This window comes from Bacteroides sp. LFL-34 (assembly GCF_027257075.1).
Classification (GTDB): domain Bacteria; phylum Bacteroidota; class Bacteroidia; order Bacteroidales; family Bacteroidaceae; genus Bacteroides; species Bacteroides ovatus.
In genome coordinates this window covers 1-57,671 of sequence record NZ_JAPQKZ010000036.1, presented here as the reverse complement: position 1 = coordinate 57,671, position 57,671 = coordinate 1, and the positions used below count along the sequence as shown (strand labels likewise).

Sequence of the window (57,671 nt, the reverse complement as noted above, 5' to 3'; positions counted from 1 at the left end):
ATGGATAAACGCACAAACACATACTTGCCGAATGGTCATAATTATCAGGACGGTCGTTTACGTATTTATTTACCGGGTAATGGCGGCTTGCTGACTGCTATTGCGATGATGTGTGCCGGTTGGGACGGATGTACGGAGACTAATCCGGGATTTCCGAAAGATGGAACTTGGAATGTCCGTTGGGAAGGATTGAAGCCATTACCATAATCAAACACAAAAAAATATGAGTTATTTTCATCTGAATTTTATTTTAAAAGGAAAGCTGACTGTTTGTTGCCTCTTGATGTTGTCGGCGATGCCATTAAATGCTCAAAGAGAGGCAAAGCAGATCGGTGACTTTAAAGAATCCATTTCCTTGAATGAACATCTGCGAGGTACAAAAAGGACGTTGCAATATCGTCCCGATGGTGATGAGTTTGTTTGTGTCAATGGTAAGAATCGGTATACCCGTGCTTTGTACGGTAGTCACAGTCCCTTTCGGGTAGAAACAAGTGACCGGCCGGTTTTTGCTTTTTATAATAACGGACGCGGAGGAAATATAAGTTTCAAAGTCATTCTTCGTGACGGAACAGAATTAGCGCTTGACCGCACCGGGCATTGTGAATCCCGTTATTCGGCTGGAAAACGTACCTATTATTTGACAGACCCGTCTTGGGGAAAAGGAGAACTGCGTATTTCTGTATTGGCATTAGCCGATATGGATGGAGCTATTTGGCGTTTTTCTCCTTCGAATATGCCTAAAGGAGCTATACTTCGTTGGCAACATGGGGGAGCTACCGGAAAAGGTTTGAGTCGTAATGGAGATATGGGGGTAGACCCGGCTGATTGCTTCGAACTTCCTGCCGAAGCGACTGACCTTGTCACAGGTGAACTTTCTTTGCAGAAAGAAGTATACTTGGTACGTGGGGAGGTTTCCGAAGGCTATAATGTCCGTAAACTTTATCAACAAGCGGAGGCAGCCTCTTTGGTATTGGCTTCTCATTTGAAGATAGAAACGCCGGACCCTTATTTGAACACGTTGGGTGGTGCATTGGTCGCAGCTGCCGATGGAATTTGGGACGGACAAGTTTGGTTGCACGGTGCTATTGGCTGGCGTATGCCGTTAAGTGGGTGGAGGGCCGGATATACCGGTGATGCTTTAGGTTGGCATGACCGGGCACGGACTCATTTTGATGCTTATGCAGCCAGTCAGGTGACTGATGTCCCGAATACAATACCTCATCCGGCACAGGATTCTACAATGAATCTGGCGCGTTCGGAAAAACGTTGGGGAACTCCTCAATATAGTAATGGGTATATTTGCCGGAATCCTGGACGTAACAACCAGATGCACCACTATGACATGAATCTTTGTTACATGGATGAATTGTTATGGCACTTCAACTGGACGGGAGATACTGCGTATGTCCGCAAAATGTGGCCTGTGATTACCCGCCATCTAGCTTGGGAAAAATTAAATTATGATCCGGACAATGATGGTTTATATGATGCATACGCTTGTATTTGGGCAAGTGATGCGCTTTACTACAACAGTGGCGCAGTCACCCATTCGTCGGCTTATAACTACCGTGCCAATAAAATGGCAGCTTTTCTTGCTTCTTTGATAGGCGAAGACCCTTCACCTTATCAGAACGAAGCCGAGCAAATATTGAAAGCGATGAATAAGCGTCTTTGGATGCAGGGCAAAGGTTGTTGGGCGGAATATCAGGATTTTATGGGACATCGCCGGCTTCACGAAAGTCCGGGATTATGGACTATATACCATGCACTCGATAGCGACGTTGCTGATCCTTTTCAAGCTTATCAGGCTACACGGTATGTTGATACGGAAATACCACATATCCCCGTGTATGCCGATGGACTGGAAGAGGGGTATGCAACGATTGCCACTACCAATTGGTTACCTTATTCCTGGAGTATCAATAATGTGGCTTTCGCAGAGGTAATGCATACAGCTTTGGCCTATTTCCAGGCAGGACGTCCGGAGGAGGCATATCGATTGATGAAAAGTTCATTTCTGGATGGTATGTACTTAGGTAACAGTCCCGGCAATTTGGGGCAAGTCAGCTTTTATGATGCTGCCCGTGGAGAGTGTTATCGTGACTTTGGAGATCCGATAGGGGTAGCTTCCCGATTACTGGTACAAGGATTGTATGGCATTTTACCCGATGTATTGAACGGGAAGATGGTGATTCGTCCGGGATTTCCCGCAGGATGGTTAAAAGCTTCTATTTCTTTGCCTGACATAACCTATCACTTTGTCAGGGAGAATGATACGGATATTTACCGGATAGAGCAACGTTTTAAGGCGCCTTTGGCATTGACATTACAAGTGAATGTCGGAAGAGAAAGGATTCATTCTGTGAAAGTAAATGGGAAAGAAGTTGACTGGAGCTTTGCGGAAGCTGCTTCTGGTTATCCGGTGGTTGTTATTCCTGCTTCTTCTGCCCAAAAAGCAATTGTCGAAATTGTGTGGAAAGGAAACTGTCTGAATCCGGTTTTGCCTGAAATACAGGCGGAGGCTTTAGCGGAGATCCGTGTTCCATCCATTTTAGGGGCGGTATTCGGTGAAATATATGATCCGCAGGGAGTGCTGATACAACCGAATGTTAGTGATACATCTATAAGAAGTAAGGTCAATGATCATTTGGGGCATCATACATTCTTTGTTCGCATGAAACAAGGACAGATGGAATGGTGGCAGCCTGTAAACGTACAGATTACGAAATCGGAAAAAACATCAGTCATTCTTCCTTTCTCACAGGTGAATACGTCAGAGTGCCGGGTGATGAATATGGATTCTTTGTTCAATGCGAATGTGACTGATATTTTCCGGAATGAGTATCTGACACCCCGTTCGCCTTATACCACTTTGCAACTTCCTGTTCAGGGCATTGGCGAGTGGTGCCATCCCAAATTAACTGCTGATATTGATGATGCAGGTTTGCGTGCCTTGGTACGTGATGAGATGCTGACTACCAAACTGGGTGTGCCATTCCGAACATTGGCTCAAGGAAGCAATATTGCTTTTACTTCGTTGTGGGATAATTATCCCGACAGTTTGAGTATTCCGCTTTCCGGTCGGGCTTCTCATGCCTATTTAATGATGGCAGGCAGTACCAACCACATGCAGTGTCGCATTGCTAATGGTATTGTTCGTGTATACTATACAGATGGAACTTCTGATGTATTGGAATTAGTGAATCCGGATAACTGGTGTCCTATTGAACAGGATTTCTATGTTGATGGTCAGGCATTCACCGTTGTTTCTCCCCGTCCTTATCGCATTCATTTTAAGACGGGTTTGGTTAGCAATGACTTGGGAAAGGACTTAGGCATAAAGGGTGTTTATGGACGTTCCATCGAGGGGGGAGCAGGTGTACTTTTGGACATGCCTCTGAATCCTTCCAAAGAGTTAAGTCATCTGACGTTGGAAACACTTTCAAACGATGTTGTTATCGGTCTGATGGGAGTTACATTGCAATAAAATAAAAATAACATATTAATAAAAGGATAAGAATTATGATGAGAAGAACTATTAATTTACTACTGATGTTGCTTTTTGTGGCAGAGGTAACATCTGCGAATACTGTTGATTTTGATAAAGCATTTAAAGAAAGCGCCCGTATCGAAAAACAGATTAAACGGACCTCTTTTCCGAAACGAACATTTCTTATAACTGATTTTGGAGCAAAAACGGATGATGAGGCTAATCCTTGCCATGAAGCCATTAATCAGGCTATTTTACAGTGCAGTCTGTCAGGAGGTGGCACAGTAATTGTTCCTAAAGGCACTTTTTATACCGGACCTATTACTCTAAAGAGCAATGTGAATTTCCATCTCGAAGAGGGAGCTGTTTTGAAATTCTCTACAGATCAAAGCCTTTATTTTCCTGCAGTTTTAACCCGTTGGGAAGGAATTGATTGCTATAACGCTCACCCCTTGATTTATGCTTATGGTGAAAGCAATATTGCCATAACAGGAAAAGGTATTATTGACGGACAAGGTAGCATGGAAACTTGGTGGCCGATGTGTGGGGCCGTAAAGTATGGTTGGAAAGAAGGCATGGTGGCTCAACGCAATGGAGGTCGTGAACGTCTGTTGATGTATGGTGAAACATCGACTCCTGTCTACAAGCGTCTGATGAAGCCGGAAGATGGTATGCGTCCGCAGCTATTGAACTTACATTCCTGCCACACCATCTTGATTGAAGGTGTTACTTTGTTAAACTCTCCATTTTGGGTGATTCATCCTCTTTTCTGCGAGAGCTTGATTGTTAGCGGAGTAACTGTTTTCAATCGTGGACCTAACGGAGACGGATGTGATCCTGAATCTTGTAAGAATGTGTTGATTGAGAATTGTACATTTGATACGGGTGATGATTGTATTGCCATTAAATCAGGACGTAATGAAGACGGGCGTAAATGGAATATTCCCAGTGAGAACATTATCGTACGTGGTTGCATGATGAGGAATGGACATGGAGGAGTAGTGATTGGCAGTGAGATTTCCGGTGGTTACCGTAACTTGTTTGTAGAAGACTGCCGGATGGATAGCCCGAATCTGGATCGTGTCATTCGTATTAAGACGAGCACTTGTCGCGGAGGACTTATAGAAAATGTATATGTACGCAATGTGACGGTAGGCCAATGTCGTGAAGCTGTACTTCGCATCAATCTGCAATATGAGAATCGGGAGAAATGTAAGAGAGGGTTTGACCCGATTGTCCGTAATGTGCATTTGAAGAATGTAACTTGTGAGAAGAGTAAATTGGGTGTGCTTATTATCGGATTGGAGGATGATAAACATGTATATAATATCAGTGTAGAGGATTCTCATTTTAATAATGTAGCCAAAGGAGTAAATGATATTAAAGGGGCGAAAGATGTGACTTTCAAGAACCTTTATATCAATGGTGAATTGGTGAAATAGGGCATAATTGTAGTAATTTAGAATATCCGAATATGAATGAAAAAGAAGATTTAGAAGAACTCCAATGTTTTGTTTCAAATATACAGAATGATTGGAAAACAGCTTATGATGCACAAATTTATATCACATCTCTGTCTGTAATAAGTAATCATGATTGGAATAAATTAGAACTTTGGATAAATCTTCATCAGGATGGTTTTATCTATAAGTTAAGACATTATTATCCTGCACTTTCGGAAGACGATATACATATCATTCTTTTATTACGTATTGATTTTAATAATGCTCAAATTTCAGAGTTGTTTCATGTTTTAGAGAGTTCTTTTAGAATACGGCGTAGTAGATTGAAGAAAAAAATGAATGTTGTTTGTGAATCTATTACAGATTTTGTCAAATCATTGTATTTAGAATAATTCTCTTTTTTATAGTAAAACCATATATAAATGTGTGTATAAGTAAATGTATACGCATTTGTATATGGTTAATATTTTTCTCTTAACTTAGAAATGTATTCTTTTGCAACAAATTATCATTGAAAAACATTTTTCATTCATACTAATATTATGGAAAAATACAGATTATCATCGTATGCAATATCGATAGAATTAGAAAGTGAACCTGACGATAGCCTATTAATACATGGCTATACCGGTGCTATAGATTTAATAGATAAGTCCATAGTAAGGTTTCTGATAGAAAATCCTTATTTTGATAGGGCTGTGCTACCTTGTGAAGAAAGTACAAAAGATGCTCTTGAAAAAAGAGGATATATCACTTTACAAACAGAAGATGAAGAAAAAGAATACTTTAAACGTTTAGCAACAGCACTTTTTAGAAAAGAAAGTATACTACGTAAAGGTTTTACTTTTCTAATTACCTATGATTGTAACTTTCGTTGTCCCTATTGTTTTGAAAAAGATATTCAGAAAGATGGAACAGCGTTCACCAAAGAGATGGTAGATAAAGCCTATCAAGCTATATTACAGATAGCACCAGACGAAAGACTACGCTCAAGGTCAATAACCTTGTATGGCGGTGAACCTCTATTAAAGAGAAATAAGAATATTATATCTTATATTATTGAACAGGGTAAAGAATTAGGATTTAAGTTTTCTGCTATCTCTAATGGTTATGACCTGAAATATTATGAAGATCTTCTCTCGCCGGAAGATATTAGCTTTATTCAGATAACGATAGACGGCATTAGAGAACGTCATAATCAACGTCGTATTCATTATCAAGGATACCCTACATTTGATACGATTGTAGAAAATATTGGAATTGCTTTGAATAAAGGAGTTGCTATTTCAGTTAGAGTGAATGCTGATCGAAACAATATAGAAGATTTAGAGGGATTACAAACGATTTTTTGTGATTTGGGCTATACAGAGAACCCTTTATTTTCTATAAACTCTGCATTATTAAGAAATTATTCCGATAGTACAGAAAAAGCCTATCAATACTTCTCACAGAAAGATTTTATAGAATGGCATAAAAAACATGGCTTGGAATCTACTTGCCAAGATTATGGAGTATATCGTAGAATTCATGCAGCGATAAAACAAGGTAAACCTCTATCTTTTCGTTCTACTTTTTGTAGTGCTCAAACGGGTGGATTTGTGTTTGATCCATTTGGTAGAATTTATACATGCTGGGAGACTGTGAATCAAAAAGAACATTGTATAGGTAATTATTCTTTGAATAATGATATTGTTTGGAATGAGCAAGTCGAAGAACGTTGGAGAAAGACCTATCTTTTGGAGAATGCTATATGCGCAAGCTGTAAATACGCATTACTGTGTGGCGGTGGATGTCCGGCACAAAACTTACAGAAACATCGTTGTACGCATATGGAGGATATAGTTCATAATGCTGCGAATAAGGCTTATTTAAGCATTAAATAAAATATTAATTAAAATTTATTTTTATGGAACAAAATGAGAAAAAAGAACTACGTTCTTTGAATGTAGAGTTGCCAACTCTTTATGTTGAAGAATTGGAACAGCGGTTAGAAACCGATCCGTTGGCTATCGGTGGATTACTATCTGGAGATTTTGATGGAGTTGAAGCATATTCTTGTGGTAAAGATTGCGATGAATTTACTTGTGACGTTCATTGCGATGACCATTGTTCAGAGCATTGTGGAAGATTTCATTGTTCGGTAGATTAGGTAATTCCGTAATGAATTAAAGCTAATTATTGAATCTATTTTCAGTATATTCTCTCAATTGATTTGAGAGAGTATACTGATATGTAACTTCTATTTTTATTTTATATAGAATGAAAAATAATGTATTTTTAGTTTGTATGTTACTCTTTTCTATATCTGTTTTTGGACAGGAACTGAAAATTCAGGGGCATCTGATAGATGAAGAGAAACAAGACTTAGTGGCTGCAACTATACGCTGCTATCTGAATGACACGCTTTTTGTGGTAGGGGGAACTACGAATAGTAAAGGAGAATTTGAACTCAAACTTCCACATACGGAACAAAAGTACAAGCTATTAATCAGTTATTTAGGTTATAAAGAAACTACTTTAGTATTGAATCCGACCAAAGAGACCCTGATTCGTTTAGGAGAAATAACGATGGATAAGAAAGTGGTACAGATGCAGGAAGTAACTGTGCTAGCTCCCAATCGGATAAATACCGAAGACAAAATAATGGCATTCCCTACTCGCGAGCAGTTACGACACTCTTATGACGGATACAGTGCTTTGCGTGCGTTAATGATTCCGGGGCTGGAAGCTGACCCTCGAAGTGCAACTATCACTTATCATAGAGAAAACGTATTATTGTGTATTGACGGACGTGAGGCAACACGGGAAGAAGTGCAGAATCTAAACCCAAAAGATATTAAACGTGTAGATTTTTATTCTCAAGGTCGTTCCGATTACCCGGAAGCTTCTACTATATTAGATTATATACTTAAAGAACGGGATTACTTAGGAACAATCGCTTTAAACGCAAGGCATCAATTGAACAAACCAACAGGCACTGGACGAGGAACTGCCCAGTATTTTGAAGGAAAATCTGAATGGGCTGTATCAGTATCGGACAATTATACTCATTTTAGAAATCATGACGAAGGATATACCGAAACAATTTATCATTTTCCTGACGAAACCATCATCCGGACAGACGATGAATTGCCCTCATTAAACAATAATAATAACCTGAAAGCTTATCTAAATTATATATATAAAGATAAGTTGCAAACATTTTACTCTTCTTTACGGATGAATAGGAGTATGTCTGAAAATGACAACTGGAATCGGCAACGGTATAATAATACATCCGCTGTTCTCGTGAAACAAGAATACAAACATACTGTTAGGTTGAATCCGGCTTTACAATTACGCTATAATCGTACTCTTCCCAAAAGGCAGATACTTCGATTGGAGTTGTATGGAAGTTATGGAAACAACGATTACAATCGATGGTATGAGCAGCGTACGGATGAAGTCATAACGTCTTCTTATGCCAATGCTACTGCCGAAGGTAGTTGGTATGGAAGACTTAATTGTAACTATAGTAAAAGTTTCAAAAATAAATCATCTGTCAGTTTGACTCTAAATCAGAATTTTACGCATACTAACAACTTAAATACAAAAGAGGGGCAAAATTCAGAGATCTTTTTAAATAAAGGTAATACCAGTTTTTATGCTACATATAATTATCGCATTAAGAAGAAATTTAATCTACAAGCTAGCATTGCCGAACATTTATCATATACTACGACGAATGGAAATCATGTGTTCAGTTCTTTCTTCATACCTTCATTGAAACTCTCCTATCTTCATAAGGGACATTCGTTGAAGTTGACCGGAACTGTCCGTAGTACAGAAATAAGTCTTTCAAATCGTACCGGTTACGAATATAAAAAAAATGAATACGAGATGTTTGTAGGAAATCCTAAATTAAAAGACTATTTGCAATATAATGCAGGATTAAATTATGATTGGACTATGAATTCCAGGTGGACATTGCTTTCTTATGCTAGTTTGCACATAAGTAATCCGCAGAACTATGAACTATATCGTTATGATGACGAACGGAAAATGTTTGTATATCAAAATTTGAATGGAAGCAAAAGTTTGAGTCAGCACTATGAATTGGCTTTGCAATATGATATTATTCCCCAGATATTTAGTTTAAGGCCAGTGCTGATTTATGATCGCATGGATGTGTCCTTGTGGAAAGATTTTTCTTTTGATCGTTTTTTCTTTTGCTGTTCTCTTTTTTATATGCATAATGGTTGGAGCTTTGATGTAAACTATATGGCACCATCAAAGTATATGAAAATCACTTCCGGTCTTATGACTCATTTTCCTGGAATGCTGGGATTCGGAGCTGGTTACAGTATCAGCAACTGGAATATTGATTTATATATGCAAACGCCGTACAAGGCAGTTTCTAAGGGGCACCTTCAGCAAATTGGTTATGAAAGAAGATATGAAAACCGAATACCTCGTGTTAGCGATCATGTAATTAGCTTATCAGTAAATTATCGTTTCACTTTTGGAAAGAAAAAACATAAATTCGATAACTCGGTTATACAAGATACGAATCAGTCAACCATATCAAGCGATTAAAACGAAGCAAATGAATTTACAAGAGATAGAAATCCGGCCATTTTCAACTTCTTCCCTTCATGAAACTTTTCTTATGGAGGTTTCGGGACGTTTCTTTGAAATAGGTAAAGATGTGGCTGAACTTCTGACCTACTTTAAATGTAACGGTTGTGAAGAAGCAAGTATTGAAGAATATTCTAAACAAAATGGAAAGTTTTCGAAAGAGGAAATTTTGACGTTTTTAAATGATTTTGCTAAGAAGTTGGAAAAAGAGAGCGAACTTCCTAACAAAAGAAAGTCTTTTCTGTATAATAGAGAACTCATATCAGCGAATGTCATCAACAAATGTTCCTCGTTGTTAGCTCCTTTATTTAATAAATGGTTCATATTGTTCGTCATATTATTTTTTATAGCTTTGGATGTTCTCTACTTTATAGAATACAGTACAATAGGTAAAGAACACCTAAATTTGAATATTTATATTTTAAGCGGATTACTATTCTTTTTTATTCTTTCTTCTCTTTTTCACGAGTTAGGACATGCTTCAGCTTGTCGCTATTTTGATATTTCTCATGGAGGGATCGGGCTTGGATTGTACATTAATATACCAGTCTTTTATACAGATGTATCAAGCGTCTGGAAACTTCCAAGAAAAAAAAGATGTATTGTTAATGTTGGAGGAGTCTATTTCCAGATATTACTTTTAATTCCATTTTTGGTAATTTATTTATATTCTCAAAGTAGTTTATTGAGCTATATCATATTGATTATGAATTTCAATTTCCTACTCACACTAAATCCATTCTTTAAATTCGATGGATATTGGATTATGACAGATGTTTTAGGTGTTGCCAATTTACGTCAAAAAGGAAAAGAATGGATGCTGTATATGATAAACAAATTTAGGCATAAAAATACTAATAAAGTTCCTTACTTAATGTCACTCTCCAAAGGAACTAAAATAGCATTGGTTATCTATACAATAGTGGTAAACTTCTTTTTCGGATTTTATTTCTTGTATATGCTACCACTTTTTTTTATTAGATTCTATCATACTTTTCCTGAAAGAATTGAACTATTATTAATGAATCTGTCACATCATCAAATGCCTAATTGGGGGAATCTGCAACAATGTATTTTACAAATAGTGTTTTTGTATTTCTTTCTTTATATGCTGTATAGAATGTTGAGTCCGTTATTAAGAAAAATAATATGGAAAAAATAATAAATAAAATAGCTTGTTGTTTATTGGTTTTCATGTTTCTTATGCGTTTTTTCTACGTACAAGATCCATACTTTATCTGTACTTTTCTTTTGGTTATTTGCCTTACTGTCTGTCTAACCAGGCAAATGATAAAACTGACTATCATTGATTTATGTTTGCTCCTTTTATGGGCATATATAGGGATGGGACCTACTGTTAATTTCGCAGGGAGTGCGTATTCTTTTATTACACTCACATCAAATATCCTGTATTACTTTCTTTTGAGGTATATTATCACATACGATAAGAAAGGAGAACAGTCATTGCTATCATCATTTACCGTTTGTATTGCTGTCTTATCCGCATTAGCCTTTTATTCTTTTTATCTTTTCTGTGTGTCAGTGCATGAAATGGGTTTTAGTTCTCTTTATGATTTCAGATTTTTATATAAACCATTGGGAGTACCCAATAATGAATGGAGTAGCCTTCAATGGTTGTTTGGCGGGATTATAACGGCTGTCTATATTTATAGTGAGAATAAAATAATAAAAGGTATAGCTTTACTATCAGGTGCAATAATCTTATGTTTGGCTTTAGTTTCATTCTCACGAGGTATTTATCTTGCCGGTATTGTTTTCATCATATTGTTAATTGTGCTGGAACATAGGAAATTATTCGAAAGGAAAAAGATAATTATTGGTGGAGGCTATTGTTTGTTAGTAATAGTTGTTGCTTGCCTTTATTCAACAGAAATAAAAAAAACACTTCATGGAAATGAGACTGTATCCCAACAGCGTAGTACGAAAAGCCGAATAAATACCTTCCAATCAACAACGGATGTCTTGAAAGAATATCCTTTTGGAGTGGGACTCAATAATTACACATTGGCAAAGGACTATTATTTGCATGGAGAAAAAAGGGTTGACTCTTATACTTCATACGCTGCGAATTCATTTTTAAAGATAGGTATTGAAGGCGGATATGCCGGTCTGATATTTTATATATTATTTCTTTTATCCATAGTTTACTACTTAGTGAAGGCGAAGAAGCGTAATTTGTGGCTATTATTTCTTTTTCTGTTCGCCTTTTTTCTTCGGGAACAAACATTTTCTACATTCTTTGATTCCAGTAGTGTCCGATTATCAGCTTTGATATTAATCGCTTTCCTGCAAAAAGAAGAAATAGTAATTGTGCAACGATCGAATATAAAGATTTTAGCTGCTATACCCTGTTTGGCATGGATATGTGTATTTTATATTTTTAGATTTAATTGTAACGTTAATCATGATGTTGCAAGATTAGTTAATCAGTCTATGGCTTATCGAAAGGTTAATATACCAAAGGCGTTGACATGTATAAAGCAAGCTCAATTAAAAAATCCCTTAGATGTTCATCTGGCTTATTATGAATATTGCTGGTCAGAAAAAGAAAATGCAGTTCACAACGAAGATAAACTTAGAAAAATGACGGAACTCTATCCTGACAAGTTATTGTTCCGGTGGACACTATATGAGCAATATAAACAACAGCATCAGTTAGAGAACGCTGCAACTGAATTAAGATCTTGTATCTTACAAAATCCTCGAATTCTTGGGACTTCTTTTTGGAAAGAACTTAATGAACAAGAACCTGGATTCGCAGAGCTGGTAGTAGGCAGATTATTAAAAGAAAAACAGGAAAAGCCTTTAAATGTAATAGAATTAGCTAAATGGGGAAGTATAGCTTTACAATTAGGAAAAAACGATTTAGCACTGTCCTATTTGAATGAAGTTAGCAAACAATTACCCAACCTATCCCGGGTATGGTTTAATTTAGCTTCCATATTGGAGAAAGAGGGAAAATTAGAACAAGCTAGTCTGTACCGACAAAGAGGGAGTATAATGGAATTAGGTGTTTTTTCTAAAGACAGAAGTTATATGCCTCCCGTAGAGCAAGATATAAATAAAATAATCAATGAGCAATACTCTTTTTTATTTAATCTGTGGTATAATGAAAATTTGAAGAATGAAATAGAATAAAGATATGAAAGCGTTGATGAAAATAAGTTTTTTGCTTCTCGGCGTTACTGTTATTTGCTGGGGAGTATATTTCTACTCTGGAAATAGGATTATCACACGGAAAGTTTTAGCACATTATCAAAATGATTCATTGAAATTAGCGGCAGCAACATTATTGTTGGATAATATAGGTGACAAATTTGCTTATTGTAAAGAGGATATTGAACGTTATGACACGATTTTTGCACTTTATGATGAATTAAATAAAAAAGGAGAAACCTCATCAGAACCAGAACTGGCAAAAAAATGTTGGCATACCTTAATTCAGACTTATGGGAAAATGAAACCTTCACTATTTGAACGTGAATATGATAGGAAAACTTTATCTGCATCTTTTTTAATAGATAATATTGATGTGGCTTTTGAAGCATGGCAAACAGCCCCTAATTTTATCACGCGTGATTTTAATCTATTCTGCAGATACGTATTGCCTTATCGGGTTGGCAATGAGCCAATAGAGCCGGAGCGAAGAAAACAATTCGAGGAATTGCGTTCTCTAAGAGATTCTATGTTTGACGAAAGTCGGATTATAAAAGATCTATATCACGAATTTGTCAAAGTACGTAAATACCAAAATAGTAAGCAAATGTGGAATTATGCGATATCTTTAACTAAATCTCAATTAGAAAAAACTCGTAGAGGATCATGTCGTCATTTTTGTGAGTATTATGTGGCAGCTTTACGTGCTTGTGGCATTCCTGCAACAATAGATTATGTTAATTGTTGGGGGAACAGAGCTGGTGGACATGAATGGGTGGCAGTTCTAAAGGATAGTGGAGCATTTCTTGCTTTTGACGCATTAGATCGAAAGAAAATGAAATTGGCTTATAAACCAGCAAAAATTTATCGGCAAACTTTTGAAACACAGGTTATTGATGGGGATGCGAGAAAATATGTTCCTGACTATATGCTAAATCCAAATCGCATGGATGTCTCACATCTTTATTTTAATACCTATGATGTGGAGATAAAGGGCAGTGATATGAAACAATATAATAACTGTCCTTATGGAGTTATTTGTGTGTTTGATAATAAGAAATGGGTGCCTGTTGATTTTGGTAAGGTGACTGATGGGGTATTTCATTTTCAAAATATGATAGGCGATGTATGTTATATGGCTGGTTTTTATGTTAATGGAACTTTTATTTCGGCTACAGAGCCGTTTGTTCTAACCAAAAGTGGTGAAGTAAAATTGATTCAATGTTACACAAAAAATCATGTAGATATGCGGTTGGTTCGTAAATACCCGAAATTCACACGCATTTCTTCTTTTAGGAAAGGACTATTGGGCTCTAAAATAGAAGTATCAGATGATAGAGAATTCTCTTCAGGCAGGACTTTAATAACAATTGATGAATTAGGGAATGAAGATTTTTTTGATTCAACCGTAACAGTGAATAGACCATACAGGTATGTGCGATTAGTTTTTGATGAACAGAAAGAAGGTAATTTGGCTGAAATAGAATTTTATGGGAAGAAGAGAGGGACAAATGTTGAAGTTCTATTGACAGGTGGATTTAGCGGAGAACCAATAAAGCAAACTAAAACAAATTGGACGATGGCTTTGGATCGGAGTTTCGATACTTATTTTAAGAAGAATAAAGGAGAAAAAGGTAATATTTGTTTAGATTTAGGAAAGGATAATTCATATGAGATAACGCGCGTAAGATATGTTCCTCAAACAGATTCTAACTTTATAGTTCCGGGAAATCAATATCGTTTGGAATATTGGGACAATTCTTCTTGGAAATTTTTTGGAGAACAGATTGCTACCGATTTCAGTTTAAATTTTTCCAATGTACCTGCTGACCGATTATATATTTTACATAATCTAACCAATGGTGTAGAGGAGAGAATTTTTACTTATGAAGATGGTAAACAAGTGTGGTGGTAAGCTTTATCTGTTATTAAAAATGAATGTTATTTATGAAACGATTATTGACTTTATTAAATCGTTGCGTTTAAAATGATCTTTCTTTAAAAGCCGTATACAAAGTGTGTATATTTACCAATGTATACACATTTGTATACGGTTAATGTTTTTATATTAATCTATTAATGGTTTTCTTTGTTACAACGTGAATGATAAACTTTTATTTGGACTAATATTATGATAAAACATCTATTCTTTTTTATTTTCGTATCTATGCTACATCTATCTTATGGACAAAAAAGATACACAATCAGAGGTGAATTTCCTGATCATTCTTTGGATAATGAATATGTATTGCTATATGATTTCTCATCTCTTCAAGGTGAATATGAACGTTCAAAGCAAGCATTCATTGACAGTATATTGGTGGTCGATAAAGTGTTTCATTATGAAGGGACGATCAATCAAGAACCTTTTTTAGCATTAGTTCTTTGTAGTAAAAGCAGATATCTTAAATATAGCACAACTTTTATAGTAGAACCTGGCAATATTCAGATGCGCGTTGTTGACTGGGCAAGTGATGGTGATGTGTCAGGTACTTCTATAAACGACGATTACAACAAATATATTATTGAACGGGGGAAACTAATTGGTAAGACGCGTTCTTTAAGAACTAAACGAGAAGATACAATAAAAAGTGATACTCTAAAAGATAATAAATGCATATCTTTAAGTGAGGTATACACATATGCCGAGGAAGGGAAATTTATTTTCTTAGAGAAATATGCTATGTATCCAAATGTTGTACGATATTGGTTATCTTTCTATTTGAATGGGCGAAGAGCGTCAAAGAGTCCTGTTTTCTCCAAATGCCTGCATATTCTCAATTTAATGCCCAAAGCTGATCGGGACATCCTTTTGGCTTGGCGGGACTATACTATTAAAAAGGAGGAGTATAGAGAAAAGACTAAATCTCTGTTGGATAGTATACATAATAATGCCCCTCGTTTCATCGAGGCTATTTCAAAATAGCTCTTCTTAATATGAAGTTTGGGTGTAGTTGCTCTTTTGAAATTTAGTTGGAAAGCTCATAATGGTGCACAAAGGTATTAAATAGTGATTAACGGATTAGTAATTAATCGGTGCGGTTTTTAATTATTACAGAATAGAATGGATTTTCTCATCGGATATTTATTTTCAATCTTTCTATGTTTTCTTTCACCTTTTCTCTGTCTCTTCGATGAATAAGGAGTTTGCGGGTGAAGGGTAACAACTTCACCACCTCTTCACCTGTGGCGATTAGGTAAGCGTCTCCGCGATTCTATATAGTTTGCTAAAATAAAAAGGCTAATGCTCCCTTTTTATCCATTAGCCTTTTCCCATCTGTCAGGAAGCAGTTCCCTGTATTTTTCAAGTGGTGTGTTTGGTTGCCATTCAGCTGTTCTGTTTATCACATCCGTGAGATACTCAAATAGATTCACTTTATGCATCCTACAGGTGAGTGCTATCGTATAGAGTATGGCGCCTCGTTCGGCTCCCTTATGGCTGCCGAAGAACAATGAGTTTTTTCTTGATAAGGATATGTACCGGTTCATCCGTTCAACTATATTGTTGTCCAGGTAAGTGTCACCATAATTAAAGATGTCCACCACTGCATTCCACTCATTGCGAAGATAGGTGATAGCTTCTTGTAGTTCGCTCTTTGGTAATAAATCCCCCCGCTCTTCTATTTCATCAAACACATCTTTTATTTCTCCGAGTATGTCCGGCGCATACTTTTTTCGATGCATAAGATTCTGTTCTACTGTCCATCCATCAACCCCAACTTTATGCTTATGCTCGTTTTGATAAAGAGTGTTTATCAGCTCCACGATTCTTTTTGCATCCGGGTCATTCTCACCGCAATCTATAAATTTCCGTTTTATATGTTGCAAGCACGGGATGCGTGTGATATTGGGATAAGCATCGCTTTCGAGCTTCCGGTAAGGTGAGTAGCCATCGCTTTGTATGATACCTTTGCAACTGCCTAATTCGTTAAGAATAACTCTTTCAGACCGGGAGCCGTCATCATAGAGCAGGTATATCATCCTGGTGTTTATGCCGACAACCACCCAAAGGTATCCCTTTCTAACTCCTTTTCCCTTACTGTTCTTTTCCGGGACGAGTATTTTGTAATAGGTTTCGTCGGCTGCCTTATAAGGATCACTCAAAGCTGTCTGCCGGATACACTTATAAAGATTTTTGAAGAGGCCTGAGGCTTTTTCTATCAACTTATGAGCCGTAGGTTTCTTCAGCGTAAAGCCATGACCTTCGAAGTAGTTGATGATTCTTTCAACAGGTAGCGATTGTATATAACGTAATTCCATCAATCCGGCAATAAATGAGCCGTCATAGCTGGAATTCAAGAAAGCCGAGACCGGGGTTTTTCCCTCAAACAGGCGACCGTCTTGCGTATAGGTGTGTATCTTGTAGACGTGCTTGATGAAGCGCATGGGTACACATTCATAGCGGACGCATATTCTGGGAGCGGTAGTAAACAACCGGGCTTTATTGATGTCAAAATCGGGATCATCAGGATAAACGACATGTTCTTCTTCCTCCATCTCATAATGCATGTCACGTTTGGCACCATTGTTCTTTCTGGCTTTACGCTTATCTGCTTTTTCAGCTTCTCTCTTCTGCCGCTCTTCTTCGGACATGGCAGGTTGGGGAGCTTGTTGCTGTTCGGATGTGTTGGATACAAGTTTGGCGAGCCCCTTAGCAAGGCGCTGTTGTTTGCTAAGAGATTCGCCTTTTTGAAGGAGTGCTTCTTTAAGGGAAGAAACCTCTTTTATCAAAGCATCTACTTGCCCCAAGAGTCTGTTGTTGTCATCTCGTAATCCCTTGATCTGTTCCTTCAATAACTCTATGATCTCATCCTTTTTCATGGTATAAAGATATAAAAAATCAACGAGTTGACCAAATAAATCGGATGATATACTTAGTACAAATAATTAACAATCAACATATTATATTAAATCCTGAAACGTTTTCGCAACCGTACAGACTTCAATGACACTCCATTTAAGATAAAAGACAAAACCTGATAAGAAATCTCGTAATTGCCTGTATGGGGGTTAAATGTTGGTAACTCAAAACTTCCACCCTCGAGGCGCTTGTAGTACAGAAGAAAGCCATCGCCATCCCAACGCAGTATTTTTACACTTTGTCGGTTTTTGCCAAAGAATAAAAATATATCTCCGGAAACGGGAGACAAGTCCTTCATTTCCAAGCGTATAATTTTGAATAAACCGTCGATGCCAAGGTTCATACGAACAAAGCCCTGGTACAGATAGTATCGATTGGCTGATGTTAGAGAATACATGGATCTCCCTCCTTTCTTTCGTAATCGAGCAACATTTTAATAACACCACCGGGTGTGGCCCGTTTGACCGAAATGGTGGTTCCACTGTTAAACGTGATTGTGATCCCGGCAAGACTAAACTCTTCTTCCGACGACATGGCGGGTGCTATTTGAGTGAACGCAGGAGAGGTAGTGCTCAGTGGGGACGGCTCAACGCCGCCATAATAATCACGAACCACATCTGCCTTAGCTTGTTTAACGCTATAGCCCCGTCGGGACATCCAGGAACTCATACCTCCAAAAGTGGTATGCTGCTCGCGGCAAACATCCGCTAAAGAACAATTGTAGTCTGTTTTTAAGACTTCTTGGAAACGTTTCCAAGTTCTTCTAAATCTATTTTCTAAATCCATAATGCTTCATTTTTATACCTCGCAAAGATATGAGAGCTAAAAACGGACAGCAATATAGAATCGCGGAGACGCTTACGCGATTAGTTTCAAAAATAGTTTCACTGCTTGAAACTATTCGTTTCTCGGTGTGAAACACTTCGTTTCAAAGCATGAAACACTTTGTTTCTCGGCGTGAAACTTTTAGTTTCAAATAGGGTTGAAACTAATTACGAAATAGCTTTACTAATCTTGTTCAATGGTTAAATCAGGAAGCAGCCATTTGATTTGATTCACGATGAAGAGAAGGTGAAAGGCCGACTATTCACCTGCAAACTCCTTATTTATTGAAGAAACAGAGGAAAGTGAAGGAGATGGAAGAATTGACCATGTTATAGAGAAAAGCATTGAATTGTTCATAACCGTACCGATTATGAACCAATGCAAATCATAGGTCAGTATATGGAAAAAATGACATAAATATGGATAATAATCCTTGTTTCGAAATAGCCTGCTAAGTTTTTTGTATTCATTATTCCTTTTGGCTAGTTTTGCTTGTGTAAATCTTAAAAAGTCATGGAACACATAACTAAAATAAAAGCAATTTTCGCTATTTTACTATTATATATTATAATAGTTCCACCATTATACGCCCAATCTATAAGTGTCCGTTCATTACCTGGCTATGTAAAAGCGATAAATCAATTCAACCAACTGAACCCTCAAGAAAAGGTGTATCTTCATTTTGACAATACCGGATATTATTTGGGTGATACTATCTGGTTTAAGGCTTATGCGGTATTTGCAGAGCAACTTCGTCCCACTACTTTAAGCAAAGTGTTACATGTAGAGCTGTTGACTCCACAAGGGATGGTAGTGGATGACCGCCAATTAAAGCTTGAAAATGGCGAATGTCATGGTGAATTTGCCTTGAGTTCCCGTTATCATAGTGGTTTCTATGAAGTTCGTGCTTACACTCGAAGTCTGTTGAATTTTGGTGACGATTGTATTTTTTCTCGTGTATTTCCTGTTTATGATTCTCCGGAAATAGAAGGGCATTATACTGATCGGAAGATGAATAGTGGTTTTGGCTTGAAAGACGAACGTAAAAAGACCACAAAAGCTAAGAAAGTCAACCTTTCCTTTTATCCCGAAGGAGGAAATGCTGTGGTTGGGTTACGTTCGAGAATCGGTTTCAAAGCTACAGGAGAGAATGGAGAAGATTTGAATATAACAGGTGCGGTATATGATTCTTCCGGTGAATTGGTTTCATATTTCTCCACTTATCACCAAGGTATGGGATTTTTTGAAATGATTCCTGATAAGACTACATATAAAATTGTAGCCGATTATGATGGAAAGAAATATGACTTTTCTTTTTCAAACATTATTCCTTCAGGATATGTGATGCGTGTGACAGATTTGGATGCAGAAACTTATCAGGTACATCTGCAAAAATCTCCGGACTTGCCGGCTGATACTTTAGCCGTTTCTGTATCATGTCGTGGTACAGTTTATTCAGCAGAAGCTTTAGTTTTGGGTGATAAACCTTATATTTATCAATTGGATAAAGGAAAACTTCCTGCCGGTTGCCTTCAATTTACTCTTTATAATCAGGATGGTAAAATTCTGGCAGACCGTTTGGCTTTTAATCGTGCTCCGTTAGAATATTGCTGTGTTACGGTGGAGGCGGATAAACCTTTCTATAAACCTTTAGAAAAGGTGACACTATCACTTGCTGTGAAAGATTTGTCCGGTAATCCTGTATCAGGCAGTTTTTCATTGTCTGTGCGTGATGCCGGCACAGAAATTCATACTGGTTATCATGAGAATATCCTGACAGACTTGTTGCTCTCTTCTGAAATACGAGGTTACATCGCTCATCCGATGCAATATTTCGGGACGGACGACCGTAGTAATCGTATGAAGTTGGACTTGTTGATGATGGTACAGGGGTGGCGCCGTTACAATTGGCAGGTGATGGCGGGGGTATCTCCTTTTCATGTGGCACATTATGCTGAAGAGGGTTTACCAGTGAGTGGTGTAGTGAAATCTTTACTCAAGAATAGGGTGGAAGCGAATGTGGATGTTGTATTTTGGATTGTTAAGGATAGTGCTTCTTTCCATGGTCATTGCAAAACTGACAAAAAAGGGCGTTTCCATTTCCTGTTGCCGGATCATGCGGCAGTAGACGGTGAATGGCAGCTGGCTCTTTCTGTGACTTCGAAAGGCAAACCGAAACATTGCAGGATTATGCTCGACCGCCTTTTTAGTCCGGAAGCCCGCAGTTATTCTATTTCGGACTTTCAGGTGAAGGATACGGTTATTGTTTTTGCAGACACTTCAGATAGTCTGGCCAATAGTAATGTTTTAGGTATGATACAGAATCTTCCCCAAGTGGTGATAAAGAAAAAACAGATAAAGAATGAGATATTTCCGGATCTGGTTTGTAATGTGGAAAAGGATATTAGTAGGCTGATGGATCAAGGGAAGGATTATCCAGGAACATTGGGGGAATATATGGAAAGAAATATTTCTGCGGTAAACATGGTAGATACTGCGTATACGTATGCTAATAGTGCTATTTGTTATATTTTAGATGGTGGAGGTTCTGTTAATCCGCGAAAGGGCATCGGTGCTTCCGATCATCCGATAGAGAATATAAAAACAATAGAAGTGTATGATGGAAATCTTCGGGCTTGGATAGTGAGAAACATAGATAGTAATTATGGCTATTATCCTCCGAGTGATCCAACATCAGATTTTTATAGTATGAGACATTTACATGATGCTGTTTTTCAGGCTAACCAAAGGCTGGTATTATTCATCGTCCGTTTATATAACGATGTGTTGCATGACAAGTATAAGAAGGGAATGCGTTATACTTTTTTCAAAGCCTTTTCTCCTGTGAGAGAATTCTATCAGGTAAATCATAGTAATAGTGTTCCGGGAGATATAGATTTTCGTCGAACTTTGTATTGGAATCCTGATGTGAGGACTGATAATAATGGAAAAGTGAACGTTAGTTTTTATAATAATGCTACTTGTCGACAAATGACGATCAATGCAGAGGGGATAAATCGTGGGAAGTGTATTATTAAAGAATAAATTTATATGGAGATTTTACTTTTTCATAGTGTTACATTCTATGTTGCAGTGCAAAAGATGTATCTTTGTAACCAGCAATCAAAATAACCCCAAGCACTATATGAAATATAAATTATTATGCCTCTTCGTTTTGTTAAGTTTTTCTTTATCGGATTTGTATGCTGATATTGAACTTAGTTCCAAACAAATGAGAACCAGTGATGGGCTACCTAGTAATTCTGTACGATGCATGTTTCAGGACAGTAAAGGGTTCTTATGGTTGGGTACTTTAGACGGATTGACCCGTTATGATGGAAATACTTTTCTTACTTATCAGTTGGAAAGTGGAAAACACGATCGGATTTCTTTAGCAGATAACAGAATAAAACATGTGGCAGAGGATAAGAACGGTTTTTTGTGGATAAAGACTGTACCGGAATTATTCAGCTGTTATGACCTACAGAAAGCTTGTTTTGTAGATTTTACCGGTACCGGAAGTGATGGAGAGAACTATTCGGAAATATTTATGTCCTCTGATGGAGATGTGTGGCTTTGGCATAGAAGGAACGGTGTACGTCAAATTGTTTGTGAGGACGATCGGACTATGACCTCTGTGAAGTTTAGAACGAAATTTGGAAACCTGCCCGATGACCGGATTAAATTTATAAATGAAGATTCTAATGGCAGGATCTGGATTGGTACCATGCAGGGACTTGCGTCTGTTTATAAAGGGAAAGTTGAATTTATCGATAGGAAATTGAATTTTTCTTCTTCTTTCCCTCATGGAGAGGATATGTATTTTCTGACAAAGAGTGGAGATGTGTATCGCTGTGTAAATGGATCGAAAAAAATAGACTGTTTAGCGTCGCTGTCTGCTATTGCCGGTAATACATCTGTCAGTACACATTCATTGATAAAAGATAAATGGGTTATATTTACTTCCAGCGAAGGGGTATATGAATTTGATTTTCAGAACTTTCAAATAACTCCTTGCCGGGAACTGAAAATAAATAATGGAAAAGTGATTCATGACAATTACGGAGATTGTTGGGCTTACAATAACACTGGACGAATTTATTATATAAACTCGAAGAGCGGAGAAATAAAGGATTTTCAACTGATCCCTGAAGAGAAGATGAAATATATAGATTATGAACGCTATCATGTGGTGCGTGATGACCGGGGGATTGTGTGGATTTCAACTTATGGAAACGGACTTTTCACCTACGATATTCAGGAGGATCGGTTGGAACACTTTGTTTCCGAAGGGAAGAATGCAGGACCTATAGGGTCAGATTTCTTGTTATGTTTGATGAAAGACAGGACAGGAGGAATATGGGTAAGCTCCGAATATTCCGGTTTGTCTCATATTTCCATTTCAAATAAAGGCATTACACATGTCTATCCAGAATCACCGGATGTTTTTGACCGTTCGAATACAATCCGGTTACTGACTAAAATGTCGAATGGAGATATATGGGTAGGAACGCGTAGAGGTGGATTGTATAATTATGATTCGCATCTGAAAACTAAGATAGATAATCATTATTTGCCCTATAATATTTATGCGATTTCAGAAGATAGTCAGGAGAATATATGGATAGGAACCCGGGGAGACGGACTAAAAATAGGAGATACGTGGTATAAAACGGATCCGTCTAATCCTTTTGCCTTATCTCATTCTAATATTTATTCCATTCTTCGTGATAAGAAAGATCGTATGTGGGTGGGGACATTTGGAGGAGGACTGGATCTGGCAGAATCAACGGAAAAAGGACAATACAAGTTCCGTTGTTTCTTTCAAGGAAAGAAGTATGGCTTACGGATAGTCAGAGTAATGGCAGAAGATGAGAAAGGGATGATATGGATGGGCACAAGTGAAGGTATCTGCATTTTCCACCCTGACTCATTGATCGCTAATGAAGATAACTATCATTTGTTCAGCTACACCGATGGTAATTTTTGCAGCAATGAGATTCGTTGCCTGTTTCGTGATAGCAAAGGGCGCATGTGGGTAGGTACTTCGGGTGCCGGGCTGAACCTATGCGAACTGGCAGACGACTGTCAGTCTTTGAAATATACACATTATGGAATAGCGGAAGGACTGGTTAATAATATGGTGCAATCTATTTTGGAAGATCATTTAGGACAATTATGGATTGCTACGGAATATGGAATATCAAGGTTCAATCCCAACAGCCATTCTTGCGAGAATTATTTCTTCTCATCTTATACATTAGGAAATGTGTATAGCGAGAACAGTGCGTGTATGGGGGCAGACGGTAAACTGATTTTTGGAACAAACTACGGATTGACGATTATTGACCCGAAGAAGATTCCAACAGAGAGATTGTTTTCTCCTATTGTTATCACAGGATTGTCCGTTAATGGAATTCAGGTGAAGCCTAATATGCCGGGGTCTCCTTTGCAAGAATCTTTAGCCTATTCGGATAAGATTACATTGAAATATTTCCAGAATTCTTTTATGCTTGATTTTTCTACTCTCGATTATTCGGATAATGGTCAAATCAAGTATATGTATTGGCTGGAAAACTATGACAAGGGATGGAATGTTCCGTCTTCTTTAAGTTTTGCTACTTATAAATATCTGGAGCCGGGTACTTATATCTTCCATGTGAAATATTGTGATGGTGCCGGTATTTGGAATGATACCGAAACAACCTTGAAGATTGTTATCGTGCCTCCGTTTTGGAAAACGAATTGGGCTATGCTCGGATATTTCATCTTGATGTTGATAGCTTTGTACTTTACATATCGTATCATTTTTAATTTCAATAGGTTGCGCAACCGCATCAATGTTGAAAAACAACTGGCAGAGTATAAACTGGTATTTTTCACAAATATCTCTCATGAATTCCGTACTCCGCTTACATTGATCCAAGGAGCATTGGAGAAAATGTACCGGACGGATGATATTCCACAAGCCTTATTGCATCCGTTGAAAGTCATGGATAAAAGTACACAACGTATGTTGAGGCTGATTAATCAGTTGCTGGAGTTCAGAAAAATGCAGAACAACAAATTGGCTCTTTCTCTGCAGGAAACTGATGTAGTTGCTTTCCTGTACGAAATATATTTAAGTTTCAGTGACGTAGCAGAACAGAAGAAGATGGATTTCCGCTTTTTGCCGTCTGTGCCATCCTATAAAATGTTTATTGATAAAGGTAATTTGGATAAGGTGGTGTATAACTTACTTTCAAATGCTTTTAAGTATACTCCTTCGGGTGGGACAATTCTGTTTTCTGTGAATGTGGATGAGGCGAAGAAGTGTTTATACATTCAGGTAGCGGATACCGGAGTAGGTATTCCTAAAGAAAAGCAGGGAGAATTGTTTAAACGTTTCATGCAAAGTAGCTTCTCCGGGGATAGCATTGGAGTAGGGCTGCATTTGAGCCATGAATTGGTGCAGGTGCATAAGGGAACGATTGAATATAAAGATAATGAAGGGGGAGGTTCTGTATTTACGGTATGTATTCCGACTGATAAAACTGTTTATTCGGAAAAAGACTTCCTGGTTCCCGGCAATCTCCTGTTGGAAGAAGCGAATATGCAGACTCACCATTTGCAGGAATTTTCAGAGGAATGTCAGGAACATGAAAAGACAATCACAACGTCAAGAAAACATAAAATATTAGTCATCGAAGACGATAATGATATTCGTGGGTTCCTGCAGGAGGAGCTTAGTGCTTATTTTGAAGTAGAAGTGGCTGCGGATGGAATATCCGGATTTGAAAAGGCATGCAACTATGACGCAGACTTGATTATCTGCGATGTATTGATGCCCGGGATGACCGGTTTCGAAGTGACAAAGAAACTGAAAACTGAATTTGCGACAAGTCATATTCCTATTATTCTGCTGACTGCCTTGACTTCACCGGATAAGCACCTGGAAGGACTTGAAGCGGGAGCGGATGTTTATGTTGCAAAGCCATTTAGTTTTAAGCTTTTGCTTGCGCAGGTGTTCCGACTGATAGAGCAATGCGAAAAGTTGCGGAAGAAATTTTCCAGTGAACCGGGGGTGGTACGCCCTGCTTTATGTAACACGGACCGGGATAAGGAGTTTGCAGATCAGTTGGTGGCTGTGGTGGAAAAGATTTATTCTCAATACAACATTTCTATTGATGAATTTGCGCAGATGATGGGGATGGGACGAACTGTATTTTATAAGAAATTACGGGGCGTGACCGGATACTCACCGAATGAGTATTTGCGTGTCGTACGAATGAAGAAGGCTGCCGAACTGTTTTTGACCGAAAGGGATCTGACTGTTGCGGAAGTTTCTTATAAAGTGGGTATTAATGATCCTCTTTATTTCAGTAAATGTTTTAAAGCGCAGTTTGGAGTATCTCCTTCGGCTTACCAGAAAGGGGAGAGAAGTAAAACGTAGTATATACTTACCTTGAATCCGGTTTGTGAAGGATAGACCGGATTCAAGATAAGTATGTTTATCAGTTACATATTGAGGTCTAATTTATAGATTTCACTTCCGGCAAGAAGGAAACATCCTGTTCCGAAATCCTCAAAATCAGGAACTTTGTCGTATGTGACAGGTTGACTGTCTTTCGGTTCTTTGCCGGTTCCCTGTACATAACCAAGAAAACCATTCGGGTGAACTGCATCCTTCACCATAGCATTCCATGCTTTTATGATTACAGGCAGATAGGTCTTTTTATCCAATAGACCGTTGCGTACGCCCCAAGCCATACCATATACGAAAAGAGCTGTGCCGGAAGTCTCTTTGCCTCCGAAGTTTGACGGATCGTGGAGGCTGACATTCCAAAAGCCATCTTCACGCTGGCATTGTTTCAGTGCTTTGCTCATAGCCATAAAATCATTGATGTAATCTTGGCGATGTTTTTCATCAGATGGAATTTCGTTCATTACCCGCACCAAAGCTGCGTATACCCATCCGTTACCACGGCTCCAATAACAGTTTTCGCCATTAGGCTCTTTGTATGGAGGATCGAAATTATGGTCTCTCCACCACAAACCTTCTTTGACATTGAACATTCCGTTCTCTCCGTGTTTATTACGGGTATATTCGTACATATCCCACATTTTGTCGAAGTACTTCTGTTCGCCTGTAAGTTTCCCCATTTTGGCAAATATAGGCATCCCCATCTGGATAGCATCTATCCACCACCAGTCGTTTATTTGTGGAGTATTGACCAGCATATCCATATTGGCTTTCGTTTTCCGTATTTTTTCAGGATCGGGGCAAATGTTGTATAAATCGAGATAGATTTGGCTGGCGCAGTAATTATCTGCATTACGGGTGGTTGTCCCACGGTGGAAGCCCCATTGGTGGTAATCCGCCCATTCTTTGGCATAGAGATAATATTCGTCTGCGGGATAGATGGAGTAGAGTGCCATTAAGCCTTCGTAATATACGCTTCGTGTCCAGATATTACTGGGGCGAACTACTTTTTTCACAAAGGAAGGAGTGCGATAGTCGGCATATTTCTTCATGAAATAGTCGTTCACATGAAGAGTTACTTTCAGAATTTCTTTTTTATCGGGAACTGTCTGTGCTTTTATGTTCCCGTAACTCAATATTACTCCTGCAAAAAATAGTATAAGATGCTTTTTCATTTTATAATAAATTAGATTACTATTGTTCTTAGATTTAGGCACGCAAAGGTGAGCCTTTCTTTACCTGTTGCAAAGAAAATGCATTGTAAGGAAAGTGATATTGAAATTTGTACGGAAAATATGTAATATTAGACTTTATTCTTTATTCATATTAGTCATGGATAAGAACCAAGTATGAATAATTAGCAAGAGCGATTTTTTTGTAAGTCATATTGTTGTATTGATATTTATTGTATATTTGTAGAAGAGTAAGGGGAGACGAATATGAAAAGTCATACAAATAAAATATTAGAGTCTATTAAGCAGGCATTGACAGAGCATTTACCAAAAGGTGGCAAGGCTTTGTTGTTTGGTTCTCAAGCTCGTGGGGATGCACGGATTGATTCTGATTGGGATATTTTGATTATCTTAGATAAAGAAAAATTGGAGCCTGAAGATTATGATAAGGTAAGCTTTCCCTTAACTATGTTGGGATGGGACTTGGGAGCGCGAATTAATCCGATTATGTATACGATGAAAGAATGGGCTGCAAGTTGTATTACACCATTTTATAAAAATGTAGAGCAGGAAGGAATTGAATTAGTATGAAATTGACAGATGAAGAACGTAATTCTTTGGTGATATTACAGTTGGAGAAAGCTAAAGTATTTTTGAAACAAGCAGATGAGATGTTTGATCTGAAGTATTGGGATATTGCTTCCAATAGATATTATTATGCCTGTTTTCATGCTGTTCAGGCTTTATTAATACAAAATGGATTATCATGTAAAACCCATGATGGGTTGATAGCTTGCTTTGGCTTGAATTTTATAAAAACAGGCAAAATTAGTGCACGTTTGGGAAGTTTTTTGGCGCGTATGGAACAATTACGGCAAAAAGGGGATTATAATTGCATTTATTCAATATCGGAGGATGAAATCAGTACGATAAAAGCTCCGGCAAGAGAACTTATTGAGACTATTGAAGTTTTACTTGCCGAATCATAATTATTCTTGTAAGGATATCATCGTTAAAAGACCATTTTTTTTATTTTTTCGGCCACATCTGTCATATATGCCGGATTAAATTCTTCTAGTTCCGTGCGTGGTCGGAATCCCCATGTCACTCCGCAAGCGGTTACACCGGCATTGGCTGCTGTTTGCATGTCTACACCGGAATCACCTACATAAAGAACATCTTCTTTTCGTACATCGGCAAGTTTTAATATATCAAAAACGATTGTTGGATCAGGTTTGACATTTACTCCTTCCCGTTGGCCGAAAACGGCAGTGAAATGAATTTCCGGAAAGTAGTGGGCAACCAGTTTCTCGGTAGCGGCCTGATATTTGTTGGAGGCTACGGCAATCTGAATGCCTGCGGATTGCAGATAAGACAATAACGCTGAAATACCCGGGTAAGGACGACTATCGTCTGCATTGTGAATATCATAATAAGGAATAAACTCTTTTCTTACCCGGAGCACATTCTCTTCTGTCTTTTCTCCTTCGGGTAATGCACGTTCAAAGAGTTTGTTGATACCATTTCCTACCATGAAGTTATACTTTTCTACATCGTGTGTGGGGTATCCTAATTTATTCAAAGCATAATTAGTGCTATGGGCGAGGTCTGCGATAGTATTTAATAATGTACCGTCCAAATCGAATATTATTAGTTTTTTCATTAAGGCTTATGTTTATAGTTAATTCTATATTTAAATCTTTTATTCTGCAAAGGTATACTAAAAAAATGAGATTGGGAAGAATGAGGCAATAGTTTAGAGAATATCGAATGAACAACAAAGCCGGAAATATATTTGTTATTCTACCAGATTGGCTTAACTTTGCGAAAAACTAAAGAATAATGAATGCAGAATGGTTTGAGGCATTGCCTGAACAATGTCCCCCAACAGATGCGAAGCGGTGCGAAGGCTGTTATTATAGAATTGCAAATGGTAATCCTGTTACAACAGAAGATTTCTTTTCGCAAAGAAAAATGCAGCCGGATAAGGTCTTTAAAGGATTAGGAATAGATGAATGTGTGACAAGGGCAGTCTCTCTATTTTCAGAGAGGGAAGAAGCGGAGAAAAGATTAAAGCTTCCTAAGTTCAAGAAGGCAAATATTGCTTTAGTCATATTGGAACCAAAAGATGGAGTGTTAAAGAAAACATTTGATATAGCACATTATTCTTGGTGGAGAACAAAGGATTTTAATGTTTTACAAGCTAAAATAGTCTGATTATGGGAATGGAAGATGTGTTAAGGATAGACAAAATTCTGGATTTCTGTGATGTGCCTCAGCTTTTTGTGGCAAGAGATGCCTTTGATACACTGTATCTTTGTCTTTTATATGATGATGAGACGGTTTATCGCTATACGGGAATACGTATCTCTACACGTAGACTTGAATCCTTCTTAGCAGGTAAAGCCGATTTGCGTTTACTCTATCTACAGCCTGAAAATGAACATGAGTATTACGATGTTGTGTTTCAATCGGGTGAATACCAGAAAACGTTATTAAAGGAAAGTGTATTGTTGGAAGATAAATTGCCGGCTGAGGGATATGTTTTATCTGGAGAGAAGCGCGAGAATGTGGTCATTAATTTGCCAATAAAAGACCGTAGTCTGCTTGCAGAGCTTGTTCGTAAATTTGGCTGGGCTTGTATGTAAGTTTAAAGAAGATAAAAAAGATTGTCCCGCTACTGCTTGAAAGTTGTGGGACAATCTTTTTTCATCCTTATATATACTTTGATTACTTCTTCGTAATACGGAACCAGTCAACGTCTGCCCAACCGCCGTCATTCGTTTTAATAGCCGGACGCGTACAGAACATACCGACTTTGGCACCAATCCATTGTCCTTCTCTTGCCTGGAAAGGAACACCTAATGATTCATATTTCTTTCCGTCGAGGCTATAGCTGAAATTACACATCACAATGAGGTCATGTCCGCCTTCACTACCCTTGATTTTCTTTCCGTCACAACTGAAACGCACTTTCAGATAAACCGTGTTTTGCGAAAGATCAACAGCGGCTTTCACTTCTTCTGGTTTGCCTTTATCTGCTCTGTCACATTCAACTTGCGACAGAACCAAACCTTTGTCTGTATTTTCTAGAACAAGTCCGGCATAATCTCTGCCCATAACAACAAGTCCGGTGCGTTCACCTTTAAGTTTAGGGTTAGGGCTGAACGTAAGTTTCATTGTTGCGGTGAAATTATCAGAAGGAGTTTTCTGCAAGAGCAGGTTGGCTACATCCCACAAATTCTTATATTCTTTTAAAACCGGATAAGAATATAACCTCACATAACTCTTGTCGCCTGCGTAATAGGCCCATTTCTCATTGATGTTAGCATGCCATTGCCATTGTGGAGAAAGTGTATATCCGTCGAACTCGTCACTTTCTTGCGGAGTGCAGATAGGATATGTCTGACCTACATTCGGCTTCTTGTAAGTCAAGACAGGTTCGCCACAGCCGTCACCGTCTTTATCGATACCGATCACAGGCCAGGCGTTCACCCACTTCATCGGTTGGAGATGCATAATACGTCCGTAAGCGCCGACATCCTGAAAGTGGAGGAACCAGTCTTCTCCGGTAGGAGTATCCACCCATGCACCCTGGTGAGGACCGTTGACTGGAGAGTTACCTTGCGCGAGTACTGTTTTCCATTCGTAAGGACCATAGATGTTTTTAGAACGTAGTACGACCTGCCAGCCTGTCGGTACACCACCTGCCGGATGGAAGATATAATAATAGTCGTTTCTCTTATACATTTTAGGACCTTCGCAAGTTTGATGTGCTTCGTGACCGTCGAAGATAATACGAGAAGGAGTGATCGCTGCATTTGCTTCCGTATTCAGTTCGCAGATAGTGATTACACTTTTCAGTCCGGCACGGCTTCCTGCGTATGCGTGTACCATATATACTTTCCCGTCTTCATCCCAGAACGGACAAGTGTCAATGATGCCTTTTCCCGCTTTCACCAAGACCGGTTCGCTCCACGGACCTTTCGGATCTTTGGCTTTCACCATAAAAACTCCTTGGTCGGGATCTCCCCAAAAGATATAGAACTCACCGTTGTGGTGACGGATAGCCGGAGCCCAGACACGATTGCCGTGTTCCGGTCGTTCCGGAGTTTCGATAGGAGGGAGGGCATTGGGAACTGCAGCACCAATGATTGTCCAGTTGACTAAATCTTTGGAATGAAGGATTTGCAATCCTGGCAAGCAGTTGAAACTGGATGAAGTCATATAGAAATCATCCCCTACGCGACAAGCGTCCGGATCGGAGTAGTCGGCATAAAGCACCGGATTTTTGTATTTACCGTTTCCGAGGTCGGAAACCCATACTTCAGATACATAGTTCTTCTGTGCTACTGCGGTGAAAACCGTTAATAAGCAAAAAGCTAAAGTCTGTGTCAATCGTTTCATGTTATAGATAGATTATTTTATAGATATGATTCGTTGGTTTTATCTGATGGCAAAGGTAAATAAAAAGACTCTGCACAAGGAGGAATATTTGTGCAGAGTCATAGAAAAATTGGTAGAAACCTCGTAATTTTTGTTTAGTTGTATTTGTTTCTACCCTATTTATTGGCGCGGTTATCTTTTATTTTCACTGTCACCGGATGGGCTAGCTCTTCTTTCCATTCGCGGAGATGAGCAAACCATGCTTCCGGTGTTTTATATCCGAATGTCTCTTTCATCGAAGTGAAAGTAGTGTGATACTGGAAATATTTATTTCCCGGAGCGGTAATGGTATAAAGGAAATTGGCTTTATCCTTTTCTTCCGATTTCACATAACGTTGAGGGATACAAGTGCCCAGCCCTACAGTTTCTTTGGCATATTTCACGGTGTCGTTGACCGGCCAATCTGTTCCCCAACTTCCTACGAGCCCTTTATGATCGGAGAAAGATTTGGAAGTACCTACGATGTCTTGCACACCTGTGCAGAAAACTTCTTTATTGAGCGGTTCGTCAAAGAATGTTTCGATATGAAGATCGCGATGTCCGGCATAAAGCGTGTAGCGTGTCATCATATCCAGTTCTTGATCCTGATATTTCCATCCGGTCACTTCAATTTCTGCAATCACCCGCACCGGTCCATAAGAGATGATACGTTCTGTACGAGTGTCCACCGGAGTGATATGCGTTGCTTTTTGTCCGTCCCAACCTTTCAATGCGCCCGGTCCGCAGCTGTCGAACACACGAAGTACGTCATCTCCGAATCCTTTAGCTAACTGTTCATCCGTCGGGTAGAACTGCGATTCTTTGATCTCCAGTCCTTTGTTGAACTTGCCGTAAATATCCGGTGTCTGTTTCTCATTGAAATAAAGACGATAGCCCACCAGCTCCGATTCCAGAACCGGACCGTGCGGACGTACCATGCTGTATATATTGCTGGTGCCGGGAACGGTGATAGCCTGTACCCGTTGATGTTTGCCTTTCCGGTGGTCTACTATAAACATATCGGCATAAACCCGTTCCGGATAAGTCTTTGCACTTTTCTCGGAAGAGAGTGTAACTTGGAATGTTTTTCTATCGTGAGCAGGGAGGTCGGTCACAAAGACCAGTTCGTCCATCTTGCGGTCTCTGTTCAAATCGTCCAGCTGCGAAGGTATTTCCTTTGTTCCTTCCATGACAACAGCGGATTTAACTTTGAAGCCGGCGTGCAACTCATGCAGGTTGATAACAACCGGAGCATCCGCTTTGGCCTGATTCCAGTTGTTTTGTACTTCAACTGTGATGGTTTTCTCCTGTTTCTGCGCCTGGGCAGACAGACTGAAAACTCCTAAAAGGAAAGTAAAAATAAAAAGATTCTTCTTCATGATTTTCTAAGGCTGAAATTATACGTCGTATTTCTCCTTGCAAAAGTAACAGAAAAAATAGCAGACTGTCTATCTTTTGAAAAGATTATAGTCTGCTATTTGAGCTTTTTACTCTATATAATGATATTGTGGTTTTCTTTTTGCAGTGAACTTTATTTGAGGCTTAAAATTTCTTCTTTCGCTCCCAATTCTTCATAAACCTTTCCGTCTACGGTCAGATTCTTAGCATTTTTGACGTTTAATATATTGTTACCTTTGGATGATTCTACATATACATTTTCCAAAGTAACTCCGTCAACCTGGCTGATAACAACTCCGTCCGTAGCTTCTGTCATCACGACATTCTTAACGGTAATATTGCTGATCGGCATTTCCGGCAAACCATTGAAGAACATGGCACGTCCCGAACCTCTACAAACAATATTAGAGATATGAATATTGCGGAAAGCGGGTGTTTCTTCTGTTACCGGAGGAATACTTGTCTTCATGCGGTTCAGCAAATCCTCTTCCGATTCTTCGCCGGCACCTTTTCCACCGTAGAACAGGTCGAACAACAACGGTTCGTTCGGAATGTTAATCATGTTGATATTATTGATGTAGATGTTTTCTACCACACCGCCACGTCCGCGAGTGCTCTTGAAGCGCAAACCTACGTCTGTGCCCATAAATGTGCAGTCTTCTACATAGATATTCTTCACACCACCCGACATTTCACTACCTACTACGAATCCACCGTGTCCGTGCAGTACCGTATTATTTTTAACGATAACATTCTGGCAAGGTTCACCGCGACGGCGGCCGTCTTCATCTTTACCGGATTTGATACAGATAGCATCATCTCCCGCATCGAATACACTATTAATAATGAGCGCGTTCTTGCAAGATTCCAGGTCGATGGCGTCACCATTCTGGGAATACCACGGATTGATGACCATGATATTATTTACTGTAAAATCTTCGCAGGACAATGGGTGCAGACACCAGCTTGGTGAGTTTTTGAAAGTAACACCTTCCAACAGTACTTTCTTGCTTTTGACGATGCTTAACAACACCGGGCGCAACCACGGACGGATTTCAGCCCATTCTTCGTCTGTATTGATACCTTCGGGTACATTGAAATCTTTACAAGCCATTGCACCTTTCAGTGAACCGGCTGTGGGGTACCATATCTCTTGTTTTTCATCAAGAACACCTCCCGAGTTTACCAGTTTTTTCCATTGTGAAGCAGTCAGTTTGCCTTTTTTTACCGGACGCCAGCAGTCGCCGTTTCCGTCAAATGTGCCGTATCCTGTGATAGCGATGTTCTCTGCATTGCGTGCGGAAATAGGCGATTGGCAACGACGGGTTTCCAGTCCTTCAAAAGAAGTGGCAATGATAGGATATGCCTCAAAATCACCGGTGAAGAGCACCAATGCATTCTGTTCCGTATATAAATTCACGTTACTCAACAGTTCGATAGGTCCTGTCAACCAGATGCCTTCCGGGATAATCACTTTACCCCCTCCGCGTTGATTCACCTCTTTAATAGCATCGTTGATTGCTTTGGTATTCAGATACAGACCATCGCCTTTGGCTCCGAATTTCTCAATGTTTACCTCGTAAGCAGGAAAAACCGGTTGCTGTACTTTGGGCATCTCAAAAGGTAGATTCTGGTAGAGAGCGTCACTGATGGAGCTTTCTTTTACGGCAGTCTCGCTTTGTTTACATCCTGATGAGATAAACGGTAAACAGCATAGGGCCATCCAGAAGAGTCTTTTTGTCAATGTGTTCATTTAGTAACTTATTTCTATAGGGTTATACATCTATTGTTTTTCTTGGTAGTTGGGTGATGATTAATGAGGGCGATTTCATAATTCTTATGTCCTTCCGCAGGCGATCTGTCGCAGGCAGCCTGCAGGAGAGGAATAAGACAAATTCATGTTAACCTAATTCTAACCTTAAATAAATATTATGAAAAAACCTCTTAATTATCGATTGCAAAGATAGGTGGCAAACCCCAAGAGGATGTGGACTAATTGATAGAATACGTGTATTTTTTGTCATTTCTGTCTATTATTTGCACACTTCTCGTGTTTTTATGCAGAAAGTTCCTATCTTTGCACAAAATTTAACTATTAAAAGATATGAGTTATAACTTGTTGAAAGGAAAAAGAGGTATTATCTTCGGTGCTTTGAACGATCAGTCTATTGCCTGGAAAGTAGCAGAGCGTGCCGTAGAAGAAGGTGCAACTATTACATTATCAAATACTCCGATGGCTATCCGTATGGGAGAAGTCGACGCTTTGGCCCAGAAATTAAATTGCCAGGTTATTCCGGCAGATGCCACCAGCGTAGAAGATTTGCAAAATGTATTCAAGACCTCCATGGATATACTGGGTGGACAAATTGATTTTGTACTCCACTCTATCGGTATGTCTCCCAACGTGCGCAAAAAACGTACTTACGATGACCTTGACTATGGAATGTTGGATAAGACATTGGATATTTCAGCTGTTTCATTCCATAAAATGATTCAGTCGGCCAAGAAATTGAACGCTATTGCAGATTACGGTTCTATCGTTGCTTTGAGCTATGTGGCCGCGCAGCGTACTTTCTACGGCTACAATGATATGGCAGATGCAAAGGCATTGCTGGAATCTATTGCACGTAGCTTTGGTTACATCTACGGACGCGAACATAGCGTACGTGTGAACACTATCTCGCAGTCTCCTACATTTACTACTGCCGGTTCGGGCGTGAAGGGTATGGATAAACTGTTTGATTTCTCCAACCGTATGTCTCCTCTCGGAAATGCTACGGCTGACGAATGTGCCGATTATTGTATCGTGATGTTCTCCGATCTTACCCGTAAGGTAACTATGCAGAACTTATTCCATGACGGTGGATTCTCCAGTGTAGGTATGAGTCTTCGTGCCATGGCTACTTACGAGAAAGGACTCGATGAGTATATGGACGAAAATGGTAACATCATTTACGGATAAAAGATTATGAAACTACGGATCTCTCTTCTTATTATTTTAATTAGTATGCTTTTCGCCTCCTGCGGGATAAGCACGGGAAAGGGTACGGAGCAGAAGGAAGAGGAGATTTCTGTTCTAAGATATGATAAGCTGTTGAGCGAATACGTTCGCTCCAACAGCTTTTCTGCTATGCAGAAGTTGACGATGGACTACCGTATGCCGACGAAAATCCTGATTGAGGATGTATTGTCTATCGGTACGGTGAAAGATGATACCATTTCGCAACGTCTGCAGAAATTTTATTCGGATACGACTTTAGTCCGTTTGCTTAGCGATGTAGAAGCAAAGTACCCTAATCTGGATGAGGTGGAAAAAGGACTTAACAAAGGATTCCGGAAACTGAAGAAGGAAGTGCCTGATACAAAAGTGCCGTTTATCTATTCGCAAGTGTCTGCCTTCAACGAATCTATTATTTTGGTGGATTCTTTATTAGGGATCAGTCTTGATAAATATATGGGGGAAGATTATCCTCTTTATAAACGTTTCTATTACGATTATCAATGTCGCTCGATGCGTCCGGAACGGATTGTGCCGGATTGTTTTGCTTTTTATCTTTTGAGCCGTTACGGAATGAACTATCATGAGGGTACTTGTTTGATTGACTTGATGATGCACTCCGGAAAAATCAACTACGTCGTGCAGAACTTATTAGGATATAGTGATATCGGCGAAGCGATGGGATATTCCAAGGAGGAAAACGACTGGTGTAAGGAGAATGAAAGGGAGATATGGAATTATATCTGTACCAACGATCATCTGCATGCACGAGACCCGATGGTGATCCGCTATTATATGAAGCCTGCTCCTGCTGTCGATATGTTGGGTGCTCAAGCTCCGGCATTAATCGGGACATGGATGGGAGCAAGAATCATCGCTTCTTATATGAAAAAGCATAAGGACATGAAACTGAAAGATCTCCTGGAATTTACTGATTATCATGTGATGTTAAGTGAATCCAACTATCTGGCTTCCTAAACTGTTGCATTTTTCAACTTTTAATTAGCTTCGCTCAAAACCTTATTTGATTTTTAATATTAAAGTATAGTCTCTTAATTCTCAATTTAAAAAGTGGAAACTGCCCTCTATTTGTTGCCCGTGACGTTAGGTGATACGTCTATTGAAAAGGTATTGCCTTCTTATAATAAGGAGATCATTTCTGGTATCCGGTATTTTATAGTCGAAGATGTTCGTTCTGCCCGGCGTTTCCTGAAAAAGGTGGACCGGGAGATTGATATTGATGCATTGACATTTTACCCGTTGAACAAGCATACTTCTCCTAATGATATTTCCGGTTATCTGCAACCTTTGGTGGGTGGAGCTTCAATGGGGGTTATCTCCGAAGCAGGTTGTCCGGCAGTAGCTGACCCGGGAGCGGATGTGGTTGCTATCGCACAACGTAAAAAGCTGAAAGTGGTTCCTTTGGTCGGACCTTCTTCCATTATCCTTTCCGTGATGGCTTCCGGCTTTAACGGGCAGAGTTTTGCGTTTCACGGTTATCTGCCGATTGAACCGGGAGAACGTGCCAAGAAACTAAAAGCACTGGAGCAGCGTGTGTATGCTGAAAATCAGACGCAACTTTTCATTGAGACGCCTTACCGGAATCATAAGATGGTAGAGGATATTTTGTTGAATTGCCGTCCTCAAACAAAGCTCTGTATCGCTGCCAATATTACTTGTGAAGGAGAATATATACAGACGCGTACAGTGAAGGACTGGAAAGGACACGTGCCCGATTTATCTAAGATTCCCTGTATTTTTCTCTTATATAAATAACGCCTTTCAGGTGTTCATATTCATCTTCGAAGCAACTGCTGAAGAAGCCTTTTCCTAAGTTTTCCTCTATCTGTTTGAAATTCCACAGCTTACTGTTTTTAAAGCGGGGGGTACAAAGGATGGAATCATCTTTGATATCGACAATGAATAGATAGATAAGACGGTTGGTCACTTCATTCTCGAAGTGATAAACGATGTTGAATTCAGGTTTGATACCTTTTTCATGAGGAAAAGCATTGTTGATTAAACGAGTGGCGCCTGCTTCCAGAGATTCTCCGTAGCGGAGATAACATTCCATGGGAATATCTACTTTCCCTCTATCAAGAATGGCTGTTGATGACCTGTCGCAAAGGAATAACATTCCGTGAGTGGATATGGCAATTCTTATCACCGGATTGATGTATGCATTTTTGTAATTAACAGCTTCTATTGCAGGTGTTTTCCCGATCACGTCTCCTCTGGTATTCACAATAGGAACATATTCCGTGTGTGACATTAAATGATTGAAGAAACGGATGGCGATCTGATTGAACAGGATACTCATCAGAAAGACGGTAGGGGGTAACACCTTATAGAGTACAAAGATACTCGTCTTGCTCAACGGATCTTGAAAAACGACGGTAATGCTGATTATAATAAAATGCAATATACCGAAGATCAAAGCGATACGTGCAGATACAACGGCTGCTTCTGCTCCCTGCGCATATAAACGTTTGTTGCAAGAACCTATCTGTTTTAAGAAATGGTTGATAAACCTTTTCTTATGCATGTAAAGACTTAGCATCGGAATGAGAATACTAACTTCCAGCGTAAGTGGAAGTGCACCGGGTGGAACGTAATCACCAGGAATGAGAGCTGCTACGGATAATAGTGCTAACACTCCGGTTGCTATATAGAGGATAAAATTAGGAATTAACAATCCTTTACGTCGATAAGAAAGGTATATACCTATAATACCTATGCCTGTACCGATGTAAATAGCCGTGTCTTGCGTTATAAGTTCACACAATAAAATGGAAATAATAACGGGGATAAAACCCAGCGACATGTTAAATGCGGAAGAAAGTGTTCCTTTATGAGCCATCTCTATATTTATGTTTATTTGTCGGTTCTATCAATAAAACAAATAGGGGATATGTTTTGTTTGCTAACGAATATGTTTCTCTGCATGGTAGGAGGAACGAACAAGGGGAGCGCTTTCTACGATGTTGAATCCTTTCTCTAAACCTACAGTTTTATATTCTGCAAATTGCTGCGGAGTGATGTATGCTGCAACGGGATAATGCCGGTGACTCGGTTGAAGGTATTGGCCTATGGTAAGAATCTGGCAACCGGTTGCTAATAGATCATCCATCAATGTTTCAACTTCTTCCGGGGTCTCACCCAGCCCGACCATAATGCCGCTTTTAGATTTAACTCCCTTTCCGGAAATGTGTCTGATGACTTGCAAACTTGTATCATAATTTGCCGCGCTGCGCACTAGCGGACTAATGCGGCGTACGGTTTCCATATTGTGTGAAATAATGTCGGGACGGGCTTCGATTACCAAATCTAACAACTCCATCCTACCTTGAAAATCAGGAATGAGCACTTCGATCGTTGTTTGTGGATTCAGTCTTTTGATTTCCCGGATGGTACGTGCCCAATGTGTTGCTCCCAAATCCGGCAGATCATCCCGGTCTACGGATGTGATGACAGCATGATCCAGTTTCATCAGTGCGATGGATTCTGCGACATGGGTAGGTTCGTTTGCATCTAGCGGGTGCGGGCGGCCGGTTTGTGTGTTGCAGAATTTGCAACTGCGCGTGCAGATGTCACCGCCAATCATAAAGGTAGCAGTTCCTTTTCCCCAGCATTCCCCCATATTAGGGCAACGCCCACTGCTGCATATAGTATGCAAGCAGTGGGAGTCGACAATCCGTTTGGTTTCGGTGTATCGTTCGTTGGCACCAATATTAATTTTCAGCCATTCGGGCTTACGTACTCTGTCCGTCATTATAAATTGTTCAAGAAAAAGTTGGTCAACCGTGTGTATAGGTGTTGGCGGGTATTGCCACCATATATTCCATGATTGCGGTTTGTATACACTTGCATATCAAATTGTTTTCCAAGCTGAACCAACTGCTCGGCATATTCCGCACAATTTTGGAAGTGCACATTATCGTCTGCCATGCCATGCACCAACAACAAGTTTCCATGTAGTTTGTCAGCGCGGGTGAAGGCTGATGATTCCTTATATCCTTCCGCGTTCTCTTTCGGAGTACGCATGAAGCGTTCGGTATAAATCGTATCATAGAAACGCCAGTCGGTGGGTGCAGCTACTGCTACTCCGGCTTTGAATACGGGAGTTCCTTCGCTCATGCTCATAAGAGTCATGTATCCGCCATAACTCCAACCCCAGATACCGATGCGGTCTTTGTCCACATACGTTTGTTTGCCTAGGTAAAGCGCTGTTTCCACCTGGTCTTTGGCTTCTTTGACGCCAATTTTTAAATAGGTACATTTCTCAAAAGCTTCTCCACGACCTCCAGTGCCACGACCATCTACACATACCACGATATAACCGAGGCTTGCCATGTATGTCTCCCAGCTGATTCCCCAAGTATCCAATACCTGTTGGGAACCCGGGCCACTATATTGATACATCAGTACCGGATATTTTTTGGATGCGGAGAAATTAACCGGTTTCATCATCCAGCCATTCAACTTCACGCCATCTGTAGTCTGGAAAGTAAAGAACTCTTTTTGTGGTACTGCATATCCGGACAATGTTTGCTTCAACGCATCATTTGTAATAAGCGTTTTGAGCGTTTTGCCTGAATTATCGTTCAAGGTAACCAACATAGGAGTATCCAAGCTGGAGAACTTGTTCATATAATACTTCATCGATTTGCTGAAGAGAGGCGTATTGGTTCCTGCCTGTTGAGACAATTTGGTCTTTTTGCCTTTCTTATCTATTTTATAGACAGCCTTGCGCAGAGGACTCTCTTCGTTGCTGGTATAATAGAAAGAACCATCTTCTTCATCATATCCCAGAAAATCTTTCACTTCGAACTTACCGTTAGTAACCTTTTTAATCAAGTTACCTCCCATGCTATACCAATAGAGATGACTGTAACCGTCACGTTCGCTAAGCATGCTGAAATATTCGGGATAGAACTGGATGTTATCGAAAATATTCTCCTTTATGTAATAAGGAGATTCATCACGGAGCATTAGTTTGCAAAGTGTTGAGCGAGGATCGGCAAAGTAAAGGTCGAAACGGTCTTGATGACGGTTTAATGTCATGATAGCCAATTTGTTGGCATCCTTTGTGAAACGGATGCGTGGAATGTATCCATCTGCATCCAGCGGGAGTTTCATCGTACGGGTGACGTGTGACTTGATGTCATACGTGCGTACTTCTACTTTCGAATTCGGGTATCCGGCTTTCGGATACTTGTAGGTATATTCACCCGGATAATCTTTTAAGGCATCAATACGGGGTGCCTGTCCGGCAAATACCGGAAAAGAGTAGGAGGGAACTTCTGACTCATCGAAGCGGATGAAAGCGATCAGTGTATTATCAGCGCTGAATTCCAAAGCACGGTCGAAACCGAACTCTTCTTCATACACCCAGTCGGGGATGCCGTTGAGTACAGAGTTCTGTTTGCCATCCTCCGTAATCTGGCTTTCACTGTTGCCATAAAGCAGCTTAACAAGAAATATGTTATTGTTGCGGACAAAAGCAATCATTGTACCGTCTGGAGAAAAGACGGGGACCTGTTGAGGTCCACCGTCAGACAGCCGTTCAATAATGTTGTTTGTCGTAACGCCCTTATCATTTCGTTTCAAAGGGTAAATGTAATGTACAGCTGTGTATGAATGCCTATATATAGGTGTCGTTTTAGTAGCAATCAGCAATTTCTGACCGTCGGGCGAGAACTGGTAACTGTCGAAGTTCTTGAAGTCACATTCGCGTGTAGTGCTTACATCGAAAATCACTTCTACTTTCTCGCCTGTTTTGAAAGAGTATTTAATGATCTGCGTGCCGTCGGCGTTCATCTGCGTGTAGTGTTCGCCATCAGGCATGGGGATTACTCCCTGGATATTTTCCGGGCGGAAACGTCCGGAGGTGATATCTTTTAAATCGAGTGCCTTTTGTCCTTGTGCCATTCCGGTCAGACAGAGAAGGCAGAGTAATAAAGTGATGCTGATCTTTTTCATCTGCTTTTATAATCGGTTTTGGTTTTAATTCGTACTTGCAAAAGTAACAATAAACTTAGATTCAACAAAGCCTGACCGATTTTTATATAGATTTGATAAGGATTATTGGGTGAGATTCAATATCTTTGTGAAAAGGACTTTAAACATTACCACTATGAATTCAAAAAGAAAAGACTTGCAATATGCTTCTGTCTTCTTATTGGCCGTAGCATTGACATTCCTGTTGGGGAAGGGGGATAATCTGTGGTTGGTATCGTGGGGTGACTTGATACCGAGTTTGTTTGTGCTGTTCATAGCAGGTGATTGTTTGCATAGTTCCCTGCTCCGTATCAAACGCGGCGAAGAGGATGGAGGAGCCCGGTGGAGTACTTGTTTCACTTTTCTGGTATTCAGTATTGTTTTTATGGGCGACTTATTTTATATCGGCAACTTTATTGTCAATAAACTGTGGAGCTAAAAGAGATATAATAAATCTGTTTCACAGGTGTTTAATAGTAGATTATTCGTCTTAACTATATCTTTTAGTTTACTTTAACTAGATAAATTAGTTTATGAACTAAAACTTTTCGTTATTTGCGGCAAACAAAGTTGCAGATATGAAAGGATTAACAGCAAAAGAAGAAGAAATCATGGGCTTTTTCTGGGAAAAAGGTCCCTTGTTCGTGAAGGAAATGTTGGCTTTCTATGAAGATCCCAAGCCACATTTCAATACATTATCTACGATTGTGCGTGGGTTGGAAGAAAAAGGTTTTCTAGCTCATTATACTTTCGGAAATACCTATCAATATTATCCCGTAGTTAGTGAAGAAGATTTTCGTAAAGGAACGCTGCGGAATGTGATTAGTAAGTATTTTAATAATTCTTACCTGAATGCCGTTTCTTCTTTGGTTAAGGAGGAAGATATTTCCTTGGATGAATTGAAACAGCTCATCGAGGAAGTGGAACAGGCTGACAAAAAACACTAATCTATTAAACGAAAATCTATGCTATGGGAGTTTTCTTCATTTATATATTAAAATCATCTGTTTGTCTTGTTCTGTTTTACCTGTTTTTCCGGTTATTACTTAGCAAGGAAACCTTTCATCGTTTCAATCGTATGGCTTTATTGGGAGTGTTGTTCTTTTCATTACTCATTCCTTGTATCGAAGTAACTACCCGGCATCAGGTTGAAGTGCAGCAGGCTGTGCTTTCCATTGAACAATTGCTATTGATGGCAGAGTTGGAGGCTACTCCTGCCAATGTCGGTGCAGTGCAGGAGACGTCGGCTATATCTTGGGTACAGGTGGTTCTGCTGGTCTATCTGGCGGGTATTCTATTTCTTGCCTGTCGCAATATCTATTCTTTGATTTGTCTCTTCCGGTTGATACATTCCGGTAAACATGAGAAGTTGGAGAAAGGGGTTACACTTGTGGTGCACAATCAGGAGATAGCTCCGTTCAGTTGGATGAAGTATATTGTTATCAGCCGAAAAGACCTGGAGGAAAACGGGAGGGAAATCCTTATTCATGAAATGGCTCATATTCACCATCGTCATTCAGTAGATTTATTGGTGGCGGATATTTGCATCTTTTTCCAATGGTTCAATCCTAGTGCATGGTTGTTGAAACAGGAGTTGCAGAACGTTCACGAATATGAAGCGGACGAGACCGTCATTAATGAGGGTGTAAACGCGAAAGAATATCAACTATTATTAATAAAAAAAGCCGTTGGCACAAGGCTCTACTCTATGGCCAACAGCTTTAATCACAGTAAACTTAAAAAACGTATCACTATGATGTTAAAAGAAAAATCGAATCCGTGGGCACGGTTGAAGTACTTGTATGTACTTCCGTTGGCAGCTATTGCAGTAACTGCTTTTGCCCGTCCTGAAATCTCTGAAAAAGTGGAAGAGATTTCTGCAGTCAAAGTTAATGATTTGGCGGAAATTGTAGAAACAAAGAGTGAAGAAAATGTTGTTAAGGAGCTTGTTGATACTACCAAGAATAAGGTAGTAGTGGTAGGTTATCGTACAGAAAAAAAAGATTCTGTCTTAACATCCGGGAAAAAGAAGGTGGCTATTTCGGTACAAGGAATTTCCGATGAAGGAAAACCTTTGGTTATTATTAATGGGAAAGAGTCTGATCGTGAAGTAGTAAATGCTTTGAATCCTGAATGTATTGAAAGTGTGTCTGTCATAGGTCCTGAAAAAGCTATTAAGGTTTATGGAGAAAAGGCTAAGGATGGAGTGATGGATATAAAACTATATTCGGAAAAAAAGTTTGCGCCGAGAAAGATTGAAATCGAAGGCATTAATAAAACAAGGTTGGATGCATTAAATAGTGGGGCAAAGAGTTGGGGAGCTACGTTTCGTTCTGCTGATGGAGGTAAACCTTTGGTTATAATTGATGGCAAAGAGGCTACTGGTGATGATCCTTTAGCGAATATTTCTCCTGATCGTATTAGGAGTATATCTGTATTGAAAGATAAGACTGCATTGGCTGCTTATGGTGATAAGGGAAAGAATGGAGTGATTGAAGTAAATCTATTAGTGAAAGAAGAATATCAAGCCCGTCAAATTTCTATTCGTGCTATTAATGATACAGTGACTTCAACAATAAAAGTAACTGCATCTGAAGAATAGCAGTAGATTTTAGATGTCTTCTGTTTCTAAATATTGTCAAAATATAATGTTATAAAGATTGACGGAGGTACGCTAGTATCTCCGTTTCTTGTTCCGGGTGGAACCATTTTATTTCTTCATCTCTTTTGAACCAGGTCATCTGTTTACGCGAATAAATGCGGGAGTTTTGCTTGATTTTGTCTATAGCAAAGGAGAGTTCCCATTCTCCGTCCAGATATTTGAACAGTTCTTTATAACCTACTGTATTGAGTGAATTGAGGTGACGATAGGGAAGTACGGAGCGTACTTCTTCCAATAATCCTTCCTCCATCATCTGGTCTACCCGACGGTTGATACGCTCATAAAGTTCTTCCCGATCACGAGTCAGGCCGATTTTCAGTATACGGAAAGGACGCTGTTTTTTTTGTTGGGTGCGAAAAGAAGTATAAGTGCGTCCGGTCATATAGCAAATCTCCAACGCATGAATTACCCGCTTGGGATTCTTCAGATCTACAATCCGGTAATATTCCGGGTCTAACAAGCGAAGTTCTGCGCAGAGTTGTTCAAGACCTTCCTCTTCATACTTTTGTAACATGAGTTGACGGGTTTCCGCATCAACGGTAGGAATATCGTCAATTCCCTTACAGATAGCGTCTACATACATCATTGAGCCACCAGTGAGAATCACGACTTCGTGTTGCGTGAATAATTTCTCCAGAATTTCCAGTGCTTCTGTTTCGTATTGGGCAGCGCTGTAATAGTCTGTGAGGTGGAGCGTGCCGACCAGTTGATGGGGGACACGTTTGAGTTGGTCGGGAGTAGGAGCTGCCGTGCCTATTTTTAATTCGGCATAAAGCTGTCTCGAATCGGCAGATACAATGCTTGTCTGAAATGTTTCTGCCAAGCGCAGGCTCAACTCCGTTTTCCCCACACCTGTAGGACCTATAAGAACAATGAGAGTAGGCATAGATTTTTAAGTATTAAGTATAGAAGTATTAAGTATTAAAGCGTACGGGACTAAAAAAATATTAGGTATTAACTGCCTGACACTACATAGCAATTAATACCTAATACTTGATATTTAATACTTAAAATTTTTCTTCTTCGTATGGGCTGCTAGTGTCACCACCTATGTCAAATCCTTCCTGATCGAAATCTTCCATGTCGAAGTCCTGGTCTCCATAGAAGTTTTCATCCAGATCAAGAGAACCTCCCGCAGCGGTCATTTCTTCAAAATCTACCGTTTGTTTAGGAGCATCTCCTGATTTCTTGGTACATTTGGCACCATTCATATCTTTTCCGGTGATAATTTCGGATAGTTCGATGAAGAAACAACGTTCTGTTATGTAATCGAATACATATAGCAGTTTCTGTTTTTCGTCTTCTACCAGTTCACTGATAGCAGTGTCTTTCATTACCCAGCTATCTATTTCCGGATTGTCGTCCATTTCTTCTAAGGTTACTTCTTTTCCTTTTTCCCAGTCGTCATCGCAGATAAAGAAAGAAGTCATCTGGTCGTTTGCGTACCCTACTGATTTCAGTATTGCTTCATGGAAGTCATAAAAAGTTGCTTCCGGATCAATTTGTATTTCTCTGACAAAATCGTCAACTTCATCAGATATGATAGTAAATCTGTATATCATAATATGACTATTTTGAACTGTTTATTTAATAATACCACGTTCTGAATTACGGATAAAATTGACTATATAGTCAATTTCCGGACTCTTTTCGAATTCATCTTCTATTTTTTTCAATGCTTCTGTCGTGTTCAAACCACTTTGGTAGATGATACGATATGCATTGTGAATACTTTCGATCACTTCATTGGAGAAGCCACGACGGCGCAAGCCGATGATGTTGATTCCGCTGAAAGCGATCGGTTCGCGTCCTGCAATGATGTAAGGAGGAATATCTTTACTGAAACGGCATCCGCCCTGAATCATTACATGACTGCCTACATGACAAAATTGATGCATCAATACATTGGCGCTGACAATCGCGTTATCATCAATGACGATTTCGCCTGCCATCTTGGTAGAGTTACCGATGATACATCCGTTACCAACCAATGCGTCGTGTGCTACGTGTACACCTTCCATCAATAAATTGTTATTTCCCACAATCGTGCGCCCTTTAGCTGCCGTACCACGGTTGATTGTTACATTTTCACGAATCAGATTATTATCTCCGATTTCGGCTGTCGATTCTTCACCGCGAAACTTGAGGTCCTGCGGAATGGCTCCGATAACGGCACCCGGAAAAATCGTGTTTCCGTTACCAATACGTGAACCGTATAAAATATTGGCGTTAGCCATAATTTTATTGTTGTCGCCGATAACTACGTTCTTATCTATAAATACAAAAGGCGCAATTTCTACATTTTCTCCGATCTTAGCTTCGGGATGGATATACGCTAAAGGACTTATCATGCTTTTAAATATCAATTATTACTTATTTTTTACTATTTGTGCCATGAATTCTGCTTCGCAAACAACTTTCTCGCCGACAAACGCATATCCTTTCATGGTAGAAATGCCACGGCGGATAGGTGCCAGCAGTTCTACACGAAAGATGATTGTATCTCCCGGCACTACTTTCTGACGGAATTTCACTCCATCTATTTTCATGAAATAGGTAGAATAACGTTCAGGATCATCTACGGAATTCAAGACGAGCAAGCCTCCGACTTGTGCCATTGCTTCCACTTGAAGTACTCCCGGCATAACGGGCTCCTGTGGAAAATGTCCCTGGAAGAAAGGTTCGTTGGCTGTGATATTTTTAATACCTACAATGTAGTTGGCACCAATTTCAATCACTTTGTCCACCAGTTGGAAAGGATAGCGGTGCGGTAACAATTCGCGGATACGGTTTACATCCATTATTGGTTCACGGTTACAGTCGTAACTTGGTGCCTGTATTTCGTGCAGACGGATTTCTTTCCGCATCTGACGGGCAAATTTATTGTTGATGGTGTGTCCCGGACGGGTAGCGATGATACGACCTTTAATCGGTTTTCCAATTAGAGCGAGGTCACCGATGACATCAAGCAGTTTGTGACGGGCACATTCATTGGGCCAAACTAACGGTTTGTGATTGATATAGCCTAACTGATCGGCATCCATGTGAGGTACTCCCATCACATCTGCCAACTTATCGAAGCTTTCCTGTGACATCTTGCGTTCGTAGATTACGATCGCATTGTCCAGGTCGCCACCTTTAATCAATCCGGCGGAGAGCAACGGCTCTATTTCACGAACAAAGACGAAAGTACGGCTGGCAGCCACTTCGTCTTTGAAATTATGCATATCTTCAAGGGTAGCAAACTGATTCGGGATAATAGTCGAATCGTAAGAAACCAGTACATTCAGACTGAAATTCTCGTCAGGTAGTACAATGATAGAAGAACCAGTCGTTTCATCCCGGAACTCAATTTTAGACTTGATAATATAAAAGTCTTTGACGGCATTTTGTTCTACTGTTCCTACACGTTCTATTTCTTGTACGTAATATTGTGCACTACCATCTAAAATAGGAAATTCCGGTCCGTTAACTTGGATCAGGCAGTTATCAATGCCCAATGCGTAAAGGGCTGCCATACCATGTTCAATGGTGCTTACTTTGACTCCATTTTTCGACAATACAGTACCACGGGTGGTTTCTGTTACATTGTCGGCTACTGCGTCGATAGTTGGTTGTCCTTCTACGTCAATGCGTTGGATTTTATATCCGTGATTGTCCGGAGCTGGATTGAATGTTACAGTGAGATCAAGTCCAGTGTGAAGACCTTTCCCGCTCAGTGAAAAGCTATCTTTCAGCGTTTTTTGTTTCAGCATTGGTTACTTATTTACTTATTTAATAGTTGTTTTAATTCTTCTACTTCTTTGCGCAGATTACGCAGTTCTTTCTGCATATCCGGCAGGCTTCTTTGTGCGACGGATGCTTTGAAGTATTGCTTCAGTTCCATAGGAGGAGTTCCGATAAGCTGGCTACCGGATTTAATGTCTCCGGGTACACCTGACTGTGCACCTAAACCAACTTTGTCTCCTATTTTGGAATGTCCTGCAATACCTACCTGACCTCCGATCATACACCATTCACCAATTTTGGTAGAACCGGCAATTCCGGCTTGTGCAGCCATTACGGTATGTGAACCTATTTCATCATTATGTGCTATTTGTATCAGATTGTCTAATTTGACACCACTATGCACTACCGTAGCTCCCATTGTAGCACGGTCTACACAAGTATTAGCACCTATATCTACTTTATCTTCCAGAATAACAATTCCGATTTGCGGAATCTTATCGTATCCATTCGGAGTGGGAGCAAAACCAAATCCGTCAGCTCCAATCACTGCACCCGAGTGCAGGATACATTCGTTACCTATGCGGCAATCATGATAAACATTTACATTGGAGTACAGCAAGCAACTGTTGCCTATCTTCACGCCGTCTCCAACAAAAGTGTGTGGATAAATTTGGGTATTATCTCCAATCACGGTATTTTCACCAATATAGGCAAATGCACCGATGTATACGTTCTCACCAATTTTGGCGCTGGGTGCAACGAAAGCTAATGAATCTATACCTTGTTTCTTAGGCTTGCTCATCTCATAAAGATTGAGCAATTTAGCCAGACTTTCATATGCATTGTCTACTTTTATCAGAGTAGTTTTAATTTCGTGCTCGGGAGTGAAGTCCTTATTAACCAGGACAATGCTTGATTGTGTCTCGTAGATGTAAGGTGTATATTTGGGATTTGACAGGAAAGAAATTGCTCCGGGCATTCCCTCTTCAATTTTAGCGAATGTGTGTACCGTAGCGTTTTCGTCTCCAATGATTTCCCCTTGGATAAATGCTGCAATTTGCTTAGCCGAGAACTCCATGTCTTTAATTTAAAATTTAATTAGTTCACAAATAACGGATTTTTTTTTCAGATTTCCGTGTTATTGCATGAATATTTTATACTTATCTGTGTAATCTCTGATAGCAGAGATAGTATTTCTTTACCTTTTTGGACAATAATGAGATGTTCAGCATGTCCGATGCTTCGGCAATATTTTTGATAGTACCGTCTTTGTAGATAATGTCAATACTGTCATCTGCCGGGTCATACATATTCTTTTCGATGCTGGGGGTAGAGACAAAATAGTTCGCTTCGGAAAGGGTTATGCCTAGTTGCTGGCTGATGTGCAAAGTTAATTCTTTTTTTCTGTCCTCACTAATAGGTTCCGACGAAATTTCCACTTTAAAGATATTTCGGTTTATCATTCCCGTGCTTAAAGTAGAAAGTACCTTGTCTGTATGGGTGCTCCACACTTTCAAGGCTGTCCATATATCATTGTCGTCTAGCTGGATAAAATTCTCCAGACAGTCGGGATTGTTATAAAACTCCGTAGGATTGATATCATTGTAAAGGAAAAAACGCAATGCGGGTGATGCAAACAGTTCCACTCCTTGTGATGCCAGTTCTTTGGCACGTAATAGAGTACTAATCAGCATCTTTTCGTATGCGACGGATGTCTTATGCAGGTATACTTGCCAGTACATCAAGCGACGTGCCGTGAGGAAATTCTCGATAGAATAGATCCCTTTGGATTCGATAACGAGTCGGTCATCCGCTACATCAAGCATTTTGATAATTCGGGCGGAACCGATGTTTCCTTCTGTCACGCCTGTATAAAAGCTGTCACGGCGAAGATAATCAAGTCTGTCCATATCCAACTGACCGCTTACGAGTTGATGTAGAAAGCGTTTCGGATATTCGTCCTTGAAGATTTGGATGGCAAGACTAAGCTGACCGTTCATCTCTTTGTTCATCCGTTCCATCAGCATGAGGGAAATCTCTTCGTGGGAGACTCCTTTTACTATAGTATCTTCCAGTACATGTGAGAAGGGACCATGTCCTATATCATGTAACAGGATGGCCGCCTGTACAGCTTCCGCTTCGCTGTCAAAAATAAAATTACCTTTAGAAGCCAGTTGGGTGATAGCTTCACTCATCAGGTGAAAAGCACCTAAAGAGTGTTGGAAGCGGGTGTGTTGCGCACCGGGGTATACAACAGATGATAATCCTACCTGCTTGATGCGGGTAAGACGCTGCAAAAGGGGATGCCGTACTATATCGTACAGTAACCCCTTTGGAATATTGATGAACCCGAATACGGGGTCGTTAATTATCTTTCTTTCGTAAGGCATTCGTTTTCTTTAGAGATCCTTTTTCTCTTTTCAGAGAATTGCTTTGAGTTGTTCAGCCATTTGCGCCTGTACTTCTTGTGCGGCGGTGCGGGCAGCTTCTGCAAATTTCTCTGTTTTATCTACGTAGATAATACCACGTGAGGAGTTAACAATTAATCCGCATGTACTGTTCATTCCGTATTTACAAACTTCTTCGAGCGAGCCGCCTTGTGCTCCTACACCTGGTACGAGAAGGAAATGGTTCGGAACAATTTTACGAATATCTTCGAAAGCGCGTCCTTGAGTAGCACCTACCACATACATCATACGGTCGTCACTAGCCCATTCTTGTGATTTACGTAATACTTTCTCGAACAGACGTTCGCCGTTTACATCTTCTGTTAATTGGAAGTCATGCGAACCTTTGTTGGAAGTCAATGCCAACAGGATCACCCATTTACCTTCATAGGTAAGGAATGGAGTAACGCTGTCTTCGCCCATATAAGGAGCTACCGTTACAGAGTCGATATTAAGTTCTTCAAAGAAGGTGCGGGCATACATTGCAGAAGTATTTCCGATGTCACCACGCTTTGCGTCAGCGATGATGAATTGGTCCGGATAATTATCTTTGATGTATTTTACTGTCTTTTCAAATGCGATCCATCCTTTTACGCCCATGCTTTCATAGAAAGCTAGATTGGGTTTATAGGCGATGCACAAATCAGCTGTCGCGTCAATGATGGCCTTGTTGAATGCAAAGATCGGATCTTCTTCTTTCAACAGATGCTCCGGGATTTTCTTGATGTCAGTATCAAGTCCTACACAAAGGAATGATTTTTTGCGCTTTATGTTTTCAAATAATTGTTGCTTATCCATCTTATTATTTACTATTATACAATTTACTATTGACTATTTCTAAGAAATCATTCTCAACTATCAACTCTTCATTTTTCTAAAGTTCGCTTTCTTTCAAGCGTTCCGCGTTTTCTGCTACGATCAGGTGGTCGATACAGTCTTGAATATCCCCGTCCATGAATGCAGCAAGATTATAAATCGTGTAATTGATGCGATGATCGGTGATTCGTCCCTGTGGATAGTTGTAGGTGCGGATTTTAGCAGAACGGTCTCCGGTCGATACCATTGTTTTACGTTTAGAGGCAATGTCATCGATGTATTTCTGATGTTCCTTGTCATAGATAAATGTACGGAGACGGGCCAAAGCACGTTCCTTATTTTTCGGTTGGTCACGTGTTTCGGTACATTCAATAAGTATTTCTTCGGCAATGCCTGTATTCGGGTTCTTCCAGATATAACGCAGACGTACTCCGGATTCTACCTTATTTACATTCTGTCCACCGGCACCACCACTTCGGAAAGTATCCCATTTGATTTCTCCTTCGTTGATGACTACATCGAATTCTTCAGCTTCGGGAAGTACCGCCACTGATGCGGCAGAAGTATGAACACGTCCTTGTGTTTCGGTAGCAGGAACGCGCTGTACGCGGTGTACTCCCGATTCATATTTTAAAATTCCATATACATTATCGCCCGTGACACTACAAACAACTTCTTTGAATCCTCCTGCTGTTCCTTCGTTTGCATTGGAGACTTCCATCTTCCAACCTTTGGTTTCACAGAATTTGGCATACATACGAAAGAGGTCACCGGCAAAGATAGCTGCTTCATCACCTCCTGCACCGCCACGGATTTCAAGAATTGCGTTCTTGCTGTCTTGCGGATCGGCAGGGACAAGCATCAGTTTGATTTCTTCTTCCAATACCGGAAGGCGCTCTTGACTATTGTCCATTTCTTCTTTCGCCATCTCGCGCATTTCAGCATCCGATTCATTAGCAAGGATATTTTTAGCTTCTTCAATATTACCCAGTAATTGGATATATTCTTTCCTTGCTTTCATCAAGTCGTCTAATTCCTTATATTCTTTAGTCAACTTGACATAACGTTTCTGATCGGCAATCACTGCCGGGTCTGTGATAAGGGTAGATATTTCTTCAAAACGGGCTACGAGTCCGTCTAATTTTTCTAATATGGTACTGTTATCTGCCATTCTTTAGTATCTAAATTCTCCGAATTCGCTCTTAATGATTAATTCTGTTTGCTCACATGCTTCAACACGTCCTACAATCTGTGCCGGAATACCGAATGACTCGGAAATAGCAATTACTTCTTCTGCATGTTCCGGTGACAAATAAACTTCGAGGCGATGTCCCATATTGAATACCTTGTACATTTCTGCCCAGTCCGTACCACTTTGTTCTTGAATAGTTTTGAATAAAGGAGGAACAGGGAAAAGATTATCCTTTACTACACGAACGTTTTCAACAAAGTGTAAAACTTTGGTTTGTGCACCACCGGAGCAGTGCACCATTCCGTGGATTTCCGGGCGCAGTGCATCGAGTAATTTCTTCACTACTGGTGCGTATGTACGAGTAGGGGAGAGCACTAACTTGCCTGCATCAATTGGAGAGTCTTCTACACTGTCTATCAATTTTAACTTGCCGGAGTAAACTAATTCTTCAGGAACTGCGGCATCATAGCTTTCCGGATATTTTTCAGCAAGATATTTTCCGAATACATCGTGACGGGCACTTGTCAAACCATTGCTGCCCATACCGCCATTGTATTCTTTTTCGTAAGTAGCTTGTCCGTAAGAAGCCAAACCAACGATCACGTCACCCGGACGAATATTGGCATTGTCGATAACGTCTGAACGTTTCATGCGACAAGTTACGGTAGAGTCAACGATGATCGTACGAACCAAGTCGCCGACATCAGCAGTTTCACCACCGGTTGCGTATACCCCTACACCCATTTCACGGAGTTCGGCCAGCAATTCATCTGTTCCATTGATGATGGCGGAGATTACTTCTCCGGGAATCAACAGTTTATTACGTCCAATGGTAGAAGAGACAAGAATATTGTCTACGGCACCTACACAAAGCAGGTCGTCGATATTCATAATCAATGCATCCTGCGCAATACCTTTCCAAACGGACAAATCACCCGTTTCTTTCCAGTACATATAAGCGAGAGATGATTTGGTTCCGGCACCATCGGCATGCATAATATTGCAATATTCCGGGTCACCTCCCAATATGTCCGGGATAATTTTGCAAAACGCTTTTGGAAAGATTCCTTTGTCGATGTTCTTGATGGCGTTGTGCACATCTTCTTTTGATGCGCTTACTCCACGCATCATGTATCGTTGATTACTCATGAGTTATAGAATTATATTGTATACGGCTGCAAAAGTACAGCTTTTTTTTGGTACAGCCTAGAAAAACAGTCAGGTAAATTCCGGAGTAAACTTTCGATTATCATACGGCTATGCGTGTAAAGCCAAGATTATAATGCATATTTTATATGTTCACTCCAGATTGAATCAATCAGTTTTCCGACTGTGGCATGGCACCTTAAACTATATTCACTGATGTTTATATTGTACTTTTCAAGCAATGCTTTTCTTAAATCAGCATACTGAATTTCTGCAACATAGAAACCTGTATTAAGTGTTATTAGTTTTCCCTTGCAGAAAGGGCGAACGAAATTGAATACATCATTTTTAGAACTGAACTTTCTCTTCTTTTGAGCTGGCGGAAGTGTATTGGGAATTATAGAAGTCTTTCTTTCCCATATTGCATTAACAAGATTTCCTATGGTAAATAGATTACTGATTGCTTTCTCACTATATGTTAATTCATAATCTTTATCTAAGATTTGAATTAAAGGATATATACGTAACCTGCAGTGATGATATTGGTGTCAAGAGTTATTAAAGATCCTGTACATAAACTTCGAACCAATCCAAATACATCATTCTTGTTCTTGAATGCTTTGTTTTTATTTGAATTTACTACAGACGAATTTCCTGATGCCATATTTGTAGATCTGTTGACAGAAGGCGCTTCTTGTTTGGGTACGATAGGCTTTGATTGAGGTTGTGTTTTGACTTTTTGCTCTGCTAAAAGATCCTCATATTCTTTCTGTACTTTTCTAGCTTTAGTTTGTTCATCGGACAGGCGTTTTTGTAATTGTTTGTTTTCTTCTATAGAACACAATAAACGCTTCTCTTTATCGCGTAAATCATTTTTTATTTTTTCATTTTCTCTTGTGCTTTCTATTATGGAAAACTCTAATTCTTTGATTCGAGAATCTGATTCTTTATTTAGGATTTGCATCTGCTTGATTTCAATCTTAGCTTTTTGTATGGCAGATTCATTCTTTTTTAAATTCTCATTCATACTATTGCAATCTTCGGTAGCCTGCAAAAGAGAACGTTGCAATCGTTGATTTTCAATTTCTAAATTACTTTTTATGGTCTGCAGTTCGCTCACCATATTTATACTACGCCAATTGGTTCGCGCTACAGACAATTGTTTCTCATCCAATTGATAAGTGTCATTTCCATCAATGTAGTATAATATAGGAAAAGTCCAACCACATCTGCTGCAAAAATTAGAAGATATTGACACTTCCTTATCACATATAGGGCATATCTTGGTTGTATTTCCTATATATGTTTGTTTTTCAAATATTTGGTTGACTACATCTATTTGTTGTAAAGTCAAACGTTGACAGTCTTTTGCCAAAATGCTGATTTCTTCTTTTATCTTTTCCTTCTTTGCTTCAGCCTCTTTCTCTTGTCTAAGCTTTTCTTCTTCCCGTTGTTTTTGGGCAATATCTTCTTTGACTTTATTAATGGCACGGAGCAAATCTTTTAATGCATTTTGGGGATTTTCTTGATAATCGATATAATCTAATGGACGTATCAGAAGTTTAAATTTTTTGTTGTACTGGCAATTATCTATTTTTACAGGAATGATTGCTTTTTCTCCATCCAAAGCTTCGAATATTTCGCCCGCAGTCCATATTGATTCATTTGAATGTTTGGAGGATATAAATATGAGCATCTTAGATTCAGCTATTGCGCCTGTGATAATTTCAATGAACTCTTGTCCACTGTAAATTCCGTCTTTATCGAACCAGTAGGTAATACCATTTTCATCGAATACATTTTGGATTTCCGCTATGGCATTACCAGGTATTACATTGTAGTTTTCATCAACGTAATCTCTGCGTGAATAGCTTATAAAAACATCGTATTTGTATTTCATGTTATATTATATTTCATTGGTTCAACCTAATATTTATCTACTGGCGTCAGAATTACTGTGTTTGGTATATTCATTCCAAATAGAATCAACAAGTTTATATAATGTAGAGTGGCATTTTAGAGTATGCTCACCAATATGGATGTTATATTTTTCGTATAATGCATCTTTTAGATCTGTATATTGAACATCTGCAACGTAACAGCTAGGATTAAGTGTTAAAAAACTTGCTTTGCAAAAGGAACGAACAAAATTGAATACATCATTTTTGTTCTTGAATGATTGATATTTCTTTGAATTTGTTGTAGAGAATTTGTCTAATATTATATTTCCTATTTCTCTTGCAGAAGGAACTTCCTGCTTCAATTCTATATTCTTTTGAACTTTCAAAAGGTTTTCATATTCTTCTTGTATTTCCTTAACTTTAGTTCGCTCATCAAGGAGATATTTTCGTAATGTCTCTATTTCATCCATAGCATTTTGTAGAGCATATTTATTATCGGTCATACTTTTATGTTCTTCGGTAGCTTGTAAGGGGGAACTCTTCAGAGGTTGTTTTTCGGGCTCTAAATTGTTTTTTATTATACTACACCAATTGGTTCGAGCTATGGATAATTGTTCTTCATCCAAAGGATAAGTGTTGTTTTCATCAATACAGTATAATATAGGGAAAGTCCAACCACATCTGTTACAAAAATTAGAAGATATTGATACTTCCTTGTCACATATAGGACATATCTTGGTTGTATTTCCTATATATATTTGTTTTTCAAATATTTGGTTGACTACATCTATTTGTTGCAAAGTCAAACGTTGGCAGTCTTTTGCCAAAACACTGATTTCTTTTTTTATTTTTTCTTTCTTTGCTTTAGCCTCTCTCTCTTCTCTAAACTTTTCTTCTTCCCGCTGTTTTTGAGCAATATCTTCTTTGACTTTATTAATGGCACGGAGTAGATCTTTTAATGCGTTTTTGGGATTTTCCAGATAATCAATATAATCTAATGGTCGTATCAGAAGTTTAAACTTCTTATTATACTGGCTATTATCAATTTTTACAGGGATAATTGCTTTTTCTCCGTCCAAGGCTTCGAATATTTCTCCTGCAGTCCACATCGATTCGTTCGAATGTTTGGAGGATATGAATATGAGCATCTTAGATTCAGCTATTGCGCCTGTGATAATTTCAATGAACTCTTGTCCACTGTAAATTCCGTCTTTATCGAACCAGTAGGTAATACCATTTTCATCGAATACATTTTGGATTTCCGCTATGGCATTACCAGGTATTACATTGTAGTTTTCATCAACGTAATCTCTGCGTGAATAGCTTATAAAAACATCGTATTTGTATTTCATGTTATATTGTATTTACTAAAATGTGACCTCTGATTTATAGTGCGAATATACTCTTTTTGAGTGGAATAAAGAATAACAAAGAAATATTTTGTGAAAAAAAAGACGACATAAAGTAGTGTTCGATATTAGTACTTAAAATAGTTGTTGAAAATTTGATAATTAATTGATTCTCTATTGAAACAGATACTTGATTATTTCCAAGCGAATGCTTTAAGATTGCATCACGAATATAATGATTTAATGCTGTAAAATGACATTTGTGATTAAATGGAAAATAAATGTACTTTTCTATTAGAAAACCATGCTTATCTGGGCCATCTTTTGTAAAATGTGAGATGGATATAAATAAAAATAGTGGGAAAGTTTCTTCTTTTCCCACCTGCTAAAGATTTATTTATATTGCTAAGTATCTCTAAATGTAAAATAAACACATAGCGAAAAAGTAAATTTGGGTAAAACGTAGCGAATTAGCTGATACAGCGTTCGTTACGCTTTGTTTTTCTATGGGACAGAGCCAACGAAATACCACCTCGAAGCC

General features: G+C 39.3%; 46 protein-coding genes (1 of these 46 running past the window's edge). 23 read left to right on the top strand and 23 right to left on the bottom strand.

All coding sequences use genetic code 11. From position 1 onward, the window contains the following. From N5O98_RS19550 to N5O98_RS19500, 11 genes are all read left to right on the top strand, one after another. Positions 1-207, top strand: the end of a protein-coding gene (locus N5O98_RS19550; RefSeq protein WP_118161176.1) for a hypothetical protein. 1,905 nt of this gene lie to the left of the window's left edge; the window shows 207 of its 2,112 coding nt (coding positions 1,906-2,112); its start codon lies off the left edge, out of view; it ends in the stop codon at positions 205-207. A gap of 16 nt (positions 208-223) precedes the next feature. Beyond that, positions 224-3,487, top strand: coding sequence for a DUF4450 domain-containing protein (locus N5O98_RS19545; protein ID WP_118161175.1), 3,264 nt, complete (start codon positions 224-226; stop codon positions 3,485-3,487). Positions 3,488-3,522: 35 nt separating this feature from the next. Further along, the gene (locus N5O98_RS19540) at positions 3,523-4,932 is read left to right on the top strand and encodes a glycoside hydrolase family 28 protein (RefSeq protein ID WP_182423455.1); all 1,410 of its coding nucleotides are present in this window, start codon (positions 3,523-3,525) and stop codon (positions 4,930-4,932) included. A gap of 32 nt (positions 4,933-4,964) precedes the next feature. Continuing rightward, entirely contained in the window at positions 4,965-5,345 is a 381-nt protein-coding gene (locus N5O98_RS19535) for a hypothetical protein (RefSeq protein WP_118161174.1), read from the top strand. Between the two features lie 150 nt (positions 5,346-5,495). After that, a complete protein-coding gene (locus N5O98_RS19530; RefSeq protein WP_118161173.1) occupies positions 5,496-6,836 on the top strand; it encodes a radical SAM/SPASM domain-containing protein in 1,341 nt (446 codons plus the stop codon). Positions 6,837-6,859: 23 nt separating this feature from the next. Further along, entirely contained in the window at positions 6,860-7,102 is a 243-nt protein-coding gene (locus tag N5O98_RS19525) for a hypothetical protein (protein ID WP_004301649.1), read from the top strand. A 110-nt stretch (positions 7,103-7,212) separates the two neighbouring features. Next, on the top strand, positions 7,213-9,528 hold the full coding sequence (locus N5O98_RS19520) for a carboxypeptidase-like regulatory domain-containing protein (protein WP_004320927.1): 2,316 nt from the start codon (positions 7,213-7,215) through the stop codon (positions 9,526-9,528). Between the two features lie 10 nt (positions 9,529-9,538). Continuing rightward, positions 9,539-10,732, top strand: coding sequence for a hypothetical protein (locus tag N5O98_RS19515; protein WP_118161172.1), 1,194 nt, complete (start codon positions 9,539-9,541; stop codon positions 10,730-10,732). Then, complete coding sequence (locus N5O98_RS19510) at positions 10,720-12,729, top strand: O-antigen ligase family protein (protein WP_118161171.1); 2,010 nt, start codon at positions 10,720-10,722, stop codon at positions 12,727-12,729. Before N5O98_RS19515 ends, N5O98_RS19510 begins: the two co-directional genes overlap by 13 nt. A 4-nt stretch (positions 12,730-12,733) precedes the next feature. Then, a complete protein-coding gene (locus tag N5O98_RS19505) occupies positions 12,734-14,662 on the top strand; it encodes a transglutaminase domain-containing protein (RefSeq protein WP_118161170.1) in 1,929 nt (642 codons plus the stop codon). Between the two features lie 216 nt (positions 14,663-14,878). Then, positions 14,879-15,673, top strand: a complete 795-nt coding sequence (locus tag N5O98_RS19500) for a DUF4369 domain-containing protein (RefSeq protein ID WP_118161169.1) — start codon at positions 14,879-14,881, stop codon at positions 15,671-15,673. Between the two features lie 329 nt (positions 15,674-16,002). Here the strand turns inward: N5O98_RS19500 and tnpC are convergent, their stop codons facing one another. From tnpC to N5O98_RS19485, 3 genes are all read right to left on the bottom strand, one after another. Continuing rightward, entirely contained in the window at positions 16,003-17,568 is a 1,566-nt protein-coding gene (tnpC, locus tag N5O98_RS19495; protein WP_269495915.1) for an IS66 family transposase, read from the bottom strand. An 86-nt stretch (positions 17,569-17,654) separates the two neighbouring features. Further along, complete coding sequence (gene tnpB, locus N5O98_RS19490) at positions 17,655-18,005, bottom strand: IS66 family insertion sequence element accessory protein TnpB (protein ID WP_008023397.1); 351 nt, start codon at positions 18,003-18,005, stop codon at positions 17,655-17,657. Continuing rightward, on the bottom strand, positions 17,993-18,394 hold the full coding sequence (locus N5O98_RS19485) for a hypothetical protein (RefSeq protein WP_008642273.1): 402 nt from the start codon (positions 18,392-18,394) through the stop codon (positions 17,993-17,995). The genes tnpB and N5O98_RS19485 overlap by 13 nt, the downstream gene beginning before the upstream one ends. Before the next feature lie 552 nt (positions 18,395-18,946). On the opposite strand from N5O98_RS19485, the gene N5O98_RS19480 reads away from it, so the two are divergent. Together N5O98_RS19480 and N5O98_RS19475 are read left to right on the top strand one after the other, a co-directional pair. Further along, the gene (locus N5O98_RS19480; protein ID WP_118161168.1) at positions 18,947-21,478 is read left to right on the top strand and encodes a hypothetical protein; all 2,532 of its coding nucleotides are present in this window, start codon (positions 18,947-18,949) and stop codon (positions 21,476-21,478) included. 100 nt (positions 21,479-21,578) lie between these two features. Further along, on the top strand, positions 21,579-25,865 hold the full coding sequence (locus tag N5O98_RS19475; RefSeq protein WP_195664252.1) for a hybrid sensor histidine kinase/response regulator transcription factor: 4,287 nt from the start codon (positions 21,579-21,581) through the stop codon (positions 25,863-25,865). Between the two features lie 65 nt (positions 25,866-25,930). Here N5O98_RS19475 and N5O98_RS19470 read toward each other — a convergent pair whose 3' ends face one another. Next, positions 25,931-27,070 (bottom strand): glycoside hydrolase family 88/105 protein, encoded by a 1,140-nt coding sequence (locus N5O98_RS19470; protein ID WP_004320924.1) that lies wholly within the window; start codon positions 27,068-27,070, stop codon positions 25,931-25,933. 264 nt (positions 27,071-27,334) lie between these two features. On the opposite strand from N5O98_RS19470, the gene N5O98_RS19465 reads away from it, so the two are divergent. Further along, complete coding sequence (locus N5O98_RS19465) at positions 27,335-27,658, top strand: nucleotidyltransferase domain-containing protein (RefSeq protein WP_004301671.1); 324 nt, start codon at positions 27,335-27,337, stop codon at positions 27,656-27,658. Continuing rightward, positions 27,655-28,056, top strand: coding sequence for a HEPN domain-containing protein (locus tag N5O98_RS19460; protein ID WP_004301673.1), 402 nt, complete (start codon positions 27,655-27,657; stop codon positions 28,054-28,056). The genes N5O98_RS19465 and N5O98_RS19460 overlap by 4 nt, the downstream gene beginning before the upstream one ends. A gap of 23 nt (positions 28,057-28,079) precedes the next feature. On the opposite strand, the gene N5O98_RS19455 is transcribed toward N5O98_RS19460, so the two are convergent. Next, positions 28,080-28,730, bottom strand: coding sequence for an HAD family hydrolase (locus tag N5O98_RS19455; protein ID WP_004301675.1), 651 nt, complete (start codon positions 28,728-28,730; stop codon positions 28,080-28,082). A gap of 179 nt (positions 28,731-28,909) precedes the next feature. On the opposite strand from N5O98_RS19455, the gene N5O98_RS19450 reads away from it, so the two are divergent. Together N5O98_RS19450 and N5O98_RS19445 are read left to right on the top strand one after the other, a co-directional pair. Further along, the gene (locus N5O98_RS19450; protein WP_004301677.1) at positions 28,910-29,284 is read left to right on the top strand and encodes a hypothetical protein; all 375 of its coding nucleotides are present in this window, start codon (positions 28,910-28,912) and stop codon (positions 29,282-29,284) included. Between the two features lie 2 nt (positions 29,285-29,286). Then, entirely contained in the window at positions 29,287-29,715 is a 429-nt protein-coding gene (locus N5O98_RS19445) for a DUF6575 domain-containing protein (protein WP_004301681.1), read from the top strand. 82 nt (positions 29,716-29,797) lie between these two features. On the opposite strand, the gene N5O98_RS19440 is transcribed toward N5O98_RS19445, so the two are convergent. From N5O98_RS19440 to N5O98_RS19430, 3 genes are all read right to left on the bottom strand, one after another. After that, entirely contained in the window at positions 29,798-31,474 is a 1,677-nt protein-coding gene (locus N5O98_RS19440; protein WP_118161166.1) for a glycoside hydrolase family 43 protein, read from the bottom strand. Positions 31,475-31,629: 155 nt separating this feature from the next. After that, entirely contained in the window at positions 31,630-32,871 is a 1,242-nt protein-coding gene (locus N5O98_RS19435; RefSeq protein ID WP_118161165.1) for a DUF4861 domain-containing protein, read from the bottom strand. Positions 32,872-33,023: 152 nt separating this feature from the next. Next, positions 33,024-34,643 (bottom strand): glycoside hydrolase family 28 protein, encoded by a 1,620-nt coding sequence (locus tag N5O98_RS19430; protein WP_118161164.1) that lies wholly within the window; start codon positions 34,641-34,643, stop codon positions 33,024-33,026. Positions 34,644-34,994: 351 nt separating this feature from the next. Here N5O98_RS19430 and N5O98_RS19425 point away from each other — a divergent pair, with 351 nt between their 5' ends. The 3 genes from N5O98_RS19425 to N5O98_RS19415 all read left to right on the top strand — a co-directional run bounded on the left by N5O98_RS19425 (position 34,995) and on the right by N5O98_RS19415 (position 37,664). Continuing rightward, positions 34,995-35,852 carry an enoyl-ACP reductase FabI gene (locus tag N5O98_RS19425; RefSeq protein ID WP_004301687.1) on the top strand — a complete coding sequence of 286 codons (858 nt, stop codon included), beginning with the start codon at positions 34,995-34,997 and terminating at the stop codon, positions 35,850-35,852. A gap of 6 nt (positions 35,853-35,858) precedes the next feature. Beyond that, positions 35,859-36,866 (top strand): gliding motility protein GldB-related protein, encoded by a 1,008-nt coding sequence (locus tag N5O98_RS19420; RefSeq protein WP_118161163.1) that lies wholly within the window; start codon positions 35,859-35,861, stop codon positions 36,864-36,866. Between the two features lie 93 nt (positions 36,867-36,959). Then, entirely contained in the window at positions 36,960-37,664 is a 705-nt protein-coding gene (locus N5O98_RS19415; protein ID WP_022199275.1) for an SAM-dependent methyltransferase, read from the top strand. Here the strand turns inward: N5O98_RS19415 and N5O98_RS19410 are convergent. The 3 genes from N5O98_RS19410 to N5O98_RS19400 all read right to left on the bottom strand — a co-directional run bounded on the left by N5O98_RS19410 (position 37,630) and on the right by N5O98_RS19400 (position 41,870). Beyond that, on the bottom strand, positions 37,630-38,748 hold the full coding sequence (locus N5O98_RS19410; RefSeq protein WP_118161162.1) for a hypothetical protein: 1,119 nt from the start codon (positions 38,746-38,748) through the stop codon (positions 37,630-37,632). The genes N5O98_RS19415 and N5O98_RS19410 overlap by 35 nt on opposite strands. A 63-nt stretch (positions 38,749-38,811) precedes the next feature. Beyond that, on the bottom strand, positions 38,812-39,660 hold the full coding sequence (gene lipA / locus N5O98_RS19405) for a lipoyl synthase (protein ID WP_118161161.1): 849 nt from the start codon (positions 39,658-39,660) through the stop codon (positions 38,812-38,814). After that, on the bottom strand, positions 39,660-41,870 hold the full coding sequence (locus tag N5O98_RS19400) for a S9 family peptidase (RefSeq protein ID WP_118161160.1): 2,211 nt from the start codon (positions 41,868-41,870) through the stop codon (positions 39,660-39,662). The genes lipA and N5O98_RS19400 overlap by 1 nt, the downstream gene beginning before the upstream one ends. Before the next feature lie 154 nt (positions 41,871-42,024). Here N5O98_RS19400 and N5O98_RS19395 point away from each other — a divergent pair, with 154 nt between their 5' ends. The 3 genes from N5O98_RS19395 (at position 42,025) to N5O98_RS19385 (ending at position 44,490) form a co-directional block, all read left to right on the top strand. Then, complete coding sequence (locus tag N5O98_RS19395; protein WP_008775454.1) at positions 42,025-42,327, top strand: hypothetical protein; 303 nt, start codon at positions 42,025-42,027, stop codon at positions 42,325-42,327. A gap of 139 nt (positions 42,328-42,466) precedes the next feature. After that, on the top strand, positions 42,467-42,835 hold the full coding sequence (locus N5O98_RS19390) for a BlaI/MecI/CopY family transcriptional regulator (protein WP_004301694.1): 369 nt from the start codon (positions 42,467-42,469) through the stop codon (positions 42,833-42,835). 23 nt (positions 42,836-42,858) lie between these two features. Then, the gene (locus N5O98_RS19385) at positions 42,859-44,490 is read left to right on the top strand and encodes a M56 family metallopeptidase (protein WP_008775455.1); all 1,632 of its coding nucleotides are present in this window, start codon (positions 42,859-42,861) and stop codon (positions 44,488-44,490) included. Between the two features lie 49 nt (positions 44,491-44,539). On the opposite strand, the gene miaA is transcribed toward N5O98_RS19385, so the two are convergent. From miaA to N5O98_RS19325, 12 genes are all read right to left on the bottom strand, one after another. Further along, on the bottom strand, positions 44,540-45,436 hold the full coding sequence (gene miaA / locus N5O98_RS19380; RefSeq protein WP_008775456.1) for a tRNA (adenosine(37)-N6)-dimethylallyltransferase MiaA: 897 nt from the start codon (positions 45,434-45,436) through the stop codon (positions 44,540-44,542). A 121-nt stretch (positions 45,437-45,557) separates the two neighbouring features. Beyond that, the gene (locus tag N5O98_RS19375) at positions 45,558-46,112 is read right to left on the bottom strand and encodes an IS1096 element passenger TnpR family protein (protein WP_004308535.1); all 555 of its coding nucleotides are present in this window, start codon (positions 46,110-46,112) and stop codon (positions 45,558-45,560) included. Between the two features lie 21 nt (positions 46,113-46,133). Next, positions 46,134-46,901 carry an acyl-ACP--UDP-N-acetylglucosamine O-acyltransferase gene (gene lpxA / locus N5O98_RS19370; protein ID WP_004320906.1) on the bottom strand — a complete coding sequence of 256 codons (768 nt, stop codon included), beginning with the start codon at positions 46,899-46,901 and terminating at the stop codon, positions 46,134-46,136. 18 nt (positions 46,902-46,919) lie between these two features. Further along, positions 46,920-48,305, bottom strand: coding sequence for a bifunctional UDP-3-O-[3-hydroxymyristoyl] N-acetylglucosamine deacetylase/3-hydroxyacyl-ACP dehydratase (locus N5O98_RS19365; RefSeq protein ID WP_004301699.1), 1,386 nt, complete (start codon positions 48,303-48,305; stop codon positions 46,920-46,922). A gap of 11 nt (positions 48,306-48,316) precedes the next feature. Beyond that, the gene (lpxD, locus tag N5O98_RS19360; RefSeq protein WP_074636182.1) at positions 48,317-49,357 is read right to left on the bottom strand and encodes a UDP-3-O-(3-hydroxymyristoyl)glucosamine N-acyltransferase; all 1,041 of its coding nucleotides are present in this window, start codon (positions 49,355-49,357) and stop codon (positions 48,317-48,319) included. An 82-nt stretch (positions 49,358-49,439) separates the two neighbouring features. Continuing rightward, positions 49,440-50,669 (bottom strand): HD domain-containing protein, encoded by a 1,230-nt coding sequence (locus N5O98_RS19355; RefSeq protein ID WP_004304531.1) that lies wholly within the window; start codon positions 50,667-50,669, stop codon positions 49,440-49,442. A gap of 30 nt (positions 50,670-50,699) precedes the next feature. Beyond that, the gene (gene pyrF, locus N5O98_RS19350; protein ID WP_004304532.1) at positions 50,700-51,524 is read right to left on the bottom strand and encodes an orotidine-5'-phosphate decarboxylase; all 825 of its coding nucleotides are present in this window, start codon (positions 51,522-51,524) and stop codon (positions 50,700-50,702) included. A gap of 76 nt (positions 51,525-51,600) precedes the next feature. Next, the gene (gene prfA, locus N5O98_RS19345; RefSeq protein WP_004304534.1) at positions 51,601-52,713 is read right to left on the bottom strand and encodes a peptide chain release factor 1; all 1,113 of its coding nucleotides are present in this window, start codon (positions 52,711-52,713) and stop codon (positions 51,601-51,603) included. Between the two features lie 3 nt (positions 52,714-52,716). Continuing rightward, positions 52,717-53,883 carry an AIR synthase-related protein gene (locus tag N5O98_RS19340; protein ID WP_004304535.1) on the bottom strand — a complete coding sequence of 389 codons (1,167 nt, stop codon included), beginning with the start codon at positions 53,881-53,883 and terminating at the stop codon, positions 52,717-52,719. Positions 53,884-54,388: 505 nt separating this feature from the next. Beyond that, positions 54,389-55,780 carry a TIR domain-containing protein gene (locus N5O98_RS19335; protein ID WP_229127968.1) on the bottom strand — a complete coding sequence of 464 codons (1,392 nt, stop codon included), beginning with the start codon at positions 55,778-55,780 and terminating at the stop codon, positions 54,389-54,391. Positions 55,781-55,813: 33 nt separating this feature from the next. After that, a complete protein-coding gene (locus N5O98_RS19330) occupies positions 55,814-57,133 on the bottom strand; it encodes a toll/interleukin-1 receptor domain-containing protein (RefSeq protein ID WP_118161159.1) in 1,320 nt (439 codons plus the stop codon). A gap of 34 nt (positions 57,134-57,167) precedes the next feature. Continuing rightward, positions 57,168-57,512 carry a hypothetical protein gene (locus tag N5O98_RS19325; RefSeq protein ID WP_134978619.1) on the bottom strand — a complete coding sequence of 115 codons (345 nt, stop codon included), beginning with the start codon at positions 57,510-57,512 and terminating at the stop codon, positions 57,168-57,170. Between the last annotated feature and the right edge of the window lie 159 nt (positions 57,513-57,671).

What these genes read in the sequence shown, in the direction of transcription:
- N5O98_RS19335 (WP_229127968.1), bottom strand. Translation starts at nt 55,780, where the DNA reads ATGAAATACAAATACGATGTTTTTATAAGCTATTCACGCAGAGATTAC.
- N5O98_RS19355 (WP_004304531.1), bottom strand. Translation starts at nt 50,669, where the DNA reads ATGCCTTACGAAAGAAAGATAATTAACGACCCCGTATTCGGGTTCATC.
- tnpC (WP_269495915.1), bottom strand. Translation starts at nt 17,568, where the DNA reads ATGAAAAAGGATGAGATCATAGAGTTATTGAAGGAACAGATCAAGGGA.
- N5O98_RS19520 (WP_004320927.1), top strand. Translation starts at nt 7,213, where the DNA reads ATGAAAAATAATGTATTTTTAGTTTGTATGTTACTCTTTTCTATATCT.
- N5O98_RS19390 (WP_004301694.1), top strand. Translation starts at nt 42,467, where the DNA reads ATGAAAGGATTAACAGCAAAAGAAGAAGAAATCATGGGCTTTTTCTGG.
- N5O98_RS19330 (WP_118161159.1), bottom strand. Translation starts at nt 57,133, where the DNA reads ATGAAATACAAATACGATGTTTTTATAAGCTATTCACGCAGAGATTAC.
- N5O98_RS19530 (WP_118161173.1), top strand. Translation starts at nt 5,496, where the DNA reads ATGGAAAAATACAGATTATCATCGTATGCAATATCGATAGAATTAGAA.
- N5O98_RS19425 (WP_004301687.1), top strand. Translation starts at nt 34,995, where the DNA reads ATGAGTTATAACTTGTTGAAAGGAAAAAGAGGTATTATCTTCGGTGCT.
- N5O98_RS19460 (WP_004301673.1), top strand. Translation starts at nt 27,655, where the DNA reads ATGAAATTGACAGATGAAGAACGTAATTCTTTGGTGATATTACAGTTG.
- tnpB (WP_008023397.1), bottom strand. Translation starts at nt 18,005, where the DNA reads ATGTATTCTCTAACATCAGCCAATCGATACTATCTGTACCAGGGCTTT.
- N5O98_RS19340 (WP_004304535.1), bottom strand. Translation starts at nt 53,883, where the DNA reads ATGAGTAATCAACGATACATGATGCGTGGAGTAAGCGCATCAAAAGAA.
- N5O98_RS19470 (WP_004320924.1), bottom strand. Translation starts at nt 27,070, where the DNA reads ATGAAAAAGCATCTTATACTATTTTTTGCAGGAGTAATATTGAGTTAC.
- N5O98_RS19465 (WP_004301671.1), top strand. Translation starts at nt 27,335, where the DNA reads ATGAAAAGTCATACAAATAAAATATTAGAGTCTATTAAGCAGGCATTG.
- lpxA (WP_004320906.1), bottom strand. Translation starts at nt 46,901, where the DNA reads ATGATAAGTCCTTTAGCGTATATCCATCCCGAAGCTAAGATCGGAGAA.
- N5O98_RS19445 (WP_004301681.1), top strand. Translation starts at nt 29,287, where the DNA reads ATGGGAATGGAAGATGTGTTAAGGATAGACAAAATTCTGGATTTCTGT.
- N5O98_RS19515 (WP_118161172.1), top strand. Translation starts at nt 9,539, where the DNA reads ATGAATTTACAAGAGATAGAAATCCGGCCATTTTCAACTTCTTCCCTT.
- N5O98_RS19475 (WP_195664252.1), top strand. Translation starts at nt 21,579, where the DNA reads ATGAAATATAAATTATTATGCCTCTTCGTTTTGTTAAGTTTTTCTTTA.
- N5O98_RS19420 (WP_118161163.1), top strand. Translation starts at nt 35,859, where the DNA reads ATGAAACTACGGATCTCTCTTCTTATTATTTTAATTAGTATGCTTTTC.
- N5O98_RS19365 (WP_004301699.1), bottom strand. Translation starts at nt 48,305, where the DNA reads ATGCTGAAACAAAAAACGCTGAAAGATAGCTTTTCACTGAGCGGGAAA.
- N5O98_RS19505 (WP_118161170.1), top strand. Translation starts at nt 12,734, where the DNA reads ATGAAAGCGTTGATGAAAATAAGTTTTTTGCTTCTCGGCGTTACTGTT.
- N5O98_RS19430 (WP_118161164.1), bottom strand. Translation starts at nt 34,643, where the DNA reads ATGAACACATTGACAAAAAGACTCTTCTGGATGGCCCTATGCTGTTTA.
- N5O98_RS19440 (WP_118161166.1), bottom strand. Translation starts at nt 31,474, where the DNA reads ATGAAACGATTGACACAGACTTTAGCTTTTTGCTTATTAACGGTTTTC.
- N5O98_RS19500 (WP_118161169.1), top strand. Translation starts at nt 14,879, where the DNA reads ATGATAAAACATCTATTCTTTTTTATTTTCGTATCTATGCTACATCTA.
- N5O98_RS19480 (WP_118161168.1), top strand. Translation starts at nt 18,947, where the DNA reads ATGGAACACATAACTAAAATAAAAGCAATTTTCGCTATTTTACTATTA.
- N5O98_RS19385 (WP_008775455.1), top strand. Translation starts at nt 42,859, where the DNA reads ATGGGAGTTTTCTTCATTTATATATTAAAATCATCTGTTTGTCTTGTT.
- N5O98_RS19485 (WP_008642273.1), bottom strand. Translation starts at nt 18,394, where the DNA reads ATGGATTTAGAAAATAGATTTAGAAGAACTTGGAAACGTTTCCAAGAA.
- N5O98_RS19450 (WP_004301677.1), top strand. Translation starts at nt 28,910, where the DNA reads ATGAATGCAGAATGGTTTGAGGCATTGCCTGAACAATGTCCCCCAACA.
- N5O98_RS19540 (WP_182423455.1), top strand. Translation starts at nt 3,523, where the DNA reads ATGATGAGAAGAACTATTAATTTACTACTGATGTTGCTTTTTGTGGCA.
- lipA (WP_118161161.1), bottom strand. Translation starts at nt 39,660, where the DNA reads ATGACGGACAGAGTACGTAAGCCCGAATGGCTGAAAATTAATATTGGT.
- N5O98_RS19375 (WP_004308535.1), bottom strand. Translation starts at nt 46,112, where the DNA reads ATGATATACAGATTTACTATCATATCTGATGAAGTTGACGATTTTGTC.
- N5O98_RS19395 (WP_008775454.1), top strand. Translation starts at nt 42,025, where the DNA reads ATGAATTCAAAAAGAAAAGACTTGCAATATGCTTCTGTCTTCTTATTG.
- N5O98_RS19525 (WP_004301649.1), top strand. Translation starts at nt 6,860, where the DNA reads ATGGAACAAAATGAGAAAAAAGAACTACGTTCTTTGAATGTAGAGTTG.
- N5O98_RS19400 (WP_118161160.1), bottom strand. Translation starts at nt 41,870, where the DNA reads ATGAAAAAGATCAGCATCACTTTATTACTCTGCCTTCTCTGTCTGACC.
- lpxD (WP_074636182.1), bottom strand. Translation starts at nt 49,357, where the DNA reads ATGGAGTTCTCGGCTAAGCAAATTGCAGCATTTATCCAAGGGGAAATC.
- N5O98_RS19545 (WP_118161175.1), top strand. Translation starts at nt 224, where the DNA reads ATGAGTTATTTTCATCTGAATTTTATTTTAAAAGGAAAGCTGACTGTT.
- miaA (WP_008775456.1), bottom strand. Translation starts at nt 45,436, where the DNA reads ATGCCTACTCTCATTGTTCTTATAGGTCCTACAGGTGTGGGGAAAACG.
- prfA (WP_004304534.1), bottom strand. Translation starts at nt 52,713, where the DNA reads ATGGCAGATAACAGTACCATATTAGAAAAATTAGACGGACTCGTAGCC.
- N5O98_RS19435 (WP_118161165.1), bottom strand. Translation starts at nt 32,871, where the DNA reads ATGAAGAAGAATCTTTTTATTTTTACTTTCCTTTTAGGAGTTTTCAGT.
- pyrF (WP_004304532.1), bottom strand. Translation starts at nt 51,524, where the DNA reads ATGGATAAGCAACAATTATTTGAAAACATAAAGCGCAAAAAATCATTC.
- N5O98_RS19410 (WP_118161162.1), bottom strand. Translation starts at nt 38,748, where the DNA reads ATGGCTCATAAAGGAACACTTTCTTCCGCATTTAACATGTCGCTGGGT.
- N5O98_RS19455 (WP_004301675.1), bottom strand. Translation starts at nt 28,730, where the DNA reads ATGAAAAAACTAATAATATTCGATTTGGACGGTACATTATTAAATACT.
- N5O98_RS19535 (WP_118161174.1), top strand. Translation starts at nt 4,965, where the DNA reads ATGAATGAAAAAGAAGATTTAGAAGAACTCCAATGTTTTGTTTCAAAT.
- N5O98_RS19510 (WP_118161171.1), top strand. Translation starts at nt 10,720, where the DNA reads ATGGAAAAAATAATAAATAAAATAGCTTGTTGTTTATTGGTTTTCATG.